56 protein-coding genes and 1 pseudogene (1 of these 57 cut by a window edge) are annotated in these 51834 nt (G+C 70.7%); 32 read left to right on the top strand and 25 right to left on the bottom strand.

Annotated features, from left to right (window positions below):
• The first annotated feature begins 233 nt into the window (after positions 1–233).
• A complete protein-coding gene (locus tag AB0C38_RS39365) occupies positions 234–893 on the top strand; it encodes a DNA alkylation repair protein (RefSeq protein WP_360683033.1) in 660 nt (219 codons plus the stop codon).
• Here AB0C38_RS39365 and AB0C38_RS39360 read toward each other — a convergent pair whose 3' ends face one another.
• A complete protein-coding gene (locus AB0C38_RS39360; RefSeq protein ID WP_360683031.1) occupies positions 894–1616 on the bottom strand; it encodes a GntR family transcriptional regulator in 723 nt (240 codons plus the stop codon).
• Between the two features lie 117 nt (positions 1617–1733).
• Between AB0C38_RS39360 and AB0C38_RS39355 the strand changes: the two genes are divergently transcribed.
• From AB0C38_RS39355 to AB0C38_RS39335, 5 genes are read left to right on the top strand one after another with little or no spacing between them, the layout of a single operon-like run.
• A complete protein-coding gene (locus tag AB0C38_RS39355) occupies positions 1734–2975 on the top strand; it encodes an MFS transporter (protein WP_360683029.1) in 1242 nt (413 codons plus the stop codon).
• Positions 2976–2985: 10 nt separating this feature from the next.
• On the top strand, positions 2986–3780 hold the full coding sequence (locus AB0C38_RS39350) for a putative hydro-lyase (protein WP_360683027.1): 795 nt from the start codon (positions 2986–2988) through the stop codon (positions 3778–3780).
• A 1-nt stretch (position 3781) separates the two neighbouring features.
• Complete coding sequence (locus tag AB0C38_RS39345; RefSeq protein ID WP_360683025.1) at positions 3782–4534, top strand: 5-oxoprolinase subunit PxpA; 753 nt, start codon at positions 3782–3784, stop codon at positions 4532–4534.
• Positions 4531–5142, top strand: coding sequence for an allophanate hydrolase subunit 1 (locus tag AB0C38_RS39340; protein ID WP_360683023.1), 612 nt, complete (start codon positions 4531–4533; stop codon positions 5140–5142). The genes AB0C38_RS39345 and AB0C38_RS39340 overlap by 4 nt, the downstream gene beginning before the upstream one ends.
• A complete protein-coding gene (locus AB0C38_RS39335; RefSeq protein WP_360683021.1) occupies positions 5139–5969 on the top strand; it encodes a biotin-dependent carboxyltransferase family protein in 831 nt (276 codons plus the stop codon). The genes AB0C38_RS39340 and AB0C38_RS39335 overlap by 4 nt, the downstream gene beginning before the upstream one ends.
• On the opposite strand, the gene AB0C38_RS39330 is transcribed toward AB0C38_RS39335, so the two are convergent.
• The 3 genes from AB0C38_RS39330 to AB0C38_RS39320 all read right to left on the bottom strand — a co-directional run bounded on the left by AB0C38_RS39330 (position 5966) and on the right by AB0C38_RS39320 (position 7748).
• Positions 5966–7150 carry an FAD-dependent monooxygenase gene (locus tag AB0C38_RS39330; RefSeq protein ID WP_360683019.1) on the bottom strand — a complete coding sequence of 395 codons (1185 nt, stop codon included), beginning with the start codon at positions 7148–7150 and terminating at the stop codon, positions 5966–5968. The genes AB0C38_RS39335 and AB0C38_RS39330 overlap by 4 nt on opposite strands.
• Positions 7151–7219: 69 nt before the next feature.
• Positions 7220–7399, bottom strand: a complete 180-nt coding sequence (locus AB0C38_RS39325; RefSeq protein ID WP_360683017.1) for a hypothetical protein — start codon at positions 7397–7399, stop codon at positions 7220–7222.
• Positions 7392–7748, bottom strand: a complete 357-nt coding sequence (locus AB0C38_RS39320; protein ID WP_360683015.1) for a hypothetical protein — start codon at positions 7746–7748, stop codon at positions 7392–7394. Before AB0C38_RS39320 ends, AB0C38_RS39325 begins: the two co-directional genes overlap by 8 nt.
• Positions 7749–7809: 61 nt before the next feature.
• Here AB0C38_RS39320 and AB0C38_RS39315 point away from each other — a divergent pair, with 61 nt between their 5' ends.
• Positions 7810–8388 carry a helix-turn-helix domain-containing protein gene (locus tag AB0C38_RS39315; RefSeq protein WP_360683013.1) on the top strand — a complete coding sequence of 193 codons (579 nt, stop codon included), beginning with the start codon at positions 7810–7812 and terminating at the stop codon, positions 8386–8388.
• Here AB0C38_RS39315 and AB0C38_RS39310 read toward each other — a convergent pair.
• The 6 genes from AB0C38_RS39310 to AB0C38_RS39285 form a co-directional block, all read right to left on the bottom strand.
• The gene (locus AB0C38_RS39310; RefSeq protein ID WP_360683011.1) at positions 8385–9011 is read right to left on the bottom strand and encodes an alpha-ketoglutarate-dependent dioxygenase AlkB; all 627 of its coding nucleotides are present in this window, start codon (positions 9009–9011) and stop codon (positions 8385–8387) included. The two genes, AB0C38_RS39315 and AB0C38_RS39310, sit on opposite strands and share 4 nt — an antisense overlap.
• A gap of 247 nt (positions 9012–9258) precedes the next feature.
• Positions 9259–10317 carry an alcohol dehydrogenase catalytic domain-containing protein gene (locus AB0C38_RS39305; protein ID WP_360683009.1) on the bottom strand — a complete coding sequence of 353 codons (1059 nt, stop codon included), beginning with the start codon at positions 10315–10317 and terminating at the stop codon, positions 9259–9261.
• Positions 10318–10368: 51 nt separating this feature from the next.
• Positions 10369–10713, bottom strand: a complete 345-nt coding sequence (locus tag AB0C38_RS39300; protein ID WP_360683007.1) for a transcriptional regulator — start codon at positions 10711–10713, stop codon at positions 10369–10371.
• Between the two features lie 72 nt (positions 10714–10785).
• The gene (locus AB0C38_RS39295; RefSeq protein WP_360683005.1) at positions 10786–11604 is read right to left on the bottom strand and encodes an LLM class flavin-dependent oxidoreductase; all 819 of its coding nucleotides are present in this window, start codon (positions 11602–11604) and stop codon (positions 10786–10788) included.
• A 138-nt stretch (positions 11605–11742) separates the two neighbouring features.
• Positions 11743–12426 (bottom strand): metal-dependent transcriptional regulator, encoded by a 684-nt coding sequence (locus AB0C38_RS39290; RefSeq protein ID WP_284742927.1) that lies wholly within the window; start codon positions 12424–12426, stop codon positions 11743–11745.
• 40 nt (positions 12427–12466) lie between these two features.
• Positions 12467–12907: a GNAT family N-acetyltransferase gene (locus AB0C38_RS39285; protein ID WP_360683003.1), complete on the bottom strand. Its 441-nt coding sequence runs from the start codon at positions 12905–12907 to the stop codon at positions 12467–12469.
• Positions 12908–12962: 55 nt separating this feature from the next.
• Between AB0C38_RS39285 and AB0C38_RS39280 the strand changes: the two genes are divergently transcribed.
• Positions 12963–13286: a hypothetical protein gene (locus tag AB0C38_RS39280; RefSeq protein WP_360683001.1), complete on the top strand. Its 324-nt coding sequence runs from the start codon at positions 12963–12965 to the stop codon at positions 13284–13286.
• Positions 13287–13314: 28 nt separating this feature from the next.
• Here AB0C38_RS39280 and AB0C38_RS39275 read toward each other — a convergent pair whose 3' ends face one another.
• Positions 13315–14907: an amidohydrolase gene (locus AB0C38_RS39275; protein WP_360682999.1), complete on the bottom strand. Its 1593-nt coding sequence runs from the start codon at positions 14905–14907 to the stop codon at positions 13315–13317.
• 47 nt (positions 14908–14954) lie between these two features.
• Here AB0C38_RS39275 and AB0C38_RS39270 point away from each other — a divergent pair, with 47 nt between their 5' ends.
• From AB0C38_RS39270 to AB0C38_RS39255, 4 genes are all read left to right on the top strand, one after another.
• A complete protein-coding gene (locus AB0C38_RS39270) occupies positions 14955–15692 on the top strand; it encodes an enoyl-CoA hydratase/isomerase family protein (protein WP_360682997.1) in 738 nt (245 codons plus the stop codon).
• Positions 15689–17212 (top strand): ATP-dependent acyl-CoA ligase, encoded by a 1524-nt coding sequence (locus AB0C38_RS39265; RefSeq protein ID WP_360682995.1) that lies wholly within the window; start codon positions 15689–15691, stop codon positions 17210–17212. The genes AB0C38_RS39270 and AB0C38_RS39265 overlap by 4 nt, the downstream gene beginning before the upstream one ends.
• Positions 17209–17877, top strand: a complete 669-nt coding sequence (locus AB0C38_RS39260; RefSeq protein ID WP_360683048.1) for a TetR/AcrR family transcriptional regulator — start codon at positions 17209–17211, stop codon at positions 17875–17877. The genes AB0C38_RS39265 and AB0C38_RS39260 overlap by 4 nt, the downstream gene beginning before the upstream one ends.
• Positions 17878–17981: 104 nt before the next feature.
• The gene (locus tag AB0C38_RS39255) at positions 17982–18302 is read left to right on the top strand and encodes a hypothetical protein (RefSeq protein ID WP_247058300.1); all 321 of its coding nucleotides are present in this window, start codon (positions 17982–17984) and stop codon (positions 18300–18302) included.
• Between the two features lie 66 nt (positions 18303–18368).
• Here AB0C38_RS39255 and AB0C38_RS39250 read toward each other — a convergent pair whose 3' ends face one another.
• Positions 18369–19538 (bottom strand): acyl-CoA dehydrogenase family protein, encoded by a 1170-nt coding sequence (locus AB0C38_RS39250; RefSeq protein ID WP_086680388.1) that lies wholly within the window; start codon positions 19536–19538, stop codon positions 18369–18371.
• Positions 19539–19665: 127 nt separating this feature from the next.
• Between AB0C38_RS39250 and AB0C38_RS39245 the strand changes: the two genes are divergently transcribed.
• Positions 19666–20352, top strand: coding sequence for a 4'-phosphopantetheinyl transferase superfamily protein (locus tag AB0C38_RS39245; RefSeq protein ID WP_360682992.1), 687 nt, complete (start codon positions 19666–19668; stop codon positions 20350–20352).
• 107 nt (positions 20353–20459) lie between these two features.
• Here AB0C38_RS39245 and AB0C38_RS39240 read toward each other — a convergent pair whose 3' ends face one another.
• Both AB0C38_RS39240 and mihF read right to left on the bottom strand, forming a co-directional pair.
• Positions 20460–21617: an isochorismate synthase gene (locus tag AB0C38_RS39240; RefSeq protein ID WP_360682990.1), complete on the bottom strand. Its 1158-nt coding sequence runs from the start codon at positions 21615–21617 to the stop codon at positions 20460–20462.
• Between the two features lie 85 nt (positions 21618–21702).
• The gene (mihF, locus tag AB0C38_RS39235; RefSeq protein ID WP_026468624.1) at positions 21703–22014 is read right to left on the bottom strand and encodes an integration host factor, actinobacterial type; all 312 of its coding nucleotides are present in this window, start codon (positions 22012–22014) and stop codon (positions 21703–21705) included.
• A gap of 445 nt (positions 22015–22459) precedes the next feature.
• On the opposite strand from mihF, the gene AB0C38_RS39230 reads away from it, so the two are divergent.
• The 8 genes from AB0C38_RS39230 to AB0C38_RS39195 all read left to right on the top strand — a co-directional run bounded on the left by AB0C38_RS39230 (position 22460) and on the right by AB0C38_RS39195 (position 31364).
• Positions 22460–24088, top strand: a complete 1629-nt coding sequence (locus AB0C38_RS39230) for a long-chain fatty acid--CoA ligase (protein WP_360682988.1) — start codon at positions 22460–22462, stop codon at positions 24086–24088.
• Between the two features lie 102 nt (positions 24089–24190).
• Positions 24191–25480: a sugar ABC transporter substrate-binding protein gene (locus tag AB0C38_RS39225; RefSeq protein WP_360682986.1), complete on the top strand. Its 1290-nt coding sequence runs from the start codon at positions 24191–24193 to the stop codon at positions 25478–25480.
• Complete coding sequence (locus AB0C38_RS39220) at positions 25477–26373, top strand: sugar ABC transporter permease (protein WP_360682984.1); 897 nt, start codon at positions 25477–25479, stop codon at positions 26371–26373. Before AB0C38_RS39225 ends, AB0C38_RS39220 begins: the two co-directional genes overlap by 4 nt.
• Positions 26370–27185, top strand: coding sequence for a carbohydrate ABC transporter permease (locus AB0C38_RS39215; RefSeq protein ID WP_360682982.1), 816 nt, complete (start codon positions 26370–26372; stop codon positions 27183–27185). The genes AB0C38_RS39220 and AB0C38_RS39215 overlap by 4 nt, the downstream gene beginning before the upstream one ends.
• A 57-nt stretch (positions 27186–27242) precedes the next feature.
• The gene (locus tag AB0C38_RS39210; RefSeq protein WP_360682980.1) at positions 27243–27680 is read left to right on the top strand and encodes a DUF4190 domain-containing protein; all 438 of its coding nucleotides are present in this window, start codon (positions 27243–27245) and stop codon (positions 27678–27680) included.
• Positions 27681–27845: 165 nt separating this feature from the next.
• Positions 27846–29573 (top strand): TIGR03767 family metallophosphoesterase, encoded by a 1728-nt coding sequence (locus tag AB0C38_RS39205; RefSeq protein WP_360682978.1) that lies wholly within the window; start codon positions 27846–27848, stop codon positions 29571–29573.
• A 55-nt stretch (positions 29574–29628) separates the two neighbouring features.
• Positions 29629–30030, top strand: coding sequence for a PaaI family thioesterase (locus tag AB0C38_RS39200; RefSeq protein WP_360682976.1), 402 nt, complete (start codon positions 29629–29631; stop codon positions 30028–30030).
• A 71-nt stretch (positions 30031–30101) separates the two neighbouring features.
• On the top strand, positions 30102–31364 hold the full coding sequence (locus tag AB0C38_RS39195; RefSeq protein WP_360682974.1) for a peptidase C39 family protein: 1263 nt from the start codon (positions 30102–30104) through the stop codon (positions 31362–31364).
• Between the two features lie 39 nt (positions 31365–31403).
• Here the strand turns inward: AB0C38_RS39195 and AB0C38_RS39190 are convergent, their stop codons facing one another.
• Positions 31404–31853, bottom strand: coding sequence for a carboxymuconolactone decarboxylase family protein (locus AB0C38_RS39190; protein WP_360682972.1), 450 nt, complete (start codon positions 31851–31853; stop codon positions 31404–31406).
• 76 nt (positions 31854–31929) lie between these two features.
• Here AB0C38_RS39190 and AB0C38_RS39185 point away from each other — a divergent pair, with 76 nt between their 5' ends.
• The gene (locus AB0C38_RS39185) at positions 31930–32790 is read left to right on the top strand and encodes a sigma-70 family RNA polymerase sigma factor (RefSeq protein WP_360682970.1); all 861 of its coding nucleotides are present in this window, start codon (positions 31930–31932) and stop codon (positions 32788–32790) included.
• 124 nt (positions 32791–32914) lie between these two features.
• Here AB0C38_RS39185 and fdxA read toward each other — a convergent pair.
• Positions 32915–33253, bottom strand: a pseudogene (gene fdxA / locus AB0C38_RS39180) (ferredoxin); the annotation flags it as partial.
• 96 nt (positions 33254–33349) lie between these two features.
• On the opposite strand from fdxA, the gene AB0C38_RS39175 reads away from it, so the two are divergent.
• The gene (locus tag AB0C38_RS39175; protein WP_360682968.1) at positions 33350–34447 is read left to right on the top strand and encodes an S-(hydroxymethyl)mycothiol dehydrogenase; all 1098 of its coding nucleotides are present in this window, start codon (positions 33350–33352) and stop codon (positions 34445–34447) included.
• A gap of 125 nt (positions 34448–34572) precedes the next feature.
• Positions 34573–35067 carry a gamma-glutamylcyclotransferase family protein gene (locus tag AB0C38_RS39170; protein ID WP_360682966.1) on the top strand — a complete coding sequence of 165 codons (495 nt, stop codon included), beginning with the start codon at positions 34573–34575 and terminating at the stop codon, positions 35065–35067.
• Here the strand turns inward: AB0C38_RS39170 and AB0C38_RS39165 are convergent.
• A complete protein-coding gene (locus AB0C38_RS39165) occupies positions 35045–36664 on the bottom strand; it encodes an FAD-binding oxidoreductase (RefSeq protein ID WP_360682964.1) in 1620 nt (539 codons plus the stop codon). The genes AB0C38_RS39170 and AB0C38_RS39165 overlap by 23 nt on opposite strands.
• Positions 36665–36680: 16 nt before the next feature.
• Between AB0C38_RS39165 and AB0C38_RS39160 the strand changes: the two genes are divergently transcribed.
• The 7 genes from AB0C38_RS39160 (at position 36681) to AB0C38_RS39130 (ending at position 43216) form a co-directional block, all read left to right on the top strand.
• Positions 36681–37325, top strand: coding sequence for a helix-turn-helix domain-containing protein (locus tag AB0C38_RS39160; protein ID WP_360682962.1), 645 nt, complete (start codon positions 36681–36683; stop codon positions 37323–37325).
• On the top strand, positions 37322–38860 hold the full coding sequence (locus tag AB0C38_RS39155; protein WP_360682960.1) for a glycerol-3-phosphate dehydrogenase/oxidase: 1539 nt from the start codon (positions 37322–37324) through the stop codon (positions 38858–38860). Before AB0C38_RS39160 ends, AB0C38_RS39155 begins: the two co-directional genes overlap by 4 nt.
• Before the next feature lie 76 nt (positions 38861–38936).
• The gene (locus AB0C38_RS39150) at positions 38937–39206 is read left to right on the top strand and encodes a helix-turn-helix transcriptional regulator (protein WP_284742952.1); all 270 of its coding nucleotides are present in this window, start codon (positions 38937–38939) and stop codon (positions 39204–39206) included.
• Positions 39203–39751, top strand: a complete 549-nt coding sequence (locus AB0C38_RS39145) for a hypothetical protein (RefSeq protein ID WP_360682958.1) — start codon at positions 39203–39205, stop codon at positions 39749–39751. The genes AB0C38_RS39150 and AB0C38_RS39145 overlap by 4 nt, the downstream gene beginning before the upstream one ends.
• A complete protein-coding gene (locus tag AB0C38_RS39140; protein WP_360682956.1) occupies positions 39744–40658 on the top strand; it encodes an ATP-binding cassette domain-containing protein in 915 nt (304 codons plus the stop codon). The genes AB0C38_RS39145 and AB0C38_RS39140 overlap by 8 nt, the downstream gene beginning before the upstream one ends.
• The gene (locus tag AB0C38_RS39135) at positions 40655–41845 is read left to right on the top strand and encodes an ABC transporter permease (RefSeq protein WP_360682954.1); all 1191 of its coding nucleotides are present in this window, start codon (positions 40655–40657) and stop codon (positions 41843–41845) included. The genes AB0C38_RS39140 and AB0C38_RS39135 overlap by 4 nt, the downstream gene beginning before the upstream one ends.
• 162 nt (positions 41846–42007) lie before the next feature.
• A complete protein-coding gene (locus AB0C38_RS39130) occupies positions 42008–43216 on the top strand; it encodes a glycosyltransferase (protein ID WP_360682952.1) in 1209 nt (402 codons plus the stop codon).
• Here the strand turns inward: AB0C38_RS39130 and AB0C38_RS39125 are convergent.
• The 4 genes from AB0C38_RS39125 to AB0C38_RS39110 all read right to left on the bottom strand — a co-directional run bounded on the left by AB0C38_RS39125 (position 43206) and on the right by AB0C38_RS39110 (position 47698).
• Positions 43206–44552: a deoxyribodipyrimidine photo-lyase gene (locus AB0C38_RS39125; RefSeq protein ID WP_360682950.1), complete on the bottom strand. Its 1347-nt coding sequence runs from the start codon at positions 44550–44552 to the stop codon at positions 43206–43208. The genes AB0C38_RS39130 and AB0C38_RS39125 overlap by 11 nt on opposite strands.
• A 67-nt stretch (positions 44553–44619) precedes the next feature.
• The gene (locus tag AB0C38_RS39120) at positions 44620–45936 is read right to left on the bottom strand and encodes a citrate synthase (RefSeq protein WP_360682948.1); all 1317 of its coding nucleotides are present in this window, start codon (positions 45934–45936) and stop codon (positions 44620–44622) included.
• 197 nt (positions 45937–46133) lie between these two features.
• Entirely contained in the window at positions 46134–47075 is a 942-nt protein-coding gene (locus AB0C38_RS39115) for a carbohydrate kinase (protein WP_360682946.1), read from the bottom strand.
• 41 nt (positions 47076–47116) lie between these two features.
• Positions 47117–47698, bottom strand: coding sequence for a TetR/AcrR family transcriptional regulator (locus AB0C38_RS39110; RefSeq protein WP_360682944.1), 582 nt, complete (start codon positions 47696–47698; stop codon positions 47117–47119).
• A 100-nt stretch (positions 47699–47798) separates the two neighbouring features.
• On the opposite strand from AB0C38_RS39110, the gene AB0C38_RS39105 reads away from it, so the two are divergent.
• On the top strand, positions 47799–48935 hold the full coding sequence (locus tag AB0C38_RS39105) for an acyl-CoA dehydrogenase family protein (RefSeq protein ID WP_360682942.1): 1137 nt from the start codon (positions 47799–47801) through the stop codon (positions 48933–48935).
• A 217-nt stretch (positions 48936–49152) separates the two neighbouring features.
• Here AB0C38_RS39105 and AB0C38_RS39100 read toward each other — a convergent pair whose 3' ends face one another.
• The 4 genes in view from AB0C38_RS39100 to AB0C38_RS39085 are tightly spaced (at most 45 nt apart) and all read right to left on the bottom strand, a layout consistent with a single transcriptional unit that may run on beyond the window.
• The gene (locus tag AB0C38_RS39100; protein WP_360682940.1) at positions 49153–50370 is read right to left on the bottom strand and encodes an amidohydrolase; all 1218 of its coding nucleotides are present in this window, start codon (positions 50368–50370) and stop codon (positions 49153–49155) included.
• A gap of 45 nt (positions 50371–50415) precedes the next feature.
• Complete coding sequence (locus AB0C38_RS39095) at positions 50416–50574, bottom strand: hypothetical protein (RefSeq protein WP_360682938.1); 159 nt, start codon at positions 50572–50574, stop codon at positions 50416–50418.
• A gap of 9 nt (positions 50575–50583) precedes the next feature.
• On the bottom strand, positions 50584–51066 hold the full coding sequence (locus AB0C38_RS39090; RefSeq protein WP_360682936.1) for a GNAT family N-acetyltransferase: 483 nt from the start codon (positions 51064–51066) through the stop codon (positions 50584–50586).
• Positions 51033–51834: the 3' portion of an aldose 1-epimerase family protein gene (locus AB0C38_RS39085; protein WP_360682934.1), read on the bottom strand. It continues 104 nt past the right edge of the window; the window shows 802 of its 906 coding nt (coding positions 105–906); the start codon falls outside the window, past its right edge; its stop codon occupies positions 51033–51035. Before AB0C38_RS39085 ends, AB0C38_RS39090 begins: the two co-directional genes overlap by 34 nt.

Here is a 51834-nt window from a genome sequence, read left to right as displayed (position 1 = left end):
TCCTTCATCGCGATCAGGTGGTCGCCGTAGCGGGCGGCCAGGTTGAGGTCGTGCATTACGGGCTTGGGCTGCCGGACCGTGGCACTGGGGAGGCCCCGGCCCGGCAGCGGTGTGGTTCCGCCGGCCGCTGGGGGTCTCCGGCGGCGAAACCGATCAGAGGTTATCCACCCGGGATCGGTTTCGGGGAGTCCGGAAGCCGGAATGCCCGATCGGGCAGCCGTAGACTGGCCGCCGTGCCCGAACCGACAGTGGACGACGTGCTGGCCGAACTGGCCACGCTCGAGGACCCGAGGGTCCGCGCCGTGAACGAGAAACACGGCGACGACCACGGCGTGAACCTGAGCAAGCTGCGCGCGGTCGCGAAGCGGCTGAAGACGCAGCAGGACCTCGCGCGGGAGCTTTGGGCCACCGACGACACCACGGCGAAGCTGCTGGCGACCCTGTTCTGCCGCCCGAAGGCGTTCGAGCGCGACGAGCTGGACGCCATGCTGCGAAGCGCGCGCACCCCCAAGGTGCACGACTGGCTCGTCAACTACGTCGTGAAGAAGAACCCGCACGCCGAGGAGCTCCGGCAACAGTGGTTCGCCGACCCGGACCCCGTGGTCGCGAGCGCCGGCTGGGCGCTGACCGTCGACCGCGTCGCGAAGCAGCCCGAAGACCTGGACGGCCTGCTCGACATCATCGAGAAGGACATGAAGGACGCGCCCGAGCGCCTGCAGTGGGCGATGAACCACTGCCTGGCCCAGATCGGGATCGAGCACCCCGGGTACCGCGCCCGCGCCATCGAAATCGGTGAACGGCTCGAGGTGCTCAAGGACTACCCGACCCCGCCGAACTGCACGTCACCGTTCGCGCCGAGCTGGATCGCCGAGATGGTGCGCCGCCGGGCGTAGTCACTCCGCCGCGCTGGCCGCCCTGGCCGCGTCGGCGCGGTCGGCGTACGCGCCGACCAGCTGTTCCTCGGCGTCCTCCAGGTACTTCATCAGCAGCTGCTCCGCGCCCGGCCCGTCACCGGCCTCGATGCGGTCGAGGATCTCGTGGTTGCGCGGCAGGTAGCGCTCGTGGAAGCGGCGCGGCTCGGCCATGATGTGGAAGACCAGCCGCAGCTCGGCGGTCAGCCTGCCGACCAGCTCGTTGACGCGCTCGCTGCCCGACAGCGCGGCCAGCTCCTGGTGGAACCACACGTTCGCGGTGCCGAGGTCCTTCCAGTTGCCGGTGCGCGCGGCCTCGTCGCCGATCTCGACCTTCTCCTTGATCCGCGCGAAGGAGGCGGGCTTCGCCGTCACCCCGCGGACCGCCGCGCACTCGATGATCTTGCGGACGCGGTAGATGTCGACGACGTCGTCGACGCTCGGGATGCGGACGAAGACCCCGCGGTTGAGCTCGTGGGCCAGCAGCCGCTCGTGCGTGAGCAGCCGGAACGCCTCTCGCAGCGTGTTGCGCGAGACGCCGAGTGCGTTGCCGATGTCCTGCTCCGACAGCCGGCCACCAGGCAGGAAGAAGCCTTCCGCGATGCGCTTGCGCAGGACGCCGGCCACCCGCTCGGTCGTGCTCTTGCGGCTGACCAGGCCGCGGTCGGCCTCCAGGCCCGGGACTGCGCTGTCTTCGATGACCACGTCATCGATGGTACCCGTCACACGGAGGACGATCTAATTGCCGTCTTGTGGAATTGTTCAACGATCTCTACTGTGTGAGGTACGCCACGATGAGACACTGGCCAGGAGGTGCCCGACATGACTGCCACAGCAACCGAGGCCCGGCCGTTCGACTGGTTCCGCACACTCGGCAAACGCGGACGCCGCGCCTTCGTGGGCGCGTTCGGCGGCTACGGCCTGGACTCGTTCGACTACCAGACCCTGCCGCTCGGCCTGGCCGCGATCACCGTTTACTTCGGCATTTCGAGCGGCGAAGCCGGCCTGCTCGGCACGACGACGCTGGTCGTTTCGGCCATCGGCGGGGTCGGGGCCGGCATGCTGGCCGACCGGATCGGCCGCGTCCGCACGCTCCAGATCACCATCGCGATGTACACGATCTTCACCGTGCTCTGCGGGTTCGCGCCGAACTTCGAGACGCTGCTGATCTTCCGCGCCCTGCAGGGCCTGGGCTTCGGCGGTGAGTGGGCGGCCGGCGCCGCACTGGTCGCGGAGTACTCCTCGGCCCGCTACCGCGGCCGGACCGTGGCGTTCGTGCAGAGCGCGTGGGCGGTCGGCTGGGGCCTGTCGGTGGTCGTCTACACCGTCGTGTTCAGCGTCGCGAGCGACGACATGGCCTGGCGCATCATGTTCTGGACCGGTGTCATCCCGGCCCTACTCGTGCTGTGGGTGCGCAAGAGCGTCAAGGACGCCCCACGCGCCGAGGAACGCCTGAAGGCCGAACGCCCGAAGGGCACGCTCATCCGGATCTTCAAGGGCGACCTGCTGCGCACGACGTTCTTCGCCGCGCTGCTCGCCACCGGCGTCCAGGGCGGGTACTACACGATCTCGACGTGGCTGCCGTCCTACCTGAAGAAGACGCGCGAGCTGACCGTGATCGGCACCGGCGGGTACCTCGCGTTCCTCATCACCGGCGCCTTCGTCGGCTACGTCTGCGGCGGCTACCTCACGGACCTGATGGGGCGCAAGAAGACCTTCCTGACGTTCGCGCTGCTCTCGGCCGCGCTGATCGTCGCGTACACGCAGATCCCCAAGGGCGCCAACGGGCTCGTGCTGGTGCTGGGCTTCCCGCTCGGCTTCTCGATGTCCGCCATCTTCAGCGGCTTCGGCGCGTACCTCGCGGAGCTGTACCCGACGTCGCTGCGCGGGACGGGACAAGGCTTCACGTACAACTTCGGCCGTGCGGTCGGCGCCATCTTCCCGACCGTGGTCGGCTTCATGGGCGCGGGCGGCGCGATCGTGTTCGGCGCGCTGGGGTACGGCATCGCCGTGCTCGCCTTGCTGGGACTGCCCGAGACCCGGGGTATCGAACTCGTCGACTGAGGGGGAACTCATGACGACCTTGGACGAACCGGCCACGTTCACTCCCGCGCAAGCGCGCGAGGTGTTCCGCCGCGGCACCGCTCGCCCCACCACGGGCTGGGCCAATGGCTTCACCCAGACCAACCTGATCGCCGTGCCCGAGGACTGGGCCTACGACGTCCTGCTGTTCTGCACCCGCAACCCGCAGCCGTGCCCGGTGCTCGACGTCACCGACCCCGGCGACCCGGCCACCCGGCTCGCCGAGGGCGCGGACCTGCGCACCGACCTGCCGCGCTACCGGATCTGGCAGAACGGCGTGCTGGCCGGCGAGGTGGCCGACGCGACCGGCCTGTGGCGCAGCGACATGGTCGCCTTCTCGATCGGCTGCAGCTTCACGTTCGAGACGGCGCTGGCCGCCGAGGACGTCCCGCTGCGGCACGTCGAGCAGGGCCGCAACGTCGCGATGTACGTGACGAACCGGCCGTGCGAGCCCGCCGGGCGGCTGTTCGGCCCGATGGTCGTTTCGATGCGGCAGATCCCGGAGGACCGCGTCGACGACGCCATCCGGATCACCCGCGCGATGCCGGCCGTGCACGGCGCGCCCGTGCACGTCGGCGACCCGCGGGCGCTGGGGATCGAGGACCTTTCCCGGCCGGACTTCGGCGATCCCGTGGACGCGCGGCCGGGTGACGTCCCGGTGTTCTGGGCCTGCGGGGTCACCCCGCAGGCGGCACTGATGGCGTCGCGGCCTCCCTTTGCGATCACCCACGCGCCGGGGTACATGTTCATCACCGACCGCCACGACAGCGAATACCGGGTGGGATGAGATGGATCTGAACAGCGATCTCGGTGAGGGCTTCGGCGCCTGGAAGATGGGCGACGACGAAGCCATGCTGGACATCGTGACCAGCGCGAACGTCGCGTGCGGCTTCCACGCGGGCGACCCGTCGGTGATGCGGCGGGTGTGCGAGCTGGCGGCCGAGCGCGGCGTCGCGATCGGGGCGCACGTCGGCTACCACGACCTGGCCGGGTTCGGCCGGCGCGCACTCGACATCGCGCCGGACGAACTGGCGGACGAGGTGCTCTACCAGATCGGCGCACTGGACGCGTTCGCCCGCGCGGCGGGCAGCCGCGTGACGTACGTGAAGCCGCACGGCGCGTTGTACAACACCGCGGCGGTGGACGTCGAGCAGGCCGCGGCGATCGTCGACGGCCTGCGCCGGTACGACCCCGCGCTCGCGCTGCTCTGCCTGCCGGACTCGGAAATGCAGCGGCAGGCGGAAAAAGCGGGCGTGGTGGCGTACGCGGAGGCGTTCGCCGACCGGGCCTACACCCCGGAAGGCAAACTCGTGTCGCGCAAGCAGCCGGGCGCGGTCCTGCACGACGCGGCGGCGGTGGCCGAGCGCGCGGTCGGGATGGCGACCGGCGACGGCGTCGTGACGGCGGACGGCGGCAAGCTCGACCTGCGCCCGGATTCCCTGTGCGTGCACGGGGACACCCCGGGTGCGGTCGAGCTGGCCCGCCGGATCCGCGACGGCCTGGCCGCGGCGGACGTCCCGCTCGCCGCGTTCACCGGATGACCGTCCGGCTGCTGCCGTGCGGGCGGCGCGCGGTGCTGGTGGAGCTCGACGACGTGCTCGGGTTCCAGGCGGCGCTGGAGCAGTCGCCGCCGGACGGCTTGGTCGAGCTGGTCCCGGCGGCCCGGACGCTGCTGGTCCGCTTCGACCCGGCGGTGACGGACGCGGGCCGCTTGGGTGCCGCGCTGCGCACTGTGTCCCCTGTGGACAGTTCCGTGTCTTCTTCGGCCGAGGTGGTGGTTCCCGTGGTGTACGACGGCGAGGACTTGGCCGACGTCGCGGCCGAGGCCGGCATGAGCGTCTCGGCGCTGATCGCCCGGCACAGCGGGGGTTCGTACGTCTCGGCGTTCTGCGGGTTCGCGCCGGGGTTCGCGTACCTGTCCGGGTTGGACGCGGCGCTGCACGTCTCGCGCCGGTCGACGCCCCGCACGCGCATCCCGGCGGGGTCGGTGGCGATCGCCGGCGAGTACAGCGCGGTGTACCCGAGCGCGTCGCCGGGCGGCTGGCGGCTGCTCGGCCGCACGGACGTGCCGGTGTGGGACGTCGAGCGCAACCCGCCGAACCTGCTGCCGCCGGGCACGAAGGTCCGGTTCGAGGCGGTGCCGGCGTGAAGCTCGAAGTCGTGCGGCCGGGGTTCACGACGACGGTGCAGGACCTCGGCCGGCCCGGGCACGCGGCGCTCGGCGTCGGCCGCTCCGGCGCCGCGGACCGCGGGTCGTTCCAGCTGGCCAACCGGCTCGTCGGGAACGCACCGGGCGCCGCGGCCTTGGAGGTGACGCTCGGCGGGCTGGTGCTGCGCGCGTCGGCCGTCACGACGGTGGCGGTGACCGGCGCGCTGTGCCCGGTGTCGCCGGGCGGCATGAACGCGCCGATGACGTTGTGGCCGGGCGACGAGCTTTCGCTGGGCACGGCGTCATCGGGTCTGCGTTGTTATGTCGCGGTGCGCGGCGGGATCGACGTGACGCCGGTGCTCGGCTCGCGGTCCACCGACACGCTCGGCAAGCTGGGGCCGCCGCCGCTGGCCGCCGGGATGCTGCTGCCGGTGGGCACCCCCGGCGCGTTCCCGGTGGCCGACCTGGCGCCGCGCGCGGCTTGGCCCGACGCGCCGGTCCTGCGCGTCACGCCGGGACCGCGTCGCGACTGGTTCGCTGCACCGGATCAGCTGTTGTCCACTGTGTACACGGTTTCGCCGGACTCGGACCGCGTCGGGATCCGGCTGACCGGACCGGCCCTCGAGCGGGTCCGCCACGACGAGCTGCCGTCCGAGGCGTGCGTCCCCGGGTCGCTGCAGGTACCGCCGTCGGGCCGGCCGATCCTGTTCCACGCGGACCACCCGACGACCGGCGGCTACCCGGTGATCGCGGTCGTCGAGGAGGACGACCTCGATCTCGCGGCCCAGCTGCGTCCCGGTCAGACCGTGAGCTTCCGCGCTGTCTAGGCCCGGGAGTCCGGCACTTCCGCGTAGTCGGGCAGCTCGACGCCGTTGATCGCGCGTTCGGCCAGCGCGGTGATCGCCGCCATGTCGGGCTCCGGGCTCGGCTCGGCGTCCGGCTCGGCGCCGCGCATCTGTGCGTGCAACCGGCCGATCTCCTGGTTGGCCTCGACGAACGGACGCATCAGCCGCTCGTAGCCGGCGAAGCCGGCCGCCGGGTCCCACCCGGTGGCGGCCAGCTCCCCGGCCAGCAGGTAGGCGCCGACCAGGGCCAGCCCGGTGCCTCCGCCGGACAGTGGTGACGAGCTGAACGCCGCGTCGCCGAGCAGCACCACCCGGCCGTTCGACCAGCGGTCCAGCACGACCTGGGCGATCTGGTCCAGGTAGAAGTCCGGGGTGTCGTCCAGGTGCGCGAGGATCTGCGGGGTCAGCCAGCCGAAGCCGGCCATCCGCTCGCGCAGCAGGCGCTTCTGGGCCTCGACGTCGCGGTGGTCGACGTCGAACTCGGCCGCGGAGAAGGACAGCACGGCCATCGCCCGGGTGGCGTCCGGGAGGGGGCGCAACCCGGCGGAGCGCCCGGCCTCCTGGTGGTCGAGCATCCAGCGTTCCAGCCCGAATTCGTTGGGCACGCTGTAGAAGGCCAGCACGGATCCCAGGTGGCGGACGAACCGCTCGCGCGGCCCGAAGACCATCTCCCGCAGCGACGAGTGCAGCCCGTCCGCGCCGACCACCAGGTCGAAGCGCCGCCGGTCGCCGCTCGCGAAGACCACGTCGACCCCGTCGGCGTCCTGGGTGAGCTCGGCGATCCGGTCGTCGAAGACGTACTCGACCTCGTCGCGGGTGTCCTCGTGCAGCACCCGGGACAGGTCACCGCGCAGGATCTCGATCTCCGCGATGTACCCGTCACCGCCGTCGTCGTCCGCACTGAAGGTCTCCAGCACGTTCCCCTTGGCGTCCACGGTGTGCGCGCCGGCGGTCTCGGTGCGGGCCGCGCGCACCGCCGCGTCCAGCCCCATCCGCCGGATGACCTCCTTGGCCACCCCGCGCGCATCCACCGCCTGCCCGCCGGGGCGCAGCTCGGGAGCGCGCTCCACCACGGTCACCTCGGCTCCCCGCCGGCTCAGCCAATGGGCCAGCGCGGGCCCCGCGATGCTCGCCCCGGCCACCAACACCCTGGTACCGCTCACCGTGTTTTCCCCTGTTCGCCGGTCCGGGTCCGGATCCTACGACGAGAGCCCGGGGACCCGTCCCCGCGATCACCTGCTCACGACCACCAGCCACGCCACGTTCGTGAGGACGATCGCCAGCCAGAGCGGCCACGAGCGCCTGGCCCGCAGTGGCCCCGGCTCCGCCAGCCGATCGGCGAGGTAGGCGTCGAAGGCCTCGGCGACCTGGTCGTCGATCTCGTCGCGCAGGCGCGGGCTCAGCTCAGACATGCGCCACCGGCCGCGGGGCCGCGACCGACAGGCACACCAGCGCCAGTGGCACCTCCAGACCGGCCATGAGTAGCGAAAACACGACGTCGTCCCCCGCCGTCACGACGTCGAACCATGCGTCGGCGAACAGCAGCGTCGCCGTGCCGATCGCCGCGAACGGCGTCCGCGGGTCGTCGCGGCCGAGCAGCCAGGCCGTGGCCAGCAGGCCGACCGCCTCCGCCGCGTCGAAGCCCGTCCGGGCCAGCCGCCAGTGCTGCGCCGGATAGCCGTCCGGCAGCGTCGTCCCCAGGACCACGATCCACGGCAGCAGGCACAACCCCGCCGCCCACAACAGTCTTCGCATCCCCATGCCGGCCACGGTAGCGATTGCAGAGATTCTTTGCAAACATCCTCTGTAGTACGCTCCCGCCATGGTCGAACGTCCCGAACGGCGCGTCCTCACCGGCGCGGATCTCAAGGCCTTCTACAAGGCCCTGGCCAACCCCGTGCGCCGCGACATCCTGTCCTACCTGGGCAAACACGGCGAAGCGAACTCGACGAGCGTCGCGAAGGCCCTCGGCGAGAGCACCGGGACGACCAGCTATCACCTCCGCAAGCTCGCCGACCTCGAGCTGATCGCGGAGATCGAGGAGCGCTCCACCGGCCGCGAACGCTGGTGGAAGTCGCTGATGAAGGACATCTACACCCCGCCCGGCCTCGAGATGACGCCGGACGAACGCGAAGCCGCGACGAAGCTCGGCGCGCTCAAGATGAGCCACGACCTCGGCCTGGTCACGCGGGCGTACGCGGGCTACGACAGCGGCCAGGGCTGGAACCAGATCTACCGCGCGGGCCTGACCCTGACGAAGGAACAGATCACGTCGTTCGTCGAGGAGTACCAGAACCTGCTCTGGAAGTACGCCACCGAGCCGGGCCACCACCCGCCGGGCTCGCGCTCGCTGGCCGTCCGATTGATCGTGGTACCGGAAGAAGAGTCCACAGAGGATTAAAGGCCCGACACCCGCAGCGTGATGTTCAGCCGCCCGGTCAGGCCGAGCGCCGGGTCCGCCGTGCCCGGCAGCGTCTTGGGCACGCCGTGGTACGCGAGCCGGGAGGGGCCGCCGAACACGAACACGTCGCCCGAGTGGAGCTCGACGTCGGTGTACGGCCGGCCGCGCGTCTCGGTGTTGCCGAAGCGGAACACGCACGTGTCGCCGAGGCTGAAGGACACCACCGGCGCCAAGCTGCGCTCGTCCTTGTCCTGGTGCAGCCCCATCTTCGCGGTGGCGTCATAGAAGTTGACCAGCGCGACGTCCGGCGCGTAGTCCTCGGCCGGTTCGCCGTGCGCGTCCGCCAGCGCGCGGCGGCCGAGGTCGCCGAGCCAGTCCGGGAACGGCAGCACCGGCGTGCCCTCGCCGGTCGTGCGCGAATAGCCGTACGGGTACCAGTGCCAGCCCAGGCAGACGGACTTCACCGACATCAGACCGCCGTTGGGCAGCCGGGTGTGGCGGTAGCCGGACCAGCCGCGGCAGGCCGCGACGAGCTCGCGCTGTTCGTCGAAGCCGAGCCAGTCGGGCACGTGGACGGCGCCGGGCGCGAGTTCGCCGCGCGGGCGCGGGAGGAGGGCGTCCATCACCTCGATTGTGCCGGAGACTCCCGCCGGCCACGTTCGGTGATCGTCGAAGGCACGACACGGTGACCGCGGAACGTCACGCCCGCGGTGGCATACAGCCGCAGGAGACGTCCCAACGGACCAACGGGACGCTCCTGCGGCCGATTCCCCTCGCGTTGGGCCACCATGGCTAGACATTCCCACACCCGAATGTCACAAGCCAGCGTGGATCAGCTACGAACGGGTCTCGTGACCTCGCCGCCGCGGGTCAGTCACGAAACGTCACGACGGTGACGCCGGCCTGGGCCGGCACCGGGTCGTTCATCGCGGCCAGCGCGGCCGGGACGTCGTCGAGCCCGATCCGCCGGCCGATCAGCGCGGCGAGGTCGATCCCCGCCGTCTCGACGACGCGCAGCAGCTCCGGGTACTCGTGGGCCTGGAGCCCGTGGATGCCGACCAGCTCGAGCTCGCCGCCGATGACCCGGTGCATCGGGATCGGCGCGACGCCCTGCGCGGGTGGCATCAGCCCGGCCTGGACGTGCCGGCCGCGCTTGCGGAGGCTGCCCACCGACGCCGCGCAGGTCGACGGCGCGCCGAGGCAGTCGAGCGAGACGTGCGTGCCGCCGCCGGTCAGCTCGCGCACGTGCGCGGCGACGGCTTCCGGGCCGTCGAAGGCCGATGAGTCGACGGTGAGGGCCGCACCGGATTTCGCGGCCAGTGTCAGCGCGGCCGGCGAGACGTCGATGGCGACGACCTTCGCGCCTGCTGCGACGGCCAGCAGCACCGCGGAGATCCCGACGCCGCCGCAGCCGTACACCGAAACCCACTGCCCCGCGGCGACCCGGCCCTGCCGCAGCACCGCGCGGAACGCCGTCCCGAACCGGCAGCCGAGCGCCGCGGCTTCGGCGGCGCCGAGCGAGTCCGGCAGCGCGACGAGGTTCGTCTCGGCGTGCTCGATGGCGACGCGCTCGGCGAACGAACCCCAGTGGGTGGCACCGGGCTGGAACTCGCGGTCGCAGATCTGCTGGTCGCCGCGGGCGCACTGGGGACAGGTGCCGCAGGCGCAGACGAACGGCACGGTGACGCGCGCGCCGAGCTCCCAGCCGCGCACGCCCGCACCGAGCGCGACGATCCGGCCGGCCAGCTCGTGCCCGGCTACGTGCGGCAGTGTCACCGCGGTGTCATGGCCCTGCCACGTGTGCCAGTCGCTGCGGCAGACGCCGGTGGCGTCGACCTCGATCACCACGCCGCCCGGCGCGGCCACCGGCTCCGGCACGTCCCGCACGATCGGCGGGACGCGGAACTCCTCCATGACCACAGCTCGCATGCCGCGAGCCTACGTGATCCGCTCAGGTGAGCGGTTTTCCGTTGGTACCGCTCAATTGAGCGGTGGTGCCTGCGGGTGGAAACGCGTCCTGCCGCGGGGCGGGCCGAGGAGCTTGCTGAGCGAGCCGTCCGGCACGTTCAGGATGTCCTCGAGATTCCGCAACGCCTCCAACGATTCCGGCCGTTCGGGCCGGCACCGCCCGGACTGCCAGTGGCTGAGGGTGGCCAGGCTGACCGTGGTTCCCCTGCCGCGCAAGCGATAGCGGATCCGGTCGAGCCCGAGTCCGCGGGCCCGGATGGCCGCTCGCAGGGCCACGTCGAACGGCCCGGCGGAGAGCAGCTGACTCAGCTCCGCCTGTTCCCCCCGGTCGATGGTGCGTGTTCGCTGACCGGTCATCACAACGCTCCGAAGCACTCCCGAGTACGAAAATTGGAGCGTAGGCCCAGCTTCGCAAGATCGGAAGGGCCCTCACCCACCTGCGAGCCGCACCTCTTCCGCGATGGCGGCGAACGGTTCCGCGTAGCCGGAGTTGATCGTGACGTAGGAAATCCCCCACCGCTCCCGCCAGCCGAGAAGCCTTTCCGCCGCTTGACCTGGATCAGCGGGCAGCACGGTGACGGCCCCGCCCGCGGCGAGCTCGGGCACGTCGACCCCGGCCCACCGCGCGATTCCCGGCGAAGGTTCGTCCCCGATGGCCATCAGGTTCAGCCCGAGGTCGATGTCCGGCAGCCGTTCGTCAGCAAGCTTACGGAATCGATCCACAATGGACTCGGCCTCGGCTTCGGTGGTCGTCGGCTTCCAGGTGAAGGAGACGGTGTCGGCTTCTTGCGCGGCGAGCGCCAGCATTTTCGGCCCGCCGCCGGCGAGCACCAGCCGCGGCCGGTCGCTCGCGCGCTTGAGGTGGGCGATCGTCTCCGCCATCCGTGTGATGCGCTCACCCGGTTCGCCGAACTCACGGCCGAGGCTTTCGGTGTGCGCTTCGGCCCCGGGACGCCCGACGCCGAGTCCCAGTTCGAACCGGCCGCCGGTCTGCTGGTGCAGGGTCTGGACCGACCAGCCGAGGGCTTTCGGGTCCCGGAAGGGATCGGCGAGCACGAAGGTCCCGATGGTGAGGTCCAGGGTGACCGCGGCGGCGGCCCCGAGCAGGACGAAGGGATCGGCGGTACCGACGGGATCGGTGGCGAGAAGGGTGTCGAAGCCGAGCTTCTCGACCCGCTCGGCCTGGGCGGTCCACGAAGTCAGGTCCGGCGAGTAGCCGGCGACGACGCCGAAGCGGAAGGGTTTCATGCGGCCATGGTCGCGGCCGCGGCCTGGTCAGCACATCCGCTTCACGACGTCACTCGGGCGTACGCCTCCCACCGACGTCATGAACGACTCGTTCATGGCTCCTGACGAGGTGAACGACCCTTTCATGACGTCGCGGGCTCAGCGCAGGGTGACCGACAACGCCTGCGCGATCTCCTTGCCGATGGCGTGCGTGGCCACCTCCGGCGGCGAGCCCACCTTCACCACCATCGGTCCCCCGAACGGCTGGCGCTCCACGACCTCGATGCGTTCGCCCAGGTTGATCGCGTGCTCCGTCAGGTAGCGCAGCAGCTCCGGGTCCGTGTCCCACACCCGGACGATCTCGCCCACCGCGCCCGGCTCGAGGTCGTCCAGGATGCGGACCGAAAGCTCCTCGACGCTGCCGTCGGCGGCCGGGATCGGGTCGCCGTGGGGGTCGCGGACCGGGTTGCCCAGCTTGGCCGCGATGCGCTCGATCAGCCGGTCCGACACCGCGTGCTCCAGCGCGTCGGCCTCCGCGTGGACCTCGTCCCAGGTGTAGCCGAGCTCGGACACCAGGTAGGTCTCGATCAGCCGGTGCCGCCGCAGCACCGAGCGCGCCAAGAGGCGCCCGTCGGCGGTGAGCTCGATCCCGCGGTACGGCACGTGCGTGACCAGCCCGAGCTGGGACAGCTTCGTGACCATCCCCGACGCCGAGGACGGGCTGACCTCCAGCCGGCCGGCGAGCGAGGTGTTCGTGACCGCCTCACCCCGTTCGACCAGGCCGTAGATCACCCGGACGTAGTCCTCGACCGACGAGGACCTCCGGACCGAACCATCTCCCATGCCGCATACGATACGGGGCCGGGTTCTTTCACGTGAAAGTTCACGGCCGCCAGCGGTAGCGGATCCAGCCGGGGACGGGTTCCGCGCCGAGCTGGGCGTAGAACGCCTCGCCTTTCTCGTTGCCCGCCTGCATGTCCCACTCGACGCGCCCGGTGGTGCGCGTGCGCAGCTCGTCGAGCAGCTCGCCGCCGAGGCCGTGACGCCGGTGGGCGGGCCGGACGAACAGGTCGTCCAGCCAGATCCCCGGCCGGGCTTCCCAGGTGGAGAAGTTCCAGCTGCAGAAGGCGAAGCCGGCGACGGTCCCGGGCTCGCCGGGCGGGGTCGCGAGCAGCACCCACGCCTTCGGGTCCGGCCCGAAGAGGTGGCCGCTCATCTCGGCGCGGTCGAGCTTGAGGTCGTGGTTGTCCTCGTAGACGGCGTGCTCTTCGATGAGCGCGCAGATCTCTTCGATGTCTTCGAAGACGGCGTCGCGGACGGGCATGTCGCCTCCCGTTTCTGTCGGTGGTGGTCGTTACGGTCGGGGTCGGAGGTGGTCGATGTCACCGGAAGAGAAGTTCGAAGCGCTGGTCGACGAGTTCACCGGCCGCCCGGGCATCACGCCACCCGGCGCGACCGGCGGTTTCGGGCGCACGGCGCTGCGCGTGAACGGCCGGATCTTCGGCATGTTCGTCCGCGGGCAGCTGGTGCTGAAGCTGCCCGCGCCGAGGGTCGACGAGCTGGTCGAGGGCGGCGACGGTGCCCGGTTCGACGCCAACAAGGGCACGCCGATGAAAGAGTGGCTGGCCCTGGACGCGGGGTCGCCGCGGCCGTGGGCGGGGCTGGCGGAGGAGGCACTGGAGTTCGTGGACGGGAAGGGGTGAGCGAGAGCCGCACCACGGCCGGAGCCGCTCACGACAGCCGAGCTTCGTAACGCAGCTCGCCGCCGACGGCCGTCCCCTGCACGCTCAGCCCGTCCAAAGCGGACTCCTCCAGCGGTGACCCGGACAGCACCGCGAAGTCGGCGAGCTTCCCCTCCTCCAGCGTGCCCATGTCACGCTCCGCGAAGGTCGCGTAGGCCGAGCCGTACGTGTACGCGCGCAACGCCTCCTCCGGCGTCAACGCCTCTTCAACACCGAAGGGCTCCCCGGACGCCGTGCGCCGGCGCACCATGTCGGCCAGTGCGAGCAGCGGAGCACCGTTCACGACCGGGCGGTCCGAAGAGGCGGGAAGGACACAACCCGCGTCGAGGACGCTTCGCAGCCGGTAGCACCACGGGACGCGTGACTCGCCGAGAGCGGCGCGCATACCGTCGCCGAGTTCGTTGACGAAGCGTCCCTGCGGCGAAGCGAGCAACCCCAGCGAAGCAAGCCGAGACAGCTCCGCGGGCTGAAGGACCGCGCAGTGCTCGATGCGGTGCCGGTGGTCCGTACGCGGCGAAGCGGCCAACGCGGCTTCGTACGCGTCGAGCACAACCGTGATCGCGCGGTCGCCGATCGCGTGCGTCGCGATCTGCCAGCCCGCCTCGTGCGCGCGGCGGATCGTGTCGGTCAAGGCGTCCTCGGGCACCTGGAAGTAGCCCACGTTGTCCGACTCGCCATCGAACGGCGAGTGCATCGCGCAAGTACGCCCGACCAGCGAGCCGTCGGCGAACAGCTTCATCGGACCGACGCGCAGCCACTCGTCGCCCAGGCCCGTGCGCAGGCCCAGGTCGAGGCCGAAACCGGCGCCGTCGGGCAGGTCGTGCAGCACGCTCGCGGCGACCATCACCGTGCTCCGCACGCGCAGCACTCCGGCGTCGCGCGCCTCCTGGTAGGCGGCCAGTTCGGCGGGTGTCTCGCCGACCAGGCCGCCGCCGATCCCGGCCTCCTGGACGCTGGTGATCCCCTCCGAGAGGTACTGCTCGGACGCCCGGTCGAGCCCGCGCACCACGCGCGAAACCGGCGTCGGGTACGTCAGCGGCCGCAGCAGCAGCTGCGCCTGCTCGCGCAGCAGCCCGGTCGGTGAGCCGTCGACGTGCACGACGTCGCCGCCGACCGGAACATGGGCCAGGTCCAGCTGGTCCAGCACCGCCGAGTTGACCACGGTCATGTGCCCGGACGTGTGCTTGAGCCGCACGAGCATCCCCGGCGCGGCCCGGTCGAGCCCGTGCCGGTCCGGGTGGCCGCCGGCGAGCTTGTTCTGGTCGTAGCCGCTCCCGACCACCCAGCTCCCGGCCGGCAGCGTCGCGGCCCGAGCGGCGACGGCGTCGTAGACCTCCTCGACGCTGCGGCAGCCACCCAGCGCGACGTCGTCGAGGCCCATCCCGAACCACGCCATGTGGTTGTGCGCGTCGTGGAACCCCGGCACGACGAACCCGCCGCCGAGGTCGACCCGCGAGCGCGCGGACAGCTCACGAGCGTCATCTCCGAGTGCGACGACCCGGCCGTTCAGGACAGCCAGCGCGCTGGTGACGCCCGCGCCCGTCCACACCGTGGCGTTCTCGTAGACCGCGTCGACCCGCATGATTCAAAGGCTATCGATCGATCGATCGAACGTCTAGCATCGGCCGCATGCCCACCGTGGAGTTCGCCGTCGAGGACGGCATCGCGCAGATCCGGCTGAACCGGCCCGAGCGGCTGAACGCGGTCGCCGCCGTCCTGGTCGACGACTTCCTCACCGCCCTCGACGCCGCCGCGCGCAGCGACGCCCGCGTCGTCGTGCTGTCCGGCACCGGCCGCGCTTTCTGCGCCGGCCACGACCTCAAGGAGCCCACTCCGGCGGGTGACTCGCGGGCGCGGCTCGACCGGCTCCAGGACGTCACCCGGCGGCTGCGCGCGCTGCGCCAGCCGGTGATCGCGGCGGTGCACGGCTACGCGATCGGCGCCGGCGCGGAGTTCGCGCTCGGCTGCGACCTGATCCTGGCCGCCGAGGACGCCGTCTTCGCGTTCCCCGAAGTCTCGCTGGGCCTGAGCGTCACCGGCGCGGCGTCGCGGCTGCTCCCGCTGCTGGTCGGCCCGCTCAAGGCGAAGGAGCTCCTGCTGCTCGGCGAGCGCTTCGACGGCCGGAAGGCCGCGGAGCTGGGCATGGTCAACGCCGCCGTGCCCGCGGAGCAGCTCCAGGCCGAAGCGCAGAGCTGGGCGAAGCGCATCGCCGAGCACCCGCCGGCGGCCGCGGCGATGGCGAAGCGCGTCCTCGACACCCCGATCGACGTCGAGCCCGCGCTGGAGCTGGAAGTCAGCCACGCGCTGATCACCGAGCACTCGGCCGCGGTCGCCGCGTCCACGGAGGCTTTCCGGAGCCGGACGTGACGCCGCTCGCCGAGGCCGGCACGCTCACCCAGCTCGTCACGCGAGCCGCGCAGTTGTGGCCCGAGCGCACGGCCTGGGTGTTCGACGAAACCGACCGGCGCTTCACCTTCACCGACGTCGACCGGATCAGCGACCGGTTCGCCGCCGCCCTCGCCGGACGCGGGATCGGCCCGGGCGACCGGGTCGCGGTGATGCTGCGCAACCAGCCCGAGTTCCCGCTGCTCTGGCTGGCGCTGGCCAAGATCGGCGCGATCCTGGTGCCGGTCAACACGAACTACCGCGAGTTCGACGGCGCCCACGTCCTCCGCCACTCCGGCGCGAAGCTCGCTGTCGCCGCGGAGGAGTTCACGGACCTCCTCGGCCGGATCAGCCTGGCCGAAGTGATCACGCCGGACCAGCTCGACGCCGCCGGAGCACCGCCGGACTTCGCGCCGGTGCCCGAGCTGCCGGTGAACATCCAGTACACGTCCGGCACCACGGGCGCGCCGAAGGGCTGCGTCCTGCCGAACCGGTACTGGACGACCCTGGCCGTCAGCCTCGCCACCGACTTCCCCGCCGTCGGCGCGGACGACGTCATGCTGACCGCCCAGCCGTTCCACTACATCGATCCACAGTGGAACGTCGCGTTGGGACTCGCCGCCGGCGCCACCCTCGTCGTGCTGGACCGCTTCCACCCCAGCACGTTCTGGGCGAAGGTCCGCGAGCACGACGTCACGTGGTTCTACTGCCTGGGGCTGATGCCCACGCTGCTGCTGCGGCAGGAGCCGGCCGACGCCGACCGCGACCACCGGGTCCGCGCGATCTGCGCGTCCGCGATCCCGCACGAGCTGCACGCCGAGCTGGAAGCACGCTGGGGCGTGCCGTGGTACGAGGCGTTCGGGATGACCGAGACCGGCGGCGACATCCGGATGACGGCGGCCGACCACGACGAGACCGTCGGCACCGGCTGCATCGGAAGGCCGAGCCGCGACCGCGAGGCGATGATCGCCGGCGAAGACGGGAAGCCGGTGCCGCGCGGGGAAACCGGTGAGCTGCTGATCCGCGGGATCGGGCTGATGCACGGCTACCACGACGATCCCGAGGCGACGGCGAAGGCGTTCCGCGACGGCTGGTTCCACACCGGCGACCTCGCCCGGATGGACGACGCCGGCCGCGTGTACTACATCGGGCGCACGAAGGACATGATCCGCCGCAGCGGCGAGAACGTCTCCGCCGACGAGGTCGAACGCGCGCTGTCGCTGCACCCGGCGGTGCGGCTCGCGGCCGTCGTCGCGGTGCCCGACGAACTGCGCGGCGAGGAGATCAAGGCGTACGTGGTGTGCGACGGCGTGCGCCCGGATCCGGGCGAGCTGGTCGCGTTCTGCGCGGAAAAGCTGGCCTACTTCAAGGTTCCGCGCTTCTGGGCGTTCGCCGCCGAGCTGCCGATGACGCCGTCCGAGCGCGTCGCCAAGGGCGAGCTGCGCAAGGTGGCCGACCCGCGCGCCGGGTCGTGGGACGCGAAGGCGGAAGCATGGCTGTGACCAGCCGGGAGCGCGTCCGCGCGGCGGCGGTGAAACTGTTCGCCACCAAGGGGTTCCACGGCACGGGCATCCGGGACCTGGCCCTGGAGGCCGAACTTTCCTCGGCGAGCCTGTACCACTACATGGGCACCAAGGAGGATCTGCTCGCGGAGATCATGCACACGGCACTGAACCGCCTCCTTGACGCCGCCCGCGAAGCGACGGCCGGCAGTGCGGACCCGGTGCACCGGCTGCGCACGCTGGTCGCGCTGCACGTGCTCGCGCACGCGGTCGGCCCGGCGGAAACCCGCGTGGTGGACAACGAAGTCGACGTGCTGTCCCCGGCCGCGCGCGAGCCGGTGGTGGCGTTGCGGGACGCGTACGAAAACCTGTGGGCGGCGGCGATCGAAGAAGGTGTGGCGGCGGGCGCGTTCCGCGTCGACCACCCGGCGGTGACCCGGCTGGCCCTGCTGGAGATGTGCAGCGGCGTGGCGCGGTGGTATTCGCCCCGCGGCCCGCTGGCGCTGGACGAACTGGCGGAGCACTACGCGGAGCTGGCGTCGAGGGCACTCGGCTGCACCTCGCCGCCGGGTGTCGCCGACTTGCGCCGCTGCCGGGAAATCGTCGCGAAGGAGTGGGGTGTGCCGGTCCAGCCCGCGAAGAGCGCTGCTGCCGATCCCTCATGACACTGCGCCGGTAACGGCCGCGAAAGAGTGGGGCATGTCCGTTTAGCGGCGCTTTTACCTGTGTACGCCTTGCCCAGACGGCGTGCGTGGGGGACGCTCGAAGGGTGACTGAGGAAACGATCCAACTGGAACTGGACGACTCGGGTCTCGCGCCGGGCCTCCCGACGCCGGCAAACCCCCGCGATCAGGTGCAGGACGTGCCCTACCGCCCGGTCGAGTTCCGCGATGACGATCTCCCCACCGCCCTGGAGCGGTGCTCCAAGTGGCTACGGCAGGCGCAGGAGTGGCTGGGCGAGCCGCTCGACGTCCTGGCCATCCACCTCGACTACGACGACCGCCAGGGTTCGCCGTACTACGACGTGAAGCTGCTGTGCAACGAAGAGGACCTGGCCGGCGTACCGATCGCCATCCGCAACAAGAAGTAGCTCCAACCGCCGTCAAGGCCACTTCCCGGAGGTTCGGGGGTGGCCTTGACCGCGTTCTGAGGGGCCTCAGCCGAGGACGCCGCCGACCTTCACGTGCCCCTTGAGCAGGTTGCGCGCGATGGTGCGGCGCTGGATCTCGTCGGTGCCTTCGTAGATGCGCAGCAGCCGCAGCTCGCGGTACCAGCGCTCGACCGGCAGCTCACGCGTGTAGCCCATGCCGCCGTGGATCTGCAGGACGCGGTCGACGATTTCGTTGGCCTTCTGGCCGCCGTACAGCTTCGCCATCGACTGCGCGTGCCGCGAGTCGACGCCCTGGTCGACCTGCCAGGCGGCGTTGAGCACCAGCCAGCGCAGCGCTTCCAGCTCGACGCCGGAGTCGGCGATCATCCACTGGATGGCCTGCCGCTCCGCGATCTTCTGCCCGAACGTCTCGCGGGTGTTGGCGTGCTCGATGGCCATCGAGATCAGCCGCTCGCACGAACCGATCGCGCGCGCGGGCAGGAGGTAGCGGCCCTGGCCGATCCACTGCATGGCGAGCTCGAAACCGCGGCCCTCCTCGCCGAGGATCTGCGTCTCGGGCACGCGGACGTCCTGGAAGATCAGCGAAGCCGGGCCCCACTCGCCCATGGTGTCGATGTACTCGGACTTCCAGCCGGCCTCGCGGTCGACCAGGAAGCACGTGACGCCGCCGTTCGCGCCCTTCTCCGGGTCGGTGATGGCGAAGACCATCGTGAAGTCGGCTTCGTTGCCACCGGTGATGAAGGTCTTCTCGCCGTTGATGATCCAGTCCGTGCCGTCCTTGCGGGCGGTGGTCCGGATGGCCTTGGCGTCCGACCCGGCGCCCGGCTCGGTGATCGCGAAGCACGACTTGCGCTCGCCCGAGATGGTCGGCAGCAGGTAGGTCTGCTTCTGCTCTTCGTTGGCGTGGAACAGGATGTTGTCCGCGGCGCCGCCGAAGCGGAACGGCACGAAGGTGCGGCCGAGCTCGGCCTCGAGCAGCGCGGCCATCACGGCGGACAGGCCCATGCCGCCGTACTCCTCCGGCGTGAAGACGCCCCAGAAGCCGGACTCCTTGGCCTTCAGCTGGAGGTCCTTGAGCTCCTCGCCGGTCAGGCCCGGCTGGTGGGCGCGCTCGCGCCGCAGGACTTCCTGCTCGAGCGGGATCAGCTCGCGCTGGACGAACGTGCGGACCCAGTCGCGCACTTCACGTTCTTCGGTGCTGAGTGAGAAATCCATCCGAGCTGCTCCTCCGACACTGGCTAAGCGCTTGCTTAGTCAGGGTACCTCCTGAGGGCGTGATTACCCCAGACCTCTCCCCGAATTCGTGACAACCGCTTCGGCGCCCGGAAGGATCGGAGGGGTGATGGAGATCGTGGTCCGCTGGTCGTCCCCGCTGCCCGCCGAAGAGCGTTTCCTGCGCCTGCTGGACCACGTCGAGCAAGGCCGCTTCGAGGCGTACCGGCAGGACGCGGACAAGCGGCGCTTCCTCACCGGCCGAGTGCTGGCCAAGACGGTGGCGGCGGAGCGGCTGGGGCTGGCCGTCGAGGCCGTGAAGTTCGACGCGACCTGCGAAGACTGTGGAAAACCGCACGGCAGGCCACGGATCCCGGGCACGGACCTGACGCTGTCGATCTCGCACTCGGGCGAGCTGATCGGCGTCGCGGCGACCCCGTCGGTCCCGGTGGGCCTGGACGTCGAGACGGCCGGCCGCAAGGCCGACGACGGCCTGATCGAGTACGCCCTGAGCCCGGCCGAAGCCGGCCACCTGACCGGCCTGGGCCCGGAGGAGAAGGCGGCGGCGTTCTTCGTCTACTGGACGCGCAAGGAAGCCGTGATGAAGGCCACGGGCAAGGGCCTGCGCATCCCGCTGAAGAGCATCACGTTCTCCCGCTTCGACGAACCGGCCGCGTTGGTGTCGTCCGGCGACCCGGCCCTGGACCCGGCTCGGACGCGGCTGGTGGACCTCAAGGCCGCCGACGGCTACCGGGCGGCCATCGCGGTCCTGACCACCGACGAGCTGTCGGTGACCGAGGAACACTGGGTGCCCTGACCCCCGGTCCCGAGCGCCCCAATGTGGCCTTCGGTGCGTCCAACGCACCCAAGGGGCCCTTCGGTGCGTTGAGCGCAACCAAGGCCACATTGGGGCGCTTGGGCGGGTCAGACTCCGGTGAGGTCGCCGAGGCCCATCGCGCTCAGCAGCGTCCGGAACTTCGCCGTCGTCTCGTCCAGCTCCGCCTGGGGGTCCGAAGCCGGGACGATGCCGCCGCCCGCGTACAGCCGCATCGACGTCGACGCGATCTCGGCGCAGCGGATCGCCACCGCCCACTCGCCGTCGCCGGAGGCGTCCACCCAGCCGACCGCTCCCGCGTAGTAGTCGCGGTCGAACGGCTCCAGCTCCTGGACCAGCTCGCGCGCGCCGTCGGTCGGGGTGCCGCAGATCGCCGGGGTCGGGTGCAGCGCCGCCGCCAGGTCGAGCGCCGTGACGTCCGGGTCGGCCAGCTCGCCCGTGATCGGCGTGCGCAGGTGCCAGATCGCCGGCGTCGTCACCAGCTCCGGTTCCGCCGGGACCTCCAGCGTCCGGCAGAACGGCCGCAGCGCCTCGACCAGGTAGTCGATCACCAAGGCGTGTTCCAGCTGGTCCTTGCGCGACGTCCGCAGCGCCTCGCCGTTGGCCCGGTCGGTCGCCGGATCGGCCGAACGCGGCATCGAGCCGGCGTGCGGCGACGAAAACACAGTCCGTCCGGTGCGGCGCAGCAGCAGCTCGGGCGTGGCGCCGACGAGCGACCGCCCGCCGGGCAGCTCGGCCGCGTACGTGAAGTGCCGGGGGTTCCCGACCGCCAGGTTGCGCACGATGCGCTCGGCGGACACGGGCGAGGCGAACTCGAGGTCGAGGGCCCGGGCGAGGACGGCTTTCCGCAGGTCACGCGCGGTCAGCGCGTCGACGGCCGCCGAGACGTTGGCCATGTGCCGCGAGGGAGACGGGACCGCACGCACCCGCACGGGCGCCGGCAGGACCTCACGCGGCAGCGAAGGCGCGCCTTCGCTGCGGTGGACGGTCCGGGGCACGACGAGGTGGCCCGGCACCTTCGTGTCGGGCCCGGTGTCGAACGGGAGGACACCGACGGCCAGCGGGGCACCGGTCTCGGCCAGGACGCCGGGGATCGCCGAGGCGAGCCGCCGCGGGTCCGTCTCGGTGACGGTCTGGATCGTGCCCTGCGCGAGGAGTGCGCGCTCGGCCGTCGTGAACAGGAAGTCGCCTCGCTGGTAGCGGGCGGCGAGGTCTCTTGCCGGGATCACCGGGTCTGCGTCACTCACAGACTCCAGCGTCCCAGGCTTCGGGAGATCCGCGAGGGGAGTGTCACGAGCGACACTCCCCTCGCGGGAGCTCCTGGTGACGGCTCTACTTGAGCGCGTCGATGAGCGCCTCGCGCTGGCGCTCGCCCAGGCCGGCGGCGCGCCGGTCCGGGTCGATGCCGGCCTGCTCGAGCAGGGCGGCGACCTTCACCGCGCCGAGGCCGGGAACGGCCTTCAGCAGCTGGGTGACCTTCGTCTTCCCGATCGTCTTGTTCTCCTTGGCCTGCTTGAGCACCTTTTCGATGCTCTCCTTGCCGGACTTGATCGACGCGAGCAGCTCCGAACGCGCCTTGCGAGCCTCGGCCGCCTTGGCGAGTGCATCGGCGCGCTGCTCCGGAGTCAACGTAGGCAGAGCCAACGTAGTAGTCCTTTCCTCTCAGGTCTCCGCTTTCGCGGCCGACGGCTTTTTGCTGTGCTTGCTGCTGCAAGCGCTGGCCAGCCGTCCCTTACCACGGCCCCAGTAAACGCCACCGGGATCGCGGCCGTGCAACCGACACGCACTTATTACCCCTGGAGGTGATGCCGGGCAACCCGCTCCGGCCTGCGGAAACGCTCCCAATCTGCGCCCCGGGTGGCGTCACTCACCCGGAAGTGAAGCCTCCGCTACGCCGGGTTCCGTAGCGTATTTCCTTGTCCACAAGGAAAAGCGCAGAAATTGTCGATCATGATCATCGTTCGGTCGTCGCGCGATCGGGCGACGACCGTGACCGAACGGAGCCGTTGTTGACCATGCCCGCTTCACCCGATCCGCACTAGAGTCGGCGCAACCCCAGTCCACCGGCGAACGACCCCCGGGAGCGACCATGTTGAGCACCATGCAGGACGGCCAGCTGTCGCTGGCGAACCTGCTCCGCCACGGCACGTCGGTGCACTCGGCGAGCGAAGTCATCACCTGGACCGGTTCAGAAGCCCGCCGCGAGACCTACGGCGACCTCGGCCGCAACGCCGCGCGCCTCGCGAACGCGCTCCGGACCCTCGGCGTGACGGGCGACCAGCGCGTCGGCACGTTCATGTGGAACAACGCCGAGCACCTGGCGGCCTACCTGGCCGTCCCGGCGATGGGCGCCGTGCTGCACACCCTGAACATCCGGCTCTTCCCCGAGCAGCTGACCTTCGTCGCCAACCACGCCGAAGACCAGGTCGTCATCGTCGACGGCACGCTGGTCCCGCTGCTGGCGAAGCAGCTGCCGGAGTTCAAGACGGTCCGGCACGTCATCGTGGCCAACGGCGACGCCGCGGCCCTCGAAGCGCCGGCCGGCATCGAGGTGCACGCCTACGACGCGCTACTCGCCGCCCAGCCGGACACCTTCGACTGGCCGGACGTCGACGAGCGCTCCGCCGCCGCGATGTGTTACACCTCGGGCACGACGGGTGACCCCAAGGGCGTCGCCTATTCACACCGCTCGATCTGGCTGCACTCGATGCAGGTCTGCATGAGCGACAGCATGAACCTCGCGCAGAGCGACAAGGCGCTGGCGATCGTGCCGCAGTTCCACGCGATGGCCTGGGGCCTGCCGTACGCGGCGCTGATGGTCGGCGCGTCGCTGCTGATGCCGGACCGGTTCCTCCAGCCGGCGCCGATCGCGGCGATGCTGGCCGCCGAGAAGCCGACGTTCGCCGGCGCCGTCCCGACCGTCTGGCAGGGCCTGCTCGCCCACCTCGAAGCCAACCCGCAGGACATCTCCCACCTGCGTGAGGTCGTCGTCGGCGGGTCGGCGGTGCCGCCGTCGCTGATGCACGCGTTCGAGGAGCGCCACCACGTCCGGATCCTGCACGCCTGGGGCATGACCGAGACGTCGCCGCTGGGCAGCGTGGCGCGGCCGCCCGCCGGCGCGACCGGCGACGAGGCCTGGCGCTACCGCTACACGCAGGGCCGCTTCCCGGCGGCCGTGTCGGCCCGGCTGATCGACGACGACGGCTCGGTGCTCCCCTGGGACAACGACGCGGTCGGTGAACTGGAGGTCCAGGGCCCGTGGATCGCGGGCGCCTACTACGGCGGCGCCGAAGTCGACCCGGACAAGTTCCACGACGGCTGGCTCCGCACCGGCGACGTCGGCAAGATCAGCCCGGACGGCTACCTCACGCTGACCGACCGCGCCAAGGACGTCATCAAGTCCGGCGGCGAGTGGATCTCCTCGGTCGACCTGGAGAACCAGGTCATGGGCCACCCGGCGGTGGCCGAGGCCGCGGTCGTCGGCATCCCCGACGAGAAGTGGGACGAGCGGCCGCTGGTCGCCGTCGTGCTCAAGGAGGGTCAGACGGCCACGCCCGAGGAGCTGCGCGAGTTCCTCAGCGACAAGGTCGCGAAGTGGCAGCTGCCGGAGAACTGGACTTTCGTGGACGAAGTGCCCAAGACGAGCGTCGGCAAGTTCGACAAGAAGCGGATCCGCGCGTCCTACTCCGAGGGAAAGCTCGACATCGCACAGCTCTAACGGGTAAATCTCCGGCGTGCCTTTGAGTCCGTGAAGGCCACCTTGAGGGACTCTATGTCCCTCAAGGTGGCCTTCACGGACATTCACGGAGGAGTACTGGGGATGCAGCAGAACAGGCGGAGCTTTCTCGCGCTCGCGGGAGTCGGGGCGCTGGTCGCCGCGTGCGGGTCCAACACCGGGCGGCAGGGCACCCCGCCGCCGTCGACGGCGTACTCGGCGGGCCCGCCGCCGTCGGACGCGCCGAAGGTCACGCTCCAGCAGTGGTACCACGCGTACGGCGAAGACGGCGTCCAGGACGCGGTCAAGCGGTACGCCGCGACGTACCCGGCGGCGACGGTCAACGTGCAGTGGAACCCGGGCGACTACGACTCGAAGATCGTCACCGCGCTGCAGAACAGCGCCGTGCCGGACGTCTTCGAGGCGCAGGTCAAGATCGACTGGGTGCGGCAGAACCAGGTGGTGCCGCTCGACGACGTCATCGCGCCGGTCAAGAGCGACTTCAGCCCGGCCGTGCTCGCCGCGCAGACCGTCGACGGCAAGGTCTACGGCATCCCGCAGGCCACCGACACGCAGGTGCTCTTCTACCGCAAGAGCCTCCTGCAAGCCGCGGGCGTGCAGCCGCCGCAGACGGTCGACGAGCTGATCGACGCGGCCGCGAAGCTCACGAAGGACGGCGTCAAGGGCTTCTTCGCGGGCAACGACGGCGGCGTCGGCGTGCTCACCGGGCCGCTGCTGTGGTCGGCCGGCCTCGACTACCTGAAGAACGGCAACCGCGAGGTCGGCTTCGACGACCCGCGCGCGGCGACCGCGCTGGCCAAGCTGCACACGCTCAACACCAACGGTTCGCTGCTGCTCGGCGCGCCGGCGGACTGGTCCGACCCGGGCGCGCTCATCGACGGGCTCGCGGCGATGCAGTGGACCGGGCTGTGGAACGTGCCGAAGATCCGCGACGCGCTCGACGACGACTTCGGCGTGCTGCCCTTCCCGAAGCTGGACGGCACCGGCGCGCCGTCGGTGCCGGTCGGCGCGTACGGCGCGATGGTGAACGCCAAGAGCGCGCACATCGCCGAGGCCAAGGCGTTCGTGAAGTGGCTGTGGATCGACAAGACCGACGACCAGCTGGAGTTCGCGACGAAGTTCGGCTTCCACGTGCCGGCGCGCCAGAGCCTCGCCGACCGCGCGGACAGCCTCAAGACGGGCCCGGCCGCCGACGCCGCCCGGTTCGTCAAGGAGAACAGCCACCTCGTCGGCGGTCCGGTGTGGACACAGCAGTCGAACACGGCGTTGTCCGACGCGGTCGCGAAGATCGCGAAGGAGGGGGCGGACCCGGTCGCGCAGACCAAGACGGCGGTCGAGGTGGCCAAGTCCGAGCTCAAGCGTCTGTTCGGATGAAGCGGCGCGACGCGCGCGCGTTCTGGCTGTTCGTCGGGCCGTTCCTGCTGGGGCTCGCGGTCTTCGCGTACCTGCCGATCGGCTGGAGCGCCTACCTGTCGTTCTTCGACGCGCGCAACACGGTGACGCCGACCGAGTTCGTCGGGCTGGACAACTACGGGCACATGCTCACCGACGAGCCGTTCCTGTCGAGCCTGGGGACGTTCAGCGTGTTCGCGGTGTTCATCGTGCCGCTGACGTTCGTCCTGTCCCTGGCGCTCGCGCTCGGCGTCAACCGGCTGCGGTTCGCGCGGGCGTTCTTCCGATCGGTGTTCTTCCTGCCGTTCGCGTGCTCGTACGTGGTGGCGTCGCTGATCTGGAAGACGTCGCTGTTCTCGGGTGTCCGCTATGGACTGGCCAACACGGTGCTGGGCTTGTTCGGCGCGGACCCGGTGGCCTGGACCGGGACGGTGGACCCGCCGCTGTACTGGATCGTGCTGGTGACGGCCCGGCTGTGGCTGCAGCTCGGGTTCTACATGATCCTGTTCATCGCGGCGCTGCAGCGGATCCCCCGGCACCTGTACGAAGCGGCCTGGCTCGACGGCGCGAAGCCGGGCTGGCAGGTGTTCCGGTACATCACGCTGCCGCAGCTGCGCGCCACGGCGGTGGCGGTGCTCCTGCTGAACCTGACCAACGCGTACCAGGCGTTCGACGAGTTCTACAACATCATGGGCGACTCCCGCGGCTACCCGCCGTTCGCCCGGCCGCCGCTGGTGTACCTGTACTACACGTCGCTGGGCTCGGGCGGCCAGGACCTCGGCCGCGGTAGCGCGGGCGCGGTGATCCTGGCGCTGATCATCGCCCTGGTGACGCTGCTGCAGGGCCGGGTCTTCCGCTTCGGACGGGTGTCATGAAGGCCTTCTTCCGCTGGACGTCGCTGGTGGTGGCGGCGGTGCTGTTCCTGCTGCCGTTCTACCTGCTGGTGCGCAACGGCTTGGCGTCACGCGCGGAGATCACGGCTCCGGAGTGGACGTTCTTCCCGTCCACAGTGCACTGGGAGAACTTCTCGAAACTGTTCTCGCTGGACGACGTCCCCTTCGCGCGCAGCCTGCTGAACTCCTTGGTGGTGGCGGCCCTGCAGACGGTCGGCCTGCTGGTGATCTGCTCGCTGGCGGGCTACGGCCTGGCGCGGATCCCGTACCGGCACTCTCGCGCGGTCTTCTACGCGGTCCTGGCGACGCTGATGATCCCGACGTCGGTGACGTTCGTGCCGAGCTTCGTGGTGGTCTCGACGCTCGGCTGGCTGTCGGACTTCCGCGGGCTGGTGATCCCCGGGCTGTTCAGCGCGTTCAGCGTGTTCCTGTTCCGGCAGTACTTCCTGGACTTCCCGCGCGAGCTGGAGGAGGCCGGGCGGGTGGACGGGCTGACGCGCTGGGGCGTGTTCTGGCGGATCGTGGTGCCCAACTCACGGGGCTTCTTCGCGGCGATCGCGGTGATCACGGTGATCGGCAGCTGGAACGCGTTCCTGTGGCCGTTGATCATCGCCCAGTCCCCCGATTCATGGACCGTCCAGGTGGCGCTGTCCGGGTTGCTGACGGCCCAGAACCCGCAGCTCAACCTGCTGTTCCTGGCCGCGGCGGTGTCGATCCTGCCGATCGTGCTGCTGTTCGCGTTCCTGCAGCGGTACCTGGTGCGCGGGGTGACGGAGTCCGGCCTGACGGGCTGAGTAACGTGCGAGGCCGTCCGGGCGACTCTGCTGTGGACGGACAGAAGTGGGTGCGCGGTGACCAGTTACGACCCTTACCAGCCGGATCAGCAACCGGCCAACCCGGCGTACCCGCCTTCGGCGCCGTACCCCGTGCAGCCCTACCCGGTGCAGCCCTACGCGGCGCAGCCGTACGGCCAGTACGTCCAGCAGCCGTACGCGGCGTACCAGCCGCTGACGACCAGCGGGATGGCGGTGGCGGGCATGGTCGTCGGCATCGTCGCCCTGGTTCTGTTCTGGGTGCCGTTCGTCGACCTGGTCCTCGGCTTCCTGGCGATCGGCCTGTCCTGGGGCGGCATGGTCCAGGCCGACCGGCCGGGCTACACGGGCAAGGGCATGGGCATCGCGGGCCTGGTGTGCGGCATCATCGCGGTGATCCCGGCGGTGATCGTGATGCTGTTCTTCTTCGGCATCATGGCCGCGGCCGGAACCGCGGCGTGCACCTACGCCTGCTGAGCGGTCCGTCGCCCGAAATCACCACGACGTTCGGCGGTACTCCCCCCGCCGAGACGTGTGACAAGGTGGATTGAAGTGTCACGGTGAATGTTTTTCATATTCACCCCGCGTCCACCGAGGTCCGGCACGGTGCTGGACAACCGAATGACTGGGGAGCGAACAACCATGGCCGAACTCACCCGGCGCACCTTCGCCACCGCGGGCGCCGCCGGTCTCGGACTCCTGCTGTGCACGCCCACCGCCAACGCCCTCGACCGCGCGCTGCGGCTCACCTCCACCCGCTCGGTCTCCACCGCCGGCACCACGCTGGAGCAGGTGGCCACCGGCGGGAGCACCGCGAGCTACAGCCGGCTCAGCGCCGGTCCCGGCTGGCCGCTGGTCGTCCGTAGTGACCTCGCCGCCCCGCAGAGCGGCCGCGACGACCGCCGCCGCGCCCTCAGCGCGTTCGTGCAGTTCACCGACCTGCACATCACCGACACCGAGAGCCCCGCGCGCTTCGAGTACCTGCACCCCTTCATCGGATCCGCGCACCGGCCGCAGGAGGCGCTCGGCACCGTCGCCACCAGCGCGCTCGTCGAGCGCGTCAACAGCGTGCGGCAGGGCCCGTTCACCGGCCGGCCGTTCGACCTCATGGTCACCACCGGCGACAACACCGACAACCACGAGCTGATCGAGCTCGACTGGTTCCTCAAGGTCCTCAACGGCGGCAGCGTCACCCCGAACTCCGGCGCCACGAGCGCCTACGAAGGCGTCCAGAGCTCCGGCAACAAGGAGTTCTGGAACCCGGCCATCGCGGGCGTCGGCGACGACTACTCCGCCAAGGGCTTCCCGCAGCTGCCCGGCCTGCTCGAAGCGGGCCTCAAGACGTTCACCGCGCCCGGTCTCGACGTCCCGTGGTTCTGCACCTTCGGCAACCACGACGACAGCATCGTCGGCTCGCTGCCGGCGCAGATCCCCGGCATCGACGCCTGGTACACCGGGAAGTACAAGGTCATCGGCAAGGACGAGGCCACCGCGAAGAAGCTCGCCGACGCCATCAAGAAGCCCGGCTCCAGCATCCCGATCGCGGAGCTGTTCGGCGGCAGCGGCACCATCCGCGAAATCACGCCGGACGCGCGGCGCCGCCCGTTCACCACCGGCCAGTTCGTGCAGGCGCACCTGGACTCGGCCAACACCGGGCCCGGTCCCGTCGGGCACGGCTTCACCGGCGACAACGCCGACGGCAAGAACGTCTACTACACGTTCCGGATCGCGCCGGGCATCACCGGGATCAGCCTCGACACGACGACCGACGCCGGGTTCGCCGACGGCTCGATCGGCCTCGCGCAGTTCAACTGGGTCGAAGCGACGCTGAAGCGCAACAGCTCGACCTACTACGACTTCTTCGGCCGCAAGGTCACCCACAGCGTCACCGACGAGCTGTTCCTCCTGTTCAGCCACCACACCAGCGGCTCGATGGGCAACGTGCTGCCGGACTCGCGCCACCTGCTCGACCCGCGCCTGGACGGCAACGCGTTCGTCGGGCTGCTCAAGCGGTTCCCGAACGTGCTGGCGTGGGTCAACGGCCACACGCACCTCAACAAGATCACCCCGCACGCCGGGAACACGCCGCGGCAGAGCTTCTGGGAGATCAACACGGCGTCGCACGTCGACTTCCCGCAGCAGGCCCGGGTCGTCGAGGTCGCGGACAACGCGGACGGCACGTTGTCGCTGTTCACGACGCTGATCGAGGCAGAGGCGCCGTACGCCGTGGACTACGACGCCCGCACCCCGCAAGCGCTTGCGTCTCTCTACCGCGAGCTGTCCTACAACGACATCCACGTCGACCTCGGCCGCGTCGGGGACGCCGCCGACCACAACACGGAGCTGCTGCTCGTCAACCCGCTGAGCTGAGCGCGTTACCCCGGACGTAATCGACCGGCGGTGCGTCTTCGGGCAAGCTGCGGACATGACCGATCCCGAGGGCACCCAGCTCTTCCACCGCTCCATGCCGTTCTCCGAACGCCTCGGCGTCGAGGTGCTGGAGCACGGGGCCGCGCTCGTCCGCAGCCGGCTGAAGTGGGACGAGAGCCTCTGCACGCTCGGCGGCGCGCTGCACGGGGGCGCGCTCATGGCGCTGGCCGATTCGACCGGCGCCGTGTGCGCGTTCCTCAACCTGCCCGAGGGCGCCCAAGGCACGACGACCCTCGAGTCGAAGACGAACTTCCTGCGTGCCGTGCGTTCGGGCTACGCCGTTGCGTCGTCCAGACCACTGCACGCGGGCCGCAAGTTCGTCGTGGTGGAGACCGAGATCCACGACGACGACGGCAAGTTGGTCGCGAAAGTGACACAGACGCAGGCCGTCCTCTAGGTACCTGTTTACATACCCGGCCCGACCGGCGAAAATCCCTGGCTACTGGGTGGGACTGACAGGGAGCCGGGATGCGCGTACGCAAGTTGTTCACCTTATTGTCGGTAGTTGTGTTAACTGCTGTAACCGCGCAAGTCGCCGAGGCCGCGCCGGCCCGGCCCCACGACGACGAGGCGATCGACTACCACGAGTGGAACGGTGGCCAGTTCCGCGACGGCGGCTTCGACGGCCTCGCGCTGACCCGCGACGGCCTGCGCATCACGCGCCCGGCCGGCACGGTCGAGCACACCGAGCCGGAGCTCGGCACGACGAAGACGTACGAGTACGGCCAGTGGACGTCACCGTCGTACCGGCAGGGCTTCGGCGCGACGCAGCTGGTCTCGTCCTGGAACGCGCAGACGCCGGCGAAGACCTGGCTGCAGGTCGAGGCGCGGGGCAAGACCTCGACGGGCGCCGAGACCGCCTGGTACGTGATGGGCCGCTGGGCCAGCGGCGACGCCGACATCCTGCGCACCAGCGTCGACGGCCAGGACGACGCGAACGCCGCGGTGGACGTCGACACGCTGGTCATGAAGACCGGCGTGACGCTGAAGTCGTACAAGCTGCGGATCAGCCTCTACCGGGAGAAGGGCTCCCACGCGACGCCGTCGGTGACGTCGCTGGGCGCGATGACGTCCGCGGTGCCGGACCGCTTCGACGTGCAGCCGACGAAGCCGGGCCGCGCCACCGGGATCGAGCTGAAGGTGCCCGCGTACGCGCAGAACCTCCACAAGGGACAGTTCCCGCAGTACGGCGGGGGCGGCGAAGCCTGGTGCAGCCCGACGTCGACCGAGATGGTGGCCGAGTACTGGGGCAAGAAGCCGTCGGCGGCGGAAATGTCCTGGATCCCGGCGGACTACGTCGACCCGTCGATCGCGTTCGCGGCGCGCTACACGTACGACCACGCCTACGACGGCACCGGCAACTGGCCGTTCAACACGGCCTACGCGGCGTCGCGCGGGCTGCGCGGGCACATCACGCGGCTGCACTCGCTGAACGAGCTGGAGACCTACATCGCCCGCGGGATCCCGGTGATCACGTCGCAGTCGTTCCTGGCCGAGGAGCTCGACGGCGCCGGCTACGGCACGTCCGGGCACATCATGGTGGTCGTCGGCTTCACGAAGGACGGCGACGTGATCGCGAACGACCCGGCCTCCAGCAGCAACGACCGCGTGCGCAACATCTACAAGCGCGACCAGTTCGAGAAGATCTGGCAGCGGACGCAACGGTACCGGGCCGACGGGACCGTCGCGAGCGGCCCCGGCGGCATCGCGTACATCATCACCCCGGCCTGACCGGGCTCGGCGGGGCGCCGGACCGGCGCCCCGCCGTGCTCACCAGGCCTTGCCCGCCTGCTGCCGCGTCGTGCGGTTGATCCGGTTGAAGAAATTGGTGAGCGCGATGTTCAGGGTGATCGCGCCCAGCTGCTTCTCGTCGAAGTGCTTCGCCGCCGCCTCCCAGATCTCGTCCGTCACCCCCGGCTCGCCGTCCTGGAGGCGGGTCGCGGCCTCCGTCAGCGCGAGCGCCGCCCGCTCCGGCTCCGTGTAGAACGGCGTCTCACGCCACGCGACCACGTTGTGCAGCCGCTCCTCGGTCTCGCCGTGCTTCTTCGCCGACTGGACGCCGCCGTACACGCACGGGCTGCAGCCGTTGATCTGGCTGGCCCGCAGGTGGACCAGCTCCAGCACCCGCGGGTCGACACCCCCGGCGTGCACCGACTTGATGATCTGCTGGATCGCGCCGAACACCTCGGGATCCCCCGAGTCCTTCAACCGTGCTTCCATCGGTCCTCCGTCTGTTACCTGTGCCCCTCCGGGCCCGTCAGCACCACGACGGAGCGGAACGGAGGAAGGTAACGACATGCCCGACACGGTGACCGAGGCTTTCGAAGCACAGCGCGACCGGCTGCGCGCGGTGGCCCACCGGGTGCTCGGCTCGCACGCCGACGCCGAGGACGTCGTCCAGGAGGCCTGGCTGCGGCTGTCGCGCCAGGACGCCGGGACCATCCACAACCTCGACGGCTGGCTGACCACGGTGGTCGGCCGGATCAGCCTGGACGTCCTGCGCTCGCGCAAGTCACGTCCCGAAGCGCCTTACGACGAGGTCGTCGTGGCGGTCGACGAAGGCCCCGAGGAAGACGTCGCGCTCGCGGATTCGGTCGGGCTCGCGCTGCTGGTCGTCCTCGAGTCGCTCGGGCCGGGCGAGCGGCTGGCGTTCGTGCTGCACGACCTGTTCGCGGTGCCGTTCGAGGAGATCGGCCGGATCCTCGGCAAGACCTCCGGCGCGACCAAGATGCTCGCGAGCCGCGCCCGCCGCAAGGTGCGGACGCCTTCGCCGGCACCGGCCGCCGGACCCGAGCAGCGAGAAGTGGTCGACGCGTTCCTGCGAGCGGCCCGCGACGGGGACTTCGAGGGGTTGCTGCGCGTGCTCGACCCCGACGTCAAGCTGACGGTCGACACCCCGGACGGCGTGGTGGTGGTCCTCGGCGCCACGAACGTCGCGGCGGGCGCCCGCTTCGGCGCGGCCGGCGGCGGACGGGCGGTCCTGGTCGGAGGCCTGCCGGGAGTGGTGGCGTGGCGTCCGGACGGGTCACCGCTGTCGGTGGTGGCGTTCACGGTCCAGGACGGCCGGATCGCCGGGATCGCGGCGGTGGCGGACCCGGCCCGGCTGGCGTCGATGGACCTGCCGGAGCCGCCCGAAACTGTCGGTACCTCCCGATAAGCTGGAAACCGGGGGCCGGAGGCACACCCCCGCTTCAGCTCGAGTCGCGCTGACCACCGGAATCGTCGGCACAGCCACAGCCGCCGTCCCGGGGTTTCTTGCGCGGCAACGGCCGATCGGGTGGGCTCTGCGGCGGCAGCGCCGCGACCATCACCGTGTCCGCGTCCAGCGGGCCGAGCGCGGTCGCACCGCCCGGAGAACCCAGCGGTGCGTCGCGCCCGGGGAGAACCTCGGTGAAGAACCGGCCGTTGTCCAGGGCGTGCTCGTCGAGGGCGGACGAGAGATCTTCCACGTAGGAGACCGCCCCCACCGGACAGACCGCCTCACAGGCGCCGCACTCGAAGCATTCGTCCGGATGGATGTAGAGGCTGCGGGCGCCCTCGTAGATGCAGTCCAGCGGACATTCGGCCACGCACGCGCGGTCCTTGACGTCCACGCAGGGAAGCCCGATCACAAACGCCATGCGTGGGAACCTAGCCTCACTCATGCGGATGTCGCCATCTCCGCGTGATCCGTGATTAGCTGCGGACCGAACCAGCAAGCCGGAAGGTGGATTCGCATGCCGTACGAGGTCCAGGGGGTCGTTTCGCGGGCGAAGGGCGAGCCTGTCTCGCTGGAGACCGTCATCGTGCCCGATCCCGGGCCGGGCGAGGCCGTCGTGAACGTGCAGGCCTGCGGGGTCTGCCACACCGACCTGCACTACCGCGAGGGCGGCATCAACGACGACTTCCCGTTCCTGCTCGGCCACGAAGCCGCCGGAGTCGTCGAAGCCGTCGGCGAGGGCGTCACCGACCTCGAGCCGGGTGACTACGTCATCCTCAACTGGCGCGCCGTCTGCGGCACCTGCCGGGCCTGCAAGCGCGGCAAGCCGTGGTACTGCTTCTCGACGTTCAACGCCACCCAGCCGATGACCCTCGCCGACGGCACCAAGCTGTCGGCCGCGCTCGGCGTCGGCGCGTTCCTCGAGAAGACGCTCGTCCACAGCGGACAGTGCACCAAGGTCAGCCGCGACGCCGAACCCGCGGTCGCCGGGTTGCTCGGCTGCGGCGTGATGGCCGGGCTCGGCGCCGCCATCAACACCGGTGCCGTCACCCGCGGCGACTCGGTCGCGGTCATCGGCTGCGGCGGCGTCGGCGACGCGGCCATCGCGGGCGCGAAGCTGGCCGGCGCCACCACGATCGTCGCGATCGACATGGACGACCGGAAGCTGGAGTGGGCCAAGGACTTCGGCGCCACGCACACGGTCAACAGCCGCGGGCTCAGCGAAGAAGCGGTCGTCGAGGCCATGCAGGACGCCACCAACAGCTTCGGCCCGGACGTCGTGATCGACGCCGTCGGCCGCCCGGAGACCTGGCGGCAGGCGTTCTACGGCCGCGACCTGGCCGGCACCGTCGTACTGGTCGGCGTTCCGACGCCGGAGATGCGCCTGAACGACCTGCCGCTGATCGACTTCTTCTCGCGCGGCGGCTCGCTGAAGTCGTCCTGGTACGGCGACTGCCTGCCGAGCCGCGACTTCCCGATGCTGGTGGACCTCTACCTGCAGGGCCGGTTGCCGCTCGACAAGTTCGTCACCGAGCGGATCGGCGTCGACGGCGTCGAGCAGGCCTTCGAGCGCATGCACCACGGTGACGTCCTGCGCAGCGTGGTGACTTTCTGACCCTCTTCACCGACGACGAGTACCCGGCCGAGCCCTACCCGGGCACCCGGCCGGGCTATTCGTTCGTCCACGTCGACGGCGTCGGGCACCCGCTCGACGCCGCGCCCGCGGGCTGGCGCGACCGGATGGCCGTGCTGGCCTACGGCTCGAACGCGAACCCGTCGAAGATCACCTGGCTGCGCGGGCGGCTCGGGCTCGAGGGTCCGGTCGTCGTGGCGCACGTGCGCTGCGGCGGGCTCGCCGCGGTGTGGGCCGCCGGCTTCCGCGTGGTCGACGACCAGCGCCCGGCCACCCTCACCGCCGTGGACGGCGTCGAGGAGCACGCCATCTGGTTCGTGACGCCGGACCAGCTGGCCGTGCTCGACCGCTGCGAGGGCCGCGGCACGCGCTACCACCTGGCCCGGCTGACCGAACCCGACATCACGCTCGAAGACGGCACCCGCCTGACCGAGGTCCACACGTACGTCGGCGCCGCACCGATCCGCTACCCCCTGCTGGTGGACGGCAAGCCCGTGCGCACCGCCGACGTCCCCCAAGCTGATGCGGCGGCGCTCGAAGGCGTCGCCGCGGACGGCCACGGCGTCCCGTGCGAAGTGCTCAGACCAGCTTCCCCGGGTTGAGGATCCCGGTCGGGTCCACCGCGGACTTCGCCGCGCGCAGCACCTCGACGCCCAGCGCGCCGATCTCCGCCTGCAGGTAGGGCGCGTGGTCGACACCGACGGCGTGGTGGTGGGAGATCGTGCCCAGCCCGGCGATCGCTTCGCACGCCGCCGCCTTCGCGCGCTGCCACTGGCCGACCGGGTCGGCCTCGTCGCGGGCCGTCAGGACCGTGAAGTACAGCGACGCGCCCGTCTCGTACGCGTGCGAAATGTGGCACATGACGATCGATCGCCCCAAGGACGCCGTGATCGCCGCCCGGACGTCGTCACGCAGTTCGTCCACAGTGGACCAATAGGCCGCGGTCTCCAGGGTTTCGACGCAGACTCCCTGGTCCATCAAGGCGTCCCGCTGCCGGGGCCCGGCGAACCGGCCGTGCCGCCAGGACTCGCCGAGCGCCTTGCCGACGCGCACGGCACCCGAGGCCTTCAGACGCCGGGTCGTCTCGCGGCGACGCAGCGCCACGTCGTGCGCGGTGCCTTCCCAGCCGACGATGAGGAAGCACGGCCGCGCCACTCCGCGCGCGGCGAGGTACTTGCGCAGCGCCGTCGTCTTGAGACCGGCGTTCAGCGCCAGCGAGACTTCGGTTTCGTCCCCGTCGGACAGCCGGGTGACGTCGGCGAGCGCGTCGTTCTGCGCGAGGTCGCGAACGGCCTCGCGGCCCGCCTCCCAGCTCGGCAGCGCGTACCCCTCGTACCGCTTGACCGGCGGCGCCGGGCGCACCCGCAGCGACACCTCGGTGATCACGCCGAGCGTTCCTTCGCTGCCGACCGCGAGCTGGCGCAGGTCCGGCCCGGCCGCCGACGCCGGCGCGACACCGAGCTTCCACTCGCCGCGCGGGGTGGCCAGCCGCACGCCCTTGACCATGTCTTCGAACCGCCCGTAGCCCGACGACGCCTGCCCCGCCGAGCGCGTCGCCGCGAAGCCGCCGATCGTGGCCCGCTCGAACGACTGCGGGATGTGCCCGAGCGTCAGGCCGTGCTCGCCGAGGAGGCGTTCGGCCTCGGGACCGCGGACGCCGGCCTGCAGGACGGCGAGGCGCGACTCGGCGTCGACCGACACCAGCGCGTCGAGCCGGACGAGGTCGAGCGCGATCACCGACGCCTTGTCGCCGCGCAGCGCGGCGACCCCGCCGACCACCGAGGTGCCACCGCCGAAGGGCACGACCCCGACGTCGTGCTGGACGCAGGCCTCGAGCACGGCCTGGACCTCGCCCGGGTCCGCGGGCAGCACGACCGCGTCGGGCACCGGGAAGCCGGGCGAGGGCGAGCGCCGGCGCAGCAGGTCCAGGTAGGACAGTCCGGTCGCGCGCGCCAGCCGTGCCGCGGCGTCGACCAGCACGTTTTCCGCGCCCACGACGGCTGACAGCGCTTTGACAGCAGATTCGTCCAGTTTCGGTGACGGTATTTCCACCGGCAAATCGCCCGCTGGGGCAGCACCGGGGGCGATCGGACCGATACGCTGGTCGAGCCACTTGGCCGCCCGCACGGGCAGCCGGGCGGCGTCGGCGGCTTCCGGAGCCCAGGCGCCTCTTAAACGGTGGTCAATGAGCGGGTTCACGACTACAGTGTGACATATGGACGTGAAACGTCACACCACGGAGACCGCGGGATCGTCCGCGCTCGCGGACACCCGCAACCGTCAGACGGCGACGCGCGTAGCCGATGACGTGCTGCTCGACGCCGCGCGCTCGTGCGTGCTGGCCGTCGGTGTGCGCCGCACCACACTCGCCGAAATCGCCCGCACCGCGCGCGTCAGCCGGATGACGGTCTACCGCCGCTTCCCCGACGTCCGCAGCGTGCTCGCCGCGCTGATGACCCGCGAGTTCAGCGGGCTGCTGCGCACGGCGAGCGAACGCGGCGCCGAGGCCGCGAACAGCCGCGAGCGGCTCGTGCTCATCGCGACGGCCGGCGTCCGCGCGCTGGCGGCCGACCCGCTGTTCCGCACGCTGCTCGACGTCGATCCCGAGCTGGTCCTCCCGTACATCGTGGAGCGGCTGGGCGCGACGCAGAAGTTCGCCGAGCAGGCCATGCACCAGCTGCTGGAGGCCGGTCACCAGGACGGGTCGATCCGGCGGGCACCGGTCGCGGCGCAGTCGCGGTCGGTGCTGCTGGTGGTCCAGTCCTTCGCGTTCTCACTGCGCCCGGCCACGGCCGACGTCGGCGAGGCGGCACTGCTGGCGGAGTTCACGCACGTGCTCGACGCGGCGCTGAAGCCGTGACGTCCGGCTCGCTCAACGCGCGGCGCCGCGAACGCGAGCTCGCGGAGCTGGCGGCGGGCGAGCGCGTCGACGTCGTCGTGGTCGGCGGCGGCGTCACCGGCACGGGCATCGCCCTGGACGCGGCTTCGCGCGGGTTGTCGGTGGCGCTCGTCGAGGCGCACGACCTGGCGTTCGGGACGTCCCGCTGGTCGTCGAAGCTCGTGCACGGCGGCCTGCGGTACCTGGCCCACGGCGAGCTCGGCCTGGCGCACGAGAGCGCCGTCGAGCGCGGCATCCTGATGACGCGCACGGCACCGCACCTCACGCGGGGGATGCCGCAGCTGTTTCCGTTGTACCCCAGCACATCCCGCGCGCAGCAGGCGATGGTGGCGGCCGGCCTCCGAGCGGGCGACGCCCTCCGCCGGGCGGCGCGCACACCGTCGTCGGTGCTGCCGCGGCCGCGCTCGATCCCGGCCGCCGAGGCGTTGGCGCTGGCTCCCGGGCTTTCCGCTCATGGCTTGCGCGGCGCCTTGCTGGCTTACGACGGAGCGTTGGTCGACGACGCGCGCCTGGTGGTTTCCCTGGCGCGGACGGCGGCTTCGTTCGGCGCCCGGATCTTGACGCGCCTCTCGGCCACGTCCCTCTCGGCGGACCGGGTCAGGGCCGTCGACGGCGTTTCGGGCGACTCGCTGGACATCCACGCGCGCCAGGTGATCAACGCGACGGGCGTGTGGGCGGGAACGCTGACCGGCGCCGTCCGCCTGCGGCCGTCGCTGGGTTCGCACCTGGTGCTGGCGCCGGGGACGGTCCCGATGGGCACGACGTCGGTGAACATCGGGGTGCCGGGCGAGACGAACCGGTTCGTGTTCCTGCTCCCCCAACCGGATGGCAGGGTCTACTTGGGACTCACGGACGAGCCAGTCTCCGGTTCGATCCCTGACGTGCCGGTAGTTCCCGAGTCCGATGTGGACTTCCTCCTGTCACTGGCCTCCTCGGTGTTGGCCCGGCCATTGACCCGGGCGGACGTGGCCGGATCGTTCGCCGGCTTGCGTCCCTTGGTGGAAGGCGGCGGCCGTTCGGCGGACCTGTCCCGCAAGCACGCGGTGCTGGCGGGTTCCGACGGGCTGTTGACGGTGGTGGGCGGCAAGCTGACGACGTACCGCCGGATGGCGGAGGACGCGGTCGACTCGGCGGTTCGCCTGGCCGGTCTGTCCGCGTCGCCATGCCGGACCGCGCGGTTGCCGTTGCTCGGCGCGGCTGCGCGATCGAGTCTGTCTCTTGTGGACGCTTCGCCGCGGCTGGTGGCCCGCTACGGCACCGAGGCGCCCCGGGTCGCGGCGCTGGGCGAGCTGGACGCGGAGTTCGCGGCTCCGGTGTTCCCGGGTTCGGACATCACGGCGGCCGAAGTCGTGTGGGCGGTCCGCAACGAGGGGGCGCTGGACGTGGCCGACGTGCTGGAGCGCCGGACCCGGCTGGCGTTGATCCCTTCCGACGCAGAAGCTGCTCGGGCGCGGGTCGCGGAGCTTGTCGACAAGTCACTCGCCGGCCTCGCCTGACCCACCTCAGCTGGAAAACTCCGACTTGATGTTGACTTAACTTGACGACCCGTTGGGTTTTTGCAACAGTTGCCCCATGAGCCCGGTCAGACGCGGCAAAGAGCTGCCGATCTACAACCGGCTCCCCGTGCTCCGGGCGGAGCGCGGGCTGAGCAGGGCCGCTCTCGCGAACGCCGTCGAGGTCAATCCTCAAACCATCGGCGCTCTCGAGCGGGGCGATCACTATCCGAGCCTGGACCTGGCCTTCCGGATCTGCGCGGTGTTCGACCTGCCGGTCGAAGCGGTGTTCAGCCGCGCGCCGTTCACGCCGCTGTCCACCCAGGTCTACCGCGAGGGGGGAGCATGACCGAGAACCCGAGCCGGCTCGCGTCCTACTGGGAACGCCGGCTGGAGAAAATGGACGAGCGCGAGCTGCGGCACTCCCAGCGGCTGCCGGGCTGGCGCGACCGGCGGCACCGGCGGGCGCTGGTCGCCGTGCTGGTGGCCGCCGACGTCGGGTTGATCGTCAGCGCGTCGATCTTCACCACGGGGAGCGACTGGCTGTCCGGCTCCCTCTGGCTGGGCAGCATCCTGGTCGGCGGCAGCGCGTTCGTGCTGCTGCGGATCCTCACCGGCCGGATGAGCGGCGGCTTTTCGCGCCTGCTGGACGAACGCGAGCGCGAGTGGCGCCACCGCGTCACCTACATCGCCTTCCAGATCCTCAGCTACCTGATGATCGGTGCGATGATCTACACCCTCCTGGTCGCCGACACCGAAGACGGTGGCTACCGCGGCGCGATGATGATGTCCGCGTTGCTGGTCACTGGAACGACGATTCCGTCGATGCTGCTGGGCTGGTCGCTGCCGGACGACGACCCCGAGGATTTCGAAGAGGGGATGGGGAATGACTGAGGGGACACTGGAGATCGACGGGATCTCCAAGCGCTACGGCGCCAAGGTCGCGCTGGACGGCGTCACCTTCGACGTCCGCGCCGGGGAGCTGTTCGGCTTCGTCGGCAGCAACGGCGCCGGCAAGACGACGACCATGCGGATCGCGCTGGGGGTGCTCGCCGCCGACGGCGGTGAGGTCCGGTTCGGCGGCGAGAGGATCACGCACGAAGCCCGCACCCACATCGGCTACATGCCGGAAGAACGCGGGCTCTACCCGAAGATGAAGGTCCTCGAGCAGCTGATCTACCTCGCCGAGCTGCACGGCCTCAGCGCGAACGAGGCCCACCGCAACGCGGAGAACTGGATCGGCAGGCTCGGGCTGGCCGACCGCCGCAAGGACGAGGTGCAGAAACTGAGCCTCGGCAACCAGCAGCGCGTCCAGCTGGCCGCCGCGCTGGTGCACGACCCGGCCGTGCTGGTGCTCGACGAGCCGTTCTCCGGCCTCGACCCGCTGGCCGTCGACGTCATGAGCGGCGTGCTGCGCGAGAAGGCCGCGGCCGGCGTGCCGGTCGTGTTCTCCAGCCACCAGCTCGACCTGGTCGAGCGGCTGTGCGACCGGGTCGGGATCATCCGCAACGGCCGGATGGTCGCCGTCGGCAGTGTCGGCGAGCTGACCGCCGGTGCGAGCAGCAAGCTCGTCGTGACCGCCCCGGCCGCGCCCGGCGGCTGGGCCGCGGGCCTGCCCGGCGTGCGCGTCCTCGAAGCCCACGGCGCCACCACCGTGCTCGAACTGGAACCGAGCGCCGACGACCAGGCCGTGCTCGCCGCAGCGCTGGCCACCGGGCCGGTCACCGAGTTCAGCCGCCGTCGCCGGTCACTGACCGAACTGTTCCGCGACGCCGTGTCCGACAAGGGGGAACCGCGATGAGGAAGCTGAGTGGCCGGCGGGCCGTCTGGCTCGTGATGAAGCGCGAGCTCAACACGCGGCTGCGCACCCGGTCGTTCGTCATCGGCACGGTCGTGCTGCTGGCGCTGCTGCTGGGGTACGTCGGGTTCCAGAGCGCGCTGGTGGACTCGGCGGACAAGAACACGGTCGGGCTGACCGGCCAGGCGATCGGGATCGCCCAGCAGCTGCAGACCGAAGCCGCGCTGTCCGGCCAGGAGATTTCGACGGTCGCCGTGACCGACCCCGCCGAGGGCCGGCAGAAGGTCGAGGACGGCGACCTCGACGCGCTCGTCTCGGGCAGCGCGGCGAAGCTGACCGCCACCTATAAGTCCTCTTTGGACAGTCAGCTGCGCCGGGTGCTCGACAAGGTCGCGCAGCGGCAGGTGCTCGACGGCGTGCTGTCGTCCGCGCAGCTCGAGCCGGCCGAGGTGATGGCCCAGGTCAACGGCACCCACGTGCAGGACGACGCCATTTCGCCGGAGCCCGCCGACCAGTCGGAGCGGCTCATCGTCGGGCTGATCGTGGCGTTCCTGCTCTACATGAGCATCATCACCTACGGGACCATGGTCGCCCAGGGGGTCGTCGAGGAGAAGTCGAGCCGGGTCGTGGAGATCCTGCTCGCCAGCGTGCGGCCGTGGCAGCTGTTGCTGGGCAAGGTGATCGGGCTCGGCCTGGTCGGCTTGACGCAGCTGGTGATCCTCGGTGCGGCCGGGCTGGTGGCGGCGTCGGTGACCGGCGTGTTCAGCCTGTCCGGCTTCGCCACCGGCACGCTGCTGTGGGGCCTGCTCTGGTACCTGCTCGGGTTCCTGCTGTACGCCACGATCTACGGCGCGCTGGGGTCGCTGGTGTCGCGGCAGGAGGACACGCAGTCGGTGGTCTCCCCGCTCAACATCATCCTCATCGTCGGGTTCGTCGCCGGCTTCAACCTGCTGCTGCAGGACCCGGACGGTACCGCGGCCAAGGTCGTCTCGCTGATCCCGCTGCTCTCGCCGATCCTGATGCCGGCCCGGATCGCGACCGGCGCGGCGGCGGGCTGGGAGATCGCGCTTTCGCTCGGGCTGACGGTCATGCTCGTCGCGCTGCTCACCTGGCTGGGCGGCAAGATCTACGGCAACAGCGTGCTGCGCATCGGCAGCCGCATCAAGCTCTCGGAGGCGTTGCGCGGCTGAGGTTCGTCCACGGTATCCGGCTACGACGGACGACGAAGGGGAAGGAGCGCCGGCTCCTTCCCCTTCTCACGTTATAGCGCACCCCGGGGCTTGCGGCAAGACCCGGTCGATCCCGCAGAATCACCGTCCTGACCGGAAATCCGCGGAATCGGGAGTGATCGAGTGCGTGTTCTGTTGTCCGGGTACGACTCGCGTGGGGGCGTCGAGCCGCTGGTGGCGCTCGCGGTGCGGTTGCGGGCGCGCGGCGCCGGCGTGCGGGTGTGCGCGCCGCCCGACGAGGAGTTCGCGCGACGGCTGGCCGGCGTCGGCGTGGAGATGGTGCCGGTCGGCCAGGCGGTGCGGCCGCTGGTGACCGGGGCGAAGCCGCCGACGGCGAAAGGGATCCCCGAACGCGCGGCCGAGCTGATCGCCGCGCAGTTCGCCGCGGGCGCCGAAGGGTGCGACGCGGTGGTGGCGACCGGCCTGGTGCCCGCCGTGGCCGGCGCGCGGTCGGTGGCCGAGCGGCTGGGCATCCCCTACCGGTTCGCGACGTTCCAGCAGCTCACACTGCCCACGTCGCACCACCCGCCGCGGCTGACGCACGCGGGCCTGGCGCTCCCGCCGGAGACCGAAAACCGGGCGCTGTGGGAGCTGGAAGCCCGGAACATCGACGCGCTCTTCAAGACGGCGCTCGACACCCAGCGAGCGGCCCACGGCCTGCCGCCGGTGGGCCGCGTCCTCGACTACGTGCTCGGCGACCGCCCGCTGCTGGCGACGGACCCGGTCCTCGACCCGTGGCAGGAGACGACCGACCTCGACGTCGTGCAGACCGGCGCGTGGATCGTGCCGGACGACCGCCCGCTCCCGGCCAGCCTGGAAGCGTTCCTGAACGCGGGCGAACCGCCGGTGTACGCAGGCTTCGGCAGCATGCCCATGCGTGCTTCGCAGGACGCCGCTCGCGTCGCCATCGAGGTGATCCGCGCACAGGGCCGCCGCACCGTGGTCGGCCAGGGCTGGGCGGACCTGGGCCTGGCCGACGACCGGGACGACTGCTTCGTCGTCGGCGAGGTCAACCACCAGGCGCTGTTCGGCCGGTGCGCCGCCGTCGTGCACCACGGCGGCGCGGGCACCACGACGACCGCCGCCCGCTCGGGCGCGCCCCAGGTGGTGGTTCCGCAGAGCGGCGACCAGCCGTATTGGGCCGGCCGCGTCGCCGAGCTCGGCATCGGCGCGGCGCACGACGGCCCTGCCCCGACCGTCGAGTCCCTGTCCGCCGCGCTCGAGACGGCCTTGGCAGCCCGGGCACGCGCGAACGCCGTCGCCGCCACGATCCGCACCGACGGCGCGGACCTGGCCGCGAAGCTGCTGCTCGAAGAGATCGCTACGAGGTGATCTTCCCGTACCGCTCCAAGGACACCTGGCGCTCGTGGGCGTGGTCGACCATGGGTTCCGGGTACGCCTCGGGGCGGTCCTTGAGCTTGTGGACGGCCTTGCCCTCGACGGTGCGCAGCTCCGGCACGTACTTGCGGACGTAGTCGCCGTTCGGGTCGAACTTCTCCCCCTGCGTCGTCGGGTTGAAGATCCGGAAGTACGGCGCCGCGTCGGTGCCGGAGCCGGCGACCCACTGCCAGTTCAGCTGGTTCGACGCGAGATCGCCGTCGACGAGGTGCTTCATGAAGTGCCGCGCGCCGAGCCACCACGGCAGGTGCAGGTCCTTCACCAGGAAGCTCGCGACGACCATCCGGACGCGGTTGTGGATCCAGCCCTCAGCCAGCAGCTGCCGCATCCCGGCGTCGACGATCGGGTAGCCCGTCTTGCCCGCGCACCACCGTTCGAAGGCCTCGGTGTCGTCGTCGTGCTTCATGCCGTCGAAGCGCTTGTCGTAGTTCTTGCGCGCGGTTTCCGGGCGGTGCCACAGGACGTCGGCGTGGAACTCGCGCCAGCAGAACTCACTGCGCAACGACTTCGCGCCGACGCGGTCGTCCCCCTCCAGGTCGGCCAGCAACGTCCGCGGGTGGACGCAGCCCCAGCGCAGGTACGGCGAAAGTCGGGTCGTGCCTTCGCGGTCCGGCCGGTCGCGGTCGGTGTCGTAGGTTTCGATGCCGTCATCGAGGAATTCGTGCCAGGCGTCCAGCGCGGCCTGCTCACCCGGCTCAGGCAGGGTCGCGGACACCTTGGGCGGCTTCGGGATCTTCAGCGACTTCGGCGGCTCGACCCAGTCCACAAGGGACGGTCCGGTGTCGGCCGGGCCACGCCAGCCGTGGGCGGTCCACGCGCGGTAGAACGGCGTGAAGACGCGGTAGGGGTCGCCGTCCGGCTTGGTGACCCGGCCCGGCGCGACCGCGTACGGCGAGCCGGTCTCGACCCAGTCGATGTTGTTCTCCGCCAAAGCTTTTGCGACTTCGGCATCCCTGCGGCGGCCGTACGGGCCCGTGTCGGCGCTGACGTGCACCGCACTCGCGCCGATCTTTCGAGCGGCCTTGACCACCTCGGCCGCCGGTTCGCCGCGCACCAGCATCAGCCGTCCGCCGAGCTGCTCGTCCAGCTTTCCCAGGCAGCCGTAGAGGAACGCCTCCCGCGGGGCACCGCCCGGCTTCAGCAATGCCTCGTCGAGGACGTACAACGCGAGGACGTGCTTGCTGTGCTTCGAGGCTTCGAGCAGCGCCGCGTGGTCGCCCAGCCGCAGGTCGCGACGGAACCACAGGACAACCGGTGCTTCTTTGGTCACGACGTCCAACGATAAGCGCCCCGCCGTGCCAGTGCACGACGGGGCGCTTTCGTCAGCTTATCGGGGCTCAGCGCTCCGACATCGGGGTGTAGTCCCGCGACGCGTAGCCGGTGTAGATCTGCCGCGGGCGGCCGATCTTGGTGGCCGGGTCGTTGATCATCTCGCGCCAGTGCGCGATCCAGCCCGGGAGCCGGCCGAGCGCGAACAGCACCGTGAAGAACTTCGTCGGGAAGCCCAGCGCCCGGTAGATCAGGCCGGTGTAGAAGTCCACGTTCGGGTACAGCTTGCGCGAAACGAAGTAGTCGTCCGAAAGCGCGGTCTCTTCGAGCTTCTTGGCGATGTCGAGCAGCTCGTCGCCGCCCTTCAGCTTGCCGAGGATCTCGTCGGCGGTGTTCTTGATGATCTTCGCGCGCGGGTCGTAGTTCTTGTAGACCCGGTGCCCGAAGCCCATCAGCTTCACGCCCTTTTCCTTGTTCTTCACCCGCTCGACGAACTTGGCGACGTCGCCGCCGTCGTTCTTGATGCCCTCGAGCATGTCGAGCACCGCGGCGTTCGCGCCGCCGTGCAGCGGGCCGAACAGCGCGTTGATGCCGGCCGAGATCGAAGCGAACAGGTTCGCCTCGGACGAGCCGACCAGGCGCACGGTCGAGGTCGAGCAGTTCTGCTCGTGGTCGGCGTGCAGGATGAACAGCAGGTCGAGCGCCTTGGCGACGTCCGGGTCCACCTCGTACGGCTCGGCCGGAAAGCCGAACGTCATGCGCAGGAAGTTCTCGACCAGGCCGAGCGAGTTGTCCGGGTAGAGCAGCGGCTGGCCGACGGACTTCTTGTAGGCGTAGGCGGCCAGGGTCGGGACCTTGGCGAGCAGCCGGATGGTGGACAGCTCCACGTTCGGCTCGTCGAACGGGTCGAGCGAGTCCTGGTAGAAGGTCGACAGCGCCGACACCGCGCTGGACAGGACCGGCATCGGGTGGGCGTCCCGCGGGAAACCGCTGAAGAAGGCCTTCAGGTCCTCGTGCAGCAACGTGTGCCGCTGGATCTTCTCGGTGAAGTCGGCCAGCTGGGCCTCGGTCGGCAGCTCGCCGTAGATCAGGAGGTACGAGACCTCGACGAAGGTCGACTTCTCGGCCAGCTGCTCGATCGGGTAACCGCGGTAACGGAGGATCCCGGCGTCACCGTCGATGTAGGCGATGGCGGACGACGCGGCACCGGTGTTGACGAACCCGGGGTCGTAGGTGATGTACCCCGTCTGCGCCAGCAGCTTCCCCAGTTCGATCCCGGGCGCGCCCTCGACCGGGTGGACGACCTTGAACTCGTGCTCGCCACTCGGCAGGGTCAGCTTCGCGGTTTCGCCGCCGGACTGCCCCGCAGTCGTCGCGTCGGACATGCAAGTCCCTCTCACGTTCGGCACGGGTCGGCGGCGCCTGCGGGTTCCACAGGTAGCCACGTGTTAACGCGAGGAAACACTGGCGCCTCGCTGCACACCGCCCCGCTGGGGTATGAAGAATGCCCCTCTACGCTAGTCGAGAAACGTGTGTTCGCGCAGCGGTGACGTTGCTCCAGGGTGCCCCTTTGGGACCAGGTTCACACGGTGGACGCCATATCGGCGGACGTGGGCGGCTCGGCCCCGCTCCGCGAAACCGTGATGGATGCCGCTTTCGCCGCGAATTCCAGCGCCTCGCGCCACGCTCCCGCGTCGAGAGAGGCCAGGTCGGCGACCTCGCGGGTGTGCAGCCAGGCCAGCAGGGCCCCTTGGACGGTGTCGCCGGCGCCGATGGTGTCGACCACCGTCACCTTCCGCGACGGCACGTGGGCCAGCTCACCTGCGGCGGTGATCACCGCGACGCCGTCGGCGCCCCGGGTGAGCACCACGGCGTCCACACCGGACTCGATCCACGTCTTCGCGGCGGCCACCGGGTCGGCGCCGCCGGTCAGCCACGCGGCGTCGTCGTCGGAGATCTTGAGCAGCCGGACGTCCGGCAGCCAGGACGCGAACCGGGCGCGGTAGGCCGCCGGATCGGTGATCAGCGCCTCGCGGATGTTGGGGTCGAGGACGGTCAGCACGCCGCGGGCGGCTTCACGCCGAAGCATCGCTTCGTACGCCGACGCGCCGGGCTCGAGGACCATCCCGAGGGTGCCCAGTGAGAGCGCGGTCACGTCGTCCGGCAGCGGACCGGGGTCCGCGACGAGCCGGTCCGCGGTGCCCTCGACGTAGAACGTGTAGCGCGCGGCGCCCTTCGCGTCGAGCGCGACGACGGCGAGCGTCGTCGGCTCGTCGCCGCGCTGCAGCAGCGACGTGTCGACGGCGGAGGCGTGCAGGCGCTCGACCATCGCGTCGCCGAAGCGGTCGGTGGACACGCGCGAGAGGAACGCCGCCGGCACGCCGAGGCGGCCGGCCGCCAGCGCGACGTTGTACGGCCCGCCACCGAGCCGCGGCAGCAGCGCGCGCAGCCCACCGTCCACAGTGGAATCCAGGGGGTCACCGGGCACCAGGTCGACCAGAGCTTCTCCGCCTACGACGATCACGCGGGGAGTTTAATCGAGTTCAGGCTGACAATTCCTGTCCGCTATTTGTTCAGCCCACCGAGCAGCAGTTCACCCAGGGCGGTGAACGCTTCGGCGTCGGACACGTCGATCCGCTGGCCGAGGACCCCGGTCTGGATGCCTTCGATGATCAGCCCGGTCATCTCGGCCACGAGCCGGGCGTGGACGTCGCGGAAGACGCCGTCGGCGACGCCCTTGTCGATGAACTGGCGCAGCCGCTGGGCGGCGAACCGGCTGTTGACCTGGTAGGCCTCGCGGGCCGGGCCGAACTCGGCGAGGTCGCGCATGAACGACGGCGACGCCCGGTTCAGGTGCTCGGCGACGCCGGCCAGGTACTCCCCGATGAGCTTGCGGGCGTCGTCGATCCCGGCGACGCGCTCCTCGATCCGCTCGCCGGCGCCCCGGAAGAAGTGGGTGACGACCTTGACGGCGAGCTGCTCCTTGCTGGGCGCGAGCGCGTAGAGCGTCGACTTCGAGCAGCGGAGCCGGCCGGCGAGGTCGTCGAGGGTGAAGTCGGCGAACCCCTCCGCCAGGAAGAGCGCCTCGAGGTCGCCGAGCAGGGCGCGCTGGCGCGCGGTCGGCCGGCGACGGGGTTCGGGGGGCATCGGCTCACTATCTCCTACGTCTTCCGGCCACCCCAGGCCCTTCGTACTGTACTCTAATTGAGCCCACAGTACTGTTTTCAGTACCGCTTGGAGGACATCGATGCCCGCCGAACGCCTGCTGCCGGATTCGGACGCCGAGGACCTGGTCGCGCTGGCCAGGGAGATCGCCCGTGACGAGCTCGCTCCGCGCGCGGCGGCGGCCGAAGAGGCCGAGCAGTTCCCGCGCGAGCAGTTCCGCCTCTTGGGCAAGTCCGGTCTGCTGGGACTGCCGTACGCGGAGCACTGGGGCGGCGGCGACGTGCGGTATGAGGTGTATCTCCAGGCGCTCGAGGAGATCGCGACGGCGTGGATGACGGTCGGCGTCGGCCTGTCGGTGCACACGATGTCCTGCTACGCGCTGGCGGAGTACGGCACGGACGAGCAGCGCGGCGAGTGGCTGCCGGACATGCTCGAAGGCTCACTCTTGGGCGCGTACGCGCTGTCGGAGACGCAGGCGGGGTCGGACGCGGCGGCGCTCACGACGCGCGCGCGTCTCGACGGCTCGGACTACGTCGTCAACGGCACCAAGGCGTGGATCACGCACGCGGGGGTGGCGGACTTCTACACGACAATGGTCCGCACGGGCGCTTCGGAGATCTCCTGCCTGCTGGTTCCGTCGTCGACCGACGGCCTTTCGGCGGCCCCACGCGAACGCAAGATGGGACTGACGGGGTCCCCGACGGCCCAGATGAACTTCTCCGACGCGCGGGTGTCATCGTCGCGGCTGCTGGGTGCGCCGGGAGACGGGCTCCGGATCGCGCTGTCGTCGTTGAGTTCGGGGCGACTCGGGATCGCGGCGTGCGCGGTGGGCCTGGCGCAGGCGGCGCTGGACGAGGCGGTGGCGTACGCGAAGGGCCGGTCGCAGTTCGGCCGGGCGATCATCGACTTCCAGGGGATCGAGTTCCTCCTGGCCGACATGGCGGCGATCGTGGAGTCGTCCCGGGCGACTTACCTGGAAGCGGCCCGGCGCCGTGACCGCGGGCTCCCGTTCCAGCGGCAGGCATCGATCGCCAAGCTGGTGGCGACGGACGGCGCGATGAAGGTGACTACGGACGCGGTGCAGGTCCTGGGCGGCGCCGGGTACACGCGGGACTTCCCGGTGGAGCGGTACATGCGCGAGGCGAAGGTGCCGCAGATCTTCGAGGGCACGAACCAGATCCAGCGGCTGGTCATCGCCCGGGAGCTGAAGAAGGCTTGAGTCTCACGTGATCAGGGCCGGAACCAGCGTGCTCAAGCCCGGATCTGACGTGATTGGAGCCGGAACTCGCGAGTTCCGGCTCCAATCACGCGAGTCACGTCCCTGATCACGCGAGTTCCGGGTTCGGCGGCGTTCACCGCCGAACTCATGGCGTGATCAGAGTGAACGATCGGACGGCACGCCGGAACCGCCCGGTTACCGGCGTGCCGTCCGAAACTCAGCGGGTCTCGCGGTAGCGGCGGTCCTTGGACACGCCCTCGCCCAGCCCCTCGTCGAAGTGATACACCTCATCGCCGCGAACGAACACGCGCAGCGCACGATTCATCACATCGAGTGGGTCGCCGGACCACAGCACCACGTCCGCGTCCAGGCCGGGCTTCAGCGAGCCGATCTGCCCGTCCAACCCCAGCATCGAGGCCGGGTTCACGGTCAGCGTGCGCAGCGCCGTTGCCGGGTCGAGGCCGTCCTTGACCGCCAGGGCCGCCTGGTAGACCAGGAAGTTGATCGGGATCACCGGGTGGTCCGTCGTGATCGCGATCTTCACGCCGGCGCGGGCCAGGATGCCGGCCGACCGCAGCGTGCGGTTGCGCACCTCCACCTTGGACTTCGTGGTGAACAGCGGCCCCAGGATCACCGGGACGTCGCGCTCGGCGAGCAGGTCCGCGATCAGGTGGCCCTCGGTGCCGTGGTTGATCACCAGCTTGTAGCCGAACTCGTCGGCCAGCCGCAGCGCCGTCACGATGTCGTCCGCGCGGTGGACGTGCTGGTCCCAGTACAGCTCGCCGTCGAGGACCTTCGACAGCGTCTCCATCGTCAGGTCGACCTCGTGCGGCTTGCCCTCGGACTCCGCGTGCGCGCGCTTCGCCTGGTAGTTGCGGGCCTTCGTGAACGCCTCGCGCAGGATCGCCGCGACGCCCAGCCGGGTCGACGGCGTCTGCTTCTTCTCCCCGTACACGCGCTTCGGGTTCTCGCCGAGCGCGCTCTTCACGCTGACGTGCTCCGCGAAGACCATGTCGAGGATGCTGCGGCCCCAGGTCTTGACGCCGATCGTCTGGCCGCCGATCGGGTTGCCCGAGCCGGGCTTGATGACGACGCTCGTGACGCCGCCGGCCAGCGCGTCGTCGAAGCCGGACTCGTACGGGTCAATGCCGTCGATCGCGCGGAAGCGGGCGCCGTTCGGGTCGGTCATCTCGTTGGTGTCGTTGCCGGCCCAGCCCTCGCCCTCCTCGTGCACGCCGAGGTGCGCGTGGGCGTCGATGAAGCCGGGCAGCACCCAGGTGCCCGCCGCGTCGACCAGTTCGGCATCCTCCGGGATGTCGACGTCGGCCTCGGCACCGACCGCGACGATCTTGCCGTCGTCGATGAGGACCGTGCCGCCTTCGATGGGATCACCGTCGATGGGGACGACATGGCCCCCGACAATTGCCTTCGCCATAGTTCGCCACGCTAACGAACTCACTCGGGCGGCCGCACGCGGGCCTCAGCTCGCCAGCAGATCGAACCCGAACCCCGCGACCACCAGCAGGACGCCGATGACGCGCAACGACCGGTCCGGCTGCGGACCGCGAAGGAGCAGGAGGGGTGGCCGGACGAGCAGTCCGTAGACGAGGAGCGGCCAGGCTCGCGCGACCGTCTGCACCGAAGCAGCCTACGGAACCCTGGCCTTCTCCAAGTGCACCAGTTCGTGGTTGTTCTCCGGCGTCCGGTGCGTCTCGCGGTAGTCGTGTTTCGCGTACAGGTGCAGCGGCCCCACGCTCTTCGAGCCGGTGAACAACCGGAACAGCGTCACCGGCGGCGGGGCCGCCGACTCGGCGAAAGCCAGCAACCCGCTGCCCAGCCCGCACCCCTGCCGGTCCGGCGCCACGACCAGCCGGCCGATCACCCCGACGTGCCCAGTCACCGTCAGGCGCACCGACGCGACCAACCGGTCGTTCTCCCGGATGCCCCAGGACAAACACGACGCCAGGGCCGCCCGCGTCTCGTCCAGGGTCTCCAGCAGGGGCGGCAGCTCCCAGTCGTCGTGCGCGCGGGCTTCGGTGACGTACGCCGCGCGTTGCAGCGTCAGCACTTCGCCCGCGTCGGCGACGCTCAGCCGCTTCACCGGACTCGGATGCCCCAGCTGCCCGACCACGACGTCGCCGGCTCGAGCTCGACCAGGTCCGTGCGCGTGTTGAGCGCGTCCGCCGGGCAGGTCATCGGCTCGATCGCCACCGCGCGGCCGCGGCCGACCAGGTCGTCCGGGGTGAACACCTGCGCCCAGTGGAAGTCCGGGCCGGTCCAGACCAGCAGCCGCTGCTCCTCGTGGGCCAGGACGAAGTGGTGCGTCCCGTCCGGAGCCGCGGAAAGCCCGCCGAACGCCGTGTCCAGGTCGACGCCCGCCAGCACCCGTCCGGCGCGGAAGTCGTACTCCGTGCCCTCGACGTCCTGCTCCGGCGCGTACGGCATCTGCTCGTCGCCCAGGTACGGCCGGACGCGGCTCGCGGGCAGCGTGAGGGTCAGCTCGTCGGTCGGGACGTCGCCGATCCGGAAGTACGGGTGCGTCCCGACGCCGACGCCGATCGGCTGCTCGCCCTCGTTGCGGATCTCGTGGGTCACGGTCAGCTCGCGCGGCGCGACTTCGTAGGTGACGGTCGCGCGCAGCGGCACCGGCCAGCCCGGCTGCACCTCGACGTCGACGGCCAGCGTGATCGACGACTCGGCGTGCTCCAGCAGCTCCCACTCGAGGTGGCGGGTCAGCCCGTGGATGGCGTTCCCGCGCGCTTCCTCGGTGATCTCGAGCTGCTGCTCCTCGCCCTGGAACGGCCACTTCCCGGCCTTGGTCCGGTTCGGCCAGGGCAGCAGCACCTGCCCGGCGCCCTTCGGCGGCTTCGCGTCTTCGGGGAATTCCTCGACGTACGGC

It is taken from the genome of Amycolatopsis sp. NPDC048633 (assembly GCF_040650695.1).
Taxonomy (GTDB): domain Bacteria; phylum Actinomycetota; class Actinomycetes; order Mycobacteriales; family Pseudonocardiaceae; genus Amycolatopsis.
Note: the sequence above shows the minus strand (reverse complement) of the source record. Positions and strands in the feature narration are given on the sequence as shown.

What these genes read in the sequence shown, in the direction of transcription:
- AB0C38_RS39215 (WP_360682982.1), top strand. Translation starts at nt 26,370, where the DNA reads ATGAAGGCCTTCTTCCGCTGGACGTCGCTGGTGGTGGCGGCGGTGCTG.
- AB0C38_RS39300 (WP_360683007.1), bottom strand. Translation starts at nt 10,713, where the DNA reads ATGACCGGTCAGCGAACACGCACCATCGACCGGGGGGAACAGGCGGAG.
- AB0C38_RS39345 (WP_360683025.1), top strand. Translation starts at nt 3,782, where the DNA reads ATGGATCTGAACAGCGATCTCGGTGAGGGCTTCGGCGCCTGGAAGATG.
- AB0C38_RS39205 (WP_360682978.1), top strand. Translation starts at nt 27,846, where the DNA reads ATGGCCGAACTCACCCGGCGCACCTTCGCCACCGCGGGCGCCGCCGGT.
- AB0C38_RS39190 (WP_360682972.1), bottom strand. Translation starts at nt 31,853, where the DNA reads ATGGAAGCACGGTTGAAGGACTCGGGGGATCCCGAGGTGTTCGGCGCG.
- AB0C38_RS39250 (WP_086680388.1), bottom strand. Translation starts at nt 19,538, where the DNA reads ATGGATTTCTCACTCAGCACCGAAGAACGTGAAGTGCGCGACTGGGTC.
- AB0C38_RS39325 (WP_360683017.1), bottom strand. Translation starts at nt 7,399, where the DNA reads ATGTCTGAGCTGAGCCCGCGCCTGCGCGACGAGATCGACGACCAGGTC.
- AB0C38_RS39285 (WP_360683003.1), bottom strand. Translation starts at nt 12,907, where the DNA reads ATGCCCGTCCGCGACGCCGTCTTCGAAGACATCGAAGAGATCTGCGCG.
- AB0C38_RS39290 (WP_284742927.1), bottom strand. Translation starts at nt 12,426, where the DNA reads ATGGGAGATGGTTCGGTCCGGAGGTCCTCGTCGGTCGAGGACTACGTC.
- AB0C38_RS39200 (WP_360682976.1), top strand. Translation starts at nt 29,629, where the DNA reads ATGACCGATCCCGAGGGCACCCAGCTCTTCCACCGCTCCATGCCGTTC.
- AB0C38_RS39270 (WP_360682997.1), top strand. Translation starts at nt 14,955, where the DNA reads ATGCCCACCGTGGAGTTCGCCGTCGAGGACGGCATCGCGCAGATCCGG.
- AB0C38_RS39225 (WP_360682986.1), top strand. Translation starts at nt 24,191, where the DNA reads ATGCAGCAGAACAGGCGGAGCTTTCTCGCGCTCGCGGGAGTCGGGGCG.
- AB0C38_RS39105 (WP_360682942.1), top strand. Translation starts at nt 47,799, where the DNA reads ATGCCCGCCGAACGCCTGCTGCCGGATTCGGACGCCGAGGACCTGGTC.
- AB0C38_RS39145 (WP_360682958.1), top strand. Translation starts at nt 39,203, where the DNA reads ATGACCGAGAACCCGAGCCGGCTCGCGTCCTACTGGGAACGCCGGCTG.
- AB0C38_RS39160 (WP_360682962.1), top strand. Translation starts at nt 36,681, where the DNA reads ATGGACGTGAAACGTCACACCACGGAGACCGCGGGATCGTCCGCGCTC.
- AB0C38_RS39220 (WP_360682984.1), top strand. Translation starts at nt 25,477, where the DNA reads ATGAAGCGGCGCGACGCGCGCGCGTTCTGGCTGTTCGTCGGGCCGTTC.
- AB0C38_RS39135 (WP_360682954.1), top strand. Translation starts at nt 40,655, where the DNA reads ATGAGGAAGCTGAGTGGCCGGCGGGCCGTCTGGCTCGTGATGAAGCGC.
- AB0C38_RS39305 (WP_360683009.1), bottom strand. Translation starts at nt 10,317, where the DNA reads ATGCGAGCTGTGGTCATGGAGGAGTTCCGCGTCCCGCCGATCGTGCGG.
- AB0C38_RS39120 (WP_360682948.1), bottom strand. Translation starts at nt 45,936, where the DNA reads ATGTCCGACGCGACGACTGCGGGGCAGTCCGGCGGCGAAACCGCGAAG.
- AB0C38_RS39350 (WP_360683027.1), top strand. Translation starts at nt 2,986, where the DNA reads ATGACGACCTTGGACGAACCGGCCACGTTCACTCCCGCGCAAGCGCGC.
- AB0C38_RS39320 (WP_360683015.1), bottom strand. Translation starts at nt 7,748, where the DNA reads ATGGGGATGCGAAGACTGTTGTGGGCGGCGGGGTTGTGCCTGCTGCCG.
- AB0C38_RS39150 (WP_284742952.1), top strand. Translation starts at nt 38,937, where the DNA reads ATGAGCCCGGTCAGACGCGGCAAAGAGCTGCCGATCTACAACCGGCTC.
- AB0C38_RS39340 (WP_360683023.1), top strand. Translation starts at nt 4,531, where the DNA reads ATGACCGTCCGGCTGCTGCCGTGCGGGCGGCGCGCGGTGCTGGTGGAG.
- AB0C38_RS39315 (WP_360683013.1), top strand. Translation starts at nt 7,810, where the DNA reads ATGGTCGAACGTCCCGAACGGCGCGTCCTCACCGGCGCGGATCTCAAG.
- AB0C38_RS39195 (WP_360682974.1), top strand. Translation starts at nt 30,102, where the DNA reads ATGCGCGTACGCAAGTTGTTCACCTTATTGTCGGTAGTTGTGTTAACT.
- AB0C38_RS39110 (WP_360682944.1), bottom strand. Translation starts at nt 47,698, where the DNA reads ATGCCCCCCGAACCCCGTCGCCGGCCGACCGCGCGCCAGCGCGCCCTG.
- AB0C38_RS39310 (WP_360683011.1), bottom strand. Translation starts at nt 9,011, where the DNA reads ATGGACGCCCTCCTCCCGCGCCCGCGCGGCGAACTCGCGCCCGGCGCC.
- AB0C38_RS39355 (WP_360683029.1), top strand. Translation starts at nt 1,734, where the DNA reads ATGACTGCCACAGCAACCGAGGCCCGGCCGTTCGACTGGTTCCGCACA.
- AB0C38_RS39230 (WP_360682988.1), top strand. Translation starts at nt 22,460, where the DNA reads ATGTTGAGCACCATGCAGGACGGCCAGCTGTCGCTGGCGAACCTGCTC.
- AB0C38_RS39140 (WP_360682956.1), top strand. Translation starts at nt 39,744, where the DNA reads ATGACTGAGGGGACACTGGAGATCGACGGGATCTCCAAGCGCTACGGC.
- AB0C38_RS39280 (WP_360683001.1), top strand. Translation starts at nt 12,963, where the DNA reads ATGTCACCGGAAGAGAAGTTCGAAGCGCTGGTCGACGAGTTCACCGGC.
- AB0C38_RS39275 (WP_360682999.1), bottom strand. Translation starts at nt 14,907, where the DNA reads ATGCGGGTCGACGCGGTCTACGAGAACGCCACGGTGTGGACGGGCGCG.
- AB0C38_RS39100 (WP_360682940.1), bottom strand. Translation starts at nt 50,370, where the DNA reads ATGGCGAAGGCAATTGTCGGGGGCCATGTCGTCCCCATCGACGGTGAT.
- AB0C38_RS39295 (WP_360683005.1), bottom strand. Translation starts at nt 11,604, where the DNA reads ATGAAACCCTTCCGCTTCGGCGTCGTCGCCGGCTACTCGCCGGACCTG.
- AB0C38_RS39245 (WP_360682992.1), top strand. Translation starts at nt 19,666, where the DNA reads ATGGAGATCGTGGTCCGCTGGTCGTCCCCGCTGCCCGCCGAAGAGCGT.
- AB0C38_RS39170 (WP_360682966.1), top strand. Translation starts at nt 34,573, where the DNA reads ATGGCCGTGCTGGCCTACGGCTCGAACGCGAACCCGTCGAAGATCACC.
- AB0C38_RS39175 (WP_360682968.1), top strand. Translation starts at nt 33,350, where the DNA reads ATGCCGTACGAGGTCCAGGGGGTCGTTTCGCGGGCGAAGGGCGAGCCT.
- AB0C38_RS39185 (WP_360682970.1), top strand. Translation starts at nt 31,930, where the DNA reads ATGCCCGACACGGTGACCGAGGCTTTCGAAGCACAGCGCGACCGGCTG.